This window comes from Bacillus sp. Marseille-Q1617, assembly GCF_903645295.1.
Lineage (GTDB): Bacteria > Bacillota > Bacilli > Bacillales > Bacillaceae_B > Rossellomorea.
Window position 1 is genome coordinate 1,290,355 of record NZ_CAHJXM010000001.1, and the last position, 57,671, is coordinate 1,348,025.

The 57,671-nt window shown below is 43.3% G+C and carries 53 protein-coding genes (2 of these 53 only partly in view); 31 read left to right on the forward strand and 22 right to left on the reverse strand.

All coding sequences use genetic code 11. From position 1 onward, the window contains the following. The 10 genes from HWX64_RS06460 to HWX64_RS06505 form a co-directional block, all read left to right on the forward strand. On the forward strand, positions 1-344 hold the 3' end of the coding sequence (locus tag HWX64_RS06460; protein WP_175988306.1) for an ABC transporter ATP-binding protein. The gene continues 364 nt to the left of window position 1, outside the view; the window shows 344 of its 708 coding nt (coding positions 365-708); its start codon lies off the left edge, out of view; its stop codon occupies positions 342-344. Between the two features lie 13 nt (positions 345-357). Beyond that, complete coding sequence (locus HWX64_RS06465) at positions 358-1,218, forward strand: branched-chain amino acid ABC transporter permease (RefSeq protein WP_175988308.1); 861 nt, start codon at positions 358-360, stop codon at positions 1,216-1,218. Positions 1,219-1,222: 4 nt separating this feature from the next. Beyond that, on the forward strand, positions 1,223-2,221 hold the full coding sequence (locus HWX64_RS06470; protein ID WP_175988310.1) for a branched-chain amino acid ABC transporter permease: 999 nt from the start codon (positions 1,223-1,225) through the stop codon (positions 2,219-2,221). A 12-nt stretch (positions 2,222-2,233) separates the two neighbouring features. Next, on the forward strand, positions 2,234-3,271 hold the full coding sequence (locus tag HWX64_RS06475; protein WP_175988312.1) for a 3-oxoacyl-ACP synthase: 1,038 nt from the start codon (positions 2,234-2,236) through the stop codon (positions 3,269-3,271). Continuing rightward, on the forward strand, positions 3,258-4,169 hold the full coding sequence (locus HWX64_RS06480; protein ID WP_175988314.1) for an alpha/beta fold hydrolase: 912 nt from the start codon (positions 3,258-3,260) through the stop codon (positions 4,167-4,169). Before HWX64_RS06475 ends, HWX64_RS06480 begins: the two co-directional genes overlap by 14 nt. Then, positions 4,166-4,909, forward strand: a complete 744-nt coding sequence (gene fabG / locus HWX64_RS06485; protein ID WP_175988316.1) for a 3-oxoacyl-ACP reductase FabG — start codon at positions 4,166-4,168, stop codon at positions 4,907-4,909. Before HWX64_RS06480 ends, fabG begins: the two co-directional genes overlap by 4 nt. Positions 4,910-4,953: 44 nt before the next feature. Beyond that, positions 4,954-6,129 carry a thiolase family protein gene (locus tag HWX64_RS06490; protein WP_175988318.1) on the forward strand — a complete coding sequence of 392 codons (1,176 nt, stop codon included), beginning with the start codon at positions 4,954-4,956 and terminating at the stop codon, positions 6,127-6,129. A gap of 398 nt (positions 6,130-6,527) precedes the next feature. Then, positions 6,528-7,631 carry an endonuclease gene (locus HWX64_RS06495; RefSeq protein WP_254871117.1) on the forward strand — a complete coding sequence of 368 codons (1,104 nt, stop codon included), beginning with the start codon at positions 6,528-6,530 and terminating at the stop codon, positions 7,629-7,631. A 468-nt stretch (positions 7,632-8,099) separates the two neighbouring features. Beyond that, a complete protein-coding gene (locus HWX64_RS06500; protein ID WP_175988320.1) occupies positions 8,100-9,581 on the forward strand; it encodes a class I adenylate-forming enzyme family protein in 1,482 nt (493 codons plus the stop codon). A gap of 54 nt (positions 9,582-9,635) precedes the next feature. Then, on the forward strand, positions 9,636-10,184 hold the full coding sequence (locus HWX64_RS06505; RefSeq protein ID WP_175988322.1) for a GNAT family N-acetyltransferase: 549 nt from the start codon (positions 9,636-9,638) through the stop codon (positions 10,182-10,184). Positions 10,185-10,235: 51 nt separating this feature from the next. Here HWX64_RS06505 and HWX64_RS06510 read toward each other — a convergent pair whose 3' ends face one another. Continuing rightward, positions 10,236-11,390, reverse strand: coding sequence for an MFS transporter (locus tag HWX64_RS06510; protein WP_175988324.1), 1,155 nt, complete (start codon positions 11,388-11,390; stop codon positions 10,236-10,238). Positions 11,391-11,561: 171 nt separating this feature from the next. On the opposite strand from HWX64_RS06510, the gene addB reads away from it, so the two are divergent. The 3 genes from addB to HWX64_RS06525 all read left to right on the forward strand — a co-directional run bounded on the left by addB (position 11,562) and on the right by HWX64_RS06525 (position 19,219). After that, a complete protein-coding gene (gene addB, locus HWX64_RS06515) occupies positions 11,562-15,050 on the forward strand; it encodes a helicase-exonuclease AddAB subunit AddB (protein ID WP_175988326.1) in 3,489 nt (1,162 codons plus the stop codon). Continuing rightward, complete coding sequence (gene addA / locus HWX64_RS06520) at positions 15,043-18,813, forward strand: helicase-exonuclease AddAB subunit AddA (RefSeq protein WP_175988328.1); 3,771 nt, start codon at positions 15,043-15,045, stop codon at positions 18,811-18,813. The genes addB and addA overlap by 8 nt, the downstream gene beginning before the upstream one ends. A 100-nt stretch (positions 18,814-18,913) precedes the next feature. Then, positions 18,914-19,219 (forward strand): HNH endonuclease, encoded by a 306-nt coding sequence (locus HWX64_RS06525; protein WP_175988330.1) that lies wholly within the window; start codon positions 18,914-18,916, stop codon positions 19,217-19,219. 93 nt (positions 19,220-19,312) lie between these two features. On the opposite strand, the gene HWX64_RS06530 is transcribed toward HWX64_RS06525, so the two are convergent. Genes HWX64_RS06530 through HWX64_RS06555 form a run of 6 tightly spaced genes read right to left on the reverse strand, consistent with a single transcriptional unit; the run spans position 19,313 to position 21,366 of the window. Continuing rightward, a complete protein-coding gene (locus HWX64_RS06530; RefSeq protein WP_175988332.1) occupies positions 19,313-19,531 on the reverse strand; it encodes a spore germination protein in 219 nt (72 codons plus the stop codon). A 59-nt stretch (positions 19,532-19,590) separates the two neighbouring features. Beyond that, positions 19,591-20,079: a spore germination protein GerPE gene (locus tag HWX64_RS06535; RefSeq protein WP_175988334.1), complete on the reverse strand. Its 489-nt coding sequence runs from the start codon at positions 20,077-20,079 to the stop codon at positions 19,591-19,593. 5 nt (positions 20,080-20,084) lie between these two features. Then, on the reverse strand, positions 20,085-20,264 hold the full coding sequence (locus HWX64_RS06540) for a spore gernimation protein GerPD (RefSeq protein WP_175988336.1): 180 nt from the start codon (positions 20,262-20,264) through the stop codon (positions 20,085-20,087). Continuing rightward, on the reverse strand, positions 20,245-20,868 hold the full coding sequence (gene gerPC / locus HWX64_RS06545) for a spore germination protein GerPC (protein ID WP_175988338.1): 624 nt from the start codon (positions 20,866-20,868) through the stop codon (positions 20,245-20,247). Before gerPC ends, HWX64_RS06540 begins: the two co-directional genes overlap by 20 nt. Positions 20,869-20,895: 27 nt before the next feature. Further along, positions 20,896-21,132: a spore germination protein GerPB gene (locus HWX64_RS06550; protein WP_175988340.1), complete on the reverse strand. Its 237-nt coding sequence runs from the start codon at positions 21,130-21,132 to the stop codon at positions 20,896-20,898. A gap of 12 nt (positions 21,133-21,144) precedes the next feature. Continuing rightward, positions 21,145-21,366: a spore germination protein gene (locus tag HWX64_RS06555; RefSeq protein ID WP_175988343.1), complete on the reverse strand. Its 222-nt coding sequence runs from the start codon at positions 21,364-21,366 to the stop codon at positions 21,145-21,147. Between the two features lie 128 nt (positions 21,367-21,494). On the opposite strand from HWX64_RS06555, the gene HWX64_RS06560 reads away from it, so the two are divergent. The 4 genes from HWX64_RS06560 (at position 21,495) to HWX64_RS06575 (ending at position 27,356) form a co-directional block, all read left to right on the forward strand. Next, positions 21,495-22,682, forward strand: a complete 1,188-nt coding sequence (locus HWX64_RS06560) for a DUF418 domain-containing protein (RefSeq protein ID WP_175988345.1) — start codon at positions 21,495-21,497, stop codon at positions 22,680-22,682. A 41-nt stretch (positions 22,683-22,723) separates the two neighbouring features. Then, positions 22,724-23,617 (forward strand): fumarylacetoacetate hydrolase family protein, encoded by an 894-nt coding sequence (locus tag HWX64_RS06565; protein WP_175988347.1) that lies wholly within the window; start codon positions 22,724-22,726, stop codon positions 23,615-23,617. Between the two features lie 79 nt (positions 23,618-23,696). Further along, the gene (locus HWX64_RS06570; protein ID WP_175988349.1) at positions 23,697-24,056 is read left to right on the forward strand and encodes a YisL family protein; all 360 of its coding nucleotides are present in this window, start codon (positions 23,697-23,699) and stop codon (positions 24,054-24,056) included. Positions 24,057-24,440: 384 nt separating this feature from the next. Continuing rightward, complete coding sequence (locus HWX64_RS06575) at positions 24,441-27,356, forward strand: EAL domain-containing protein (RefSeq protein ID WP_175988351.1); 2,916 nt, start codon at positions 24,441-24,443, stop codon at positions 27,354-27,356. 69 nt (positions 27,357-27,425) lie between these two features. On the opposite strand, the gene HWX64_RS06580 is transcribed toward HWX64_RS06575, so the two are convergent. Further along, positions 27,426-27,989 carry a DUF2777 family protein gene (locus tag HWX64_RS06580; protein WP_175988353.1) on the reverse strand — a complete coding sequence of 188 codons (564 nt, stop codon included), beginning with the start codon at positions 27,987-27,989 and terminating at the stop codon, positions 27,426-27,428. 148 nt (positions 27,990-28,137) lie between these two features. Here HWX64_RS06580 and asnB point away from each other — a divergent pair, with 148 nt between their 5' ends. Beyond that, entirely contained in the window at positions 28,138-29,994 is a 1,857-nt protein-coding gene (gene asnB / locus HWX64_RS06585) for an asparagine synthase (glutamine-hydrolyzing) (RefSeq protein ID WP_175989669.1), read from the forward strand. A gap of 187 nt (positions 29,995-30,181) precedes the next feature. On the opposite strand, the gene HWX64_RS06590 is transcribed toward asnB, so the two are convergent. The 4 genes from HWX64_RS06590 to HWX64_RS06605 form a co-directional block, all read right to left on the reverse strand. Continuing rightward, positions 30,182-31,564, reverse strand: coding sequence for an ammonium transporter (locus tag HWX64_RS06590; protein WP_175988355.1), 1,383 nt, complete (start codon positions 31,562-31,564; stop codon positions 30,182-30,184). 68 nt (positions 31,565-31,632) lie between these two features. After that, entirely contained in the window at positions 31,633-31,974 is a 342-nt protein-coding gene (locus HWX64_RS06595; protein WP_175988357.1) for a P-II family nitrogen regulator, read from the reverse strand. 292 nt (positions 31,975-32,266) lie between these two features. Continuing rightward, positions 32,267-33,625 carry an MATE family efflux transporter gene (locus tag HWX64_RS06600; protein ID WP_175988360.1) on the reverse strand — a complete coding sequence of 453 codons (1,359 nt, stop codon included), beginning with the start codon at positions 33,623-33,625 and terminating at the stop codon, positions 32,267-32,269. A gap of 93 nt (positions 33,626-33,718) precedes the next feature. Continuing rightward, positions 33,719-35,479: an alpha-glycosidase gene (locus tag HWX64_RS06605; protein ID WP_175988362.1), complete on the reverse strand. Its 1,761-nt coding sequence runs from the start codon at positions 35,477-35,479 to the stop codon at positions 33,719-33,721. A 289-nt stretch (positions 35,480-35,768) separates the two neighbouring features. Here HWX64_RS06605 and HWX64_RS06610 point away from each other — a divergent pair, with 289 nt between their 5' ends. The 5 genes from HWX64_RS06610 (at position 35,769) to HWX64_RS06630 (ending at position 42,054) form a co-directional block, all read left to right on the forward strand. Continuing rightward, positions 35,769-37,049: an extracellular solute-binding protein gene (locus tag HWX64_RS06610; RefSeq protein ID WP_175988364.1), complete on the forward strand. Its 1,281-nt coding sequence runs from the start codon at positions 35,769-35,771 to the stop codon at positions 37,047-37,049. Positions 37,050-37,201: 152 nt separating this feature from the next. Further along, positions 37,202-38,488, forward strand: a complete 1,287-nt coding sequence (locus tag HWX64_RS06615) for a carbohydrate ABC transporter permease (RefSeq protein ID WP_175988365.1) — start codon at positions 37,202-37,204, stop codon at positions 38,486-38,488. 2 nt (positions 38,489-38,490) lie between these two features. Next, a complete protein-coding gene (locus tag HWX64_RS06620; protein ID WP_175988367.1) occupies positions 38,491-39,333 on the forward strand; it encodes a sugar ABC transporter permease in 843 nt (280 codons plus the stop codon). Positions 39,334-39,370: 37 nt separating this feature from the next. Continuing rightward, entirely contained in the window at positions 39,371-40,909 is a 1,539-nt protein-coding gene (locus HWX64_RS06625) for an alpha-amylase family glycosyl hydrolase (RefSeq protein ID WP_175988369.1), read from the forward strand. Positions 40,910-41,022: 113 nt separating this feature from the next. Continuing rightward, positions 41,023-42,054: a LacI family DNA-binding transcriptional regulator gene (locus HWX64_RS06630; RefSeq protein WP_175988371.1), complete on the forward strand. Its 1,032-nt coding sequence runs from the start codon at positions 41,023-41,025 to the stop codon at positions 42,052-42,054. 829 nt (positions 42,055-42,883) lie between these two features. Here HWX64_RS06630 and HWX64_RS06635 read toward each other — a convergent pair. The 5 genes from HWX64_RS06635 to HWX64_RS06655 all read right to left on the reverse strand — a co-directional run bounded on the left by HWX64_RS06635 (position 42,884) and on the right by HWX64_RS06655 (position 47,304). After that, positions 42,884-43,753, reverse strand: coding sequence for an SDR family oxidoreductase (locus HWX64_RS06635; RefSeq protein WP_175988373.1), 870 nt, complete (start codon positions 43,751-43,753; stop codon positions 42,884-42,886). Between the two features lie 169 nt (positions 43,754-43,922). Continuing rightward, positions 43,923-45,272, reverse strand: coding sequence for a CoA-disulfide reductase (locus tag HWX64_RS06640; RefSeq protein ID WP_175988375.1), 1,350 nt, complete (start codon positions 45,270-45,272; stop codon positions 43,923-43,925). Positions 45,273-45,384: 112 nt separating this feature from the next. Beyond that, entirely contained in the window at positions 45,385-45,876 is a 492-nt protein-coding gene (locus HWX64_RS06645; protein ID WP_175988377.1) for a YajQ family cyclic di-GMP-binding protein, read from the reverse strand. 376 nt (positions 45,877-46,252) lie between these two features. Next, positions 46,253-46,384: a DUF3941 domain-containing protein gene (locus tag HWX64_RS06650; RefSeq protein ID WP_175988379.1), complete on the reverse strand. Its 132-nt coding sequence runs from the start codon at positions 46,382-46,384 to the stop codon at positions 46,253-46,255. 71 nt (positions 46,385-46,455) lie between these two features. Continuing rightward, entirely contained in the window at positions 46,456-47,304 is an 849-nt protein-coding gene (locus tag HWX64_RS06655; protein ID WP_175988382.1) for a DegV family protein, read from the reverse strand. Between the two features lie 177 nt (positions 47,305-47,481). On the opposite strand from HWX64_RS06655, the gene HWX64_RS06660 reads away from it, so the two are divergent. Next, the gene (locus HWX64_RS06660; protein WP_175988383.1) at positions 47,482-48,336 is read left to right on the forward strand and encodes a YitT family protein; all 855 of its coding nucleotides are present in this window, start codon (positions 47,482-47,484) and stop codon (positions 48,334-48,336) included. Positions 48,337-48,410: 74 nt separating this feature from the next. Here the strand turns inward: HWX64_RS06660 and HWX64_RS06665 are convergent, their stop codons facing one another. From HWX64_RS06665 to HWX64_RS06675, 3 genes are all read right to left on the reverse strand, one after another. Continuing rightward, positions 48,411-48,602 carry a DUF3813 domain-containing protein gene (locus HWX64_RS06665; protein ID WP_175988385.1) on the reverse strand — a complete coding sequence of 64 codons (192 nt, stop codon included), beginning with the start codon at positions 48,600-48,602 and terminating at the stop codon, positions 48,411-48,413. A 1-nt stretch (position 48,603) separates the two neighbouring features. Beyond that, positions 48,604-48,756 carry a hypothetical protein gene (locus tag HWX64_RS06670; RefSeq protein ID WP_175988387.1) on the reverse strand — a complete coding sequence of 51 codons (153 nt, stop codon included), beginning with the start codon at positions 48,754-48,756 and terminating at the stop codon, positions 48,604-48,606. Positions 48,757-48,857: 101 nt separating this feature from the next. Continuing rightward, positions 48,858-49,673 carry a Cof-type HAD-IIB family hydrolase gene (locus HWX64_RS06675; RefSeq protein ID WP_175988389.1) on the reverse strand — a complete coding sequence of 272 codons (816 nt, stop codon included), beginning with the start codon at positions 49,671-49,673 and terminating at the stop codon, positions 48,858-48,860. 233 nt (positions 49,674-49,906) lie between these two features. Between HWX64_RS06675 and HWX64_RS06680 the strand changes: the two genes are divergently transcribed. Both HWX64_RS06680 and HWX64_RS06685 read left to right on the forward strand, forming a co-directional pair. Next, on the forward strand, positions 49,907-50,680 hold the full coding sequence (locus HWX64_RS06680) for a prolyl oligopeptidase family serine peptidase (protein ID WP_175988391.1): 774 nt from the start codon (positions 49,907-49,909) through the stop codon (positions 50,678-50,680). A 70-nt stretch (positions 50,681-50,750) separates the two neighbouring features. Then, entirely contained in the window at positions 50,751-51,059 is a 309-nt protein-coding gene (locus HWX64_RS06685; protein ID WP_175988393.1) for a metal-sulfur cluster assembly factor, read from the forward strand. 530 nt (positions 51,060-51,589) lie between these two features. Here the strand turns inward: HWX64_RS06685 and HWX64_RS06690 are convergent. Continuing rightward, positions 51,590-52,399, reverse strand: a complete 810-nt coding sequence (locus tag HWX64_RS06690) for an undecaprenyl-diphosphate phosphatase (protein ID WP_175988395.1) — start codon at positions 52,397-52,399, stop codon at positions 51,590-51,592. 196 nt (positions 52,400-52,595) lie between these two features. On the opposite strand from HWX64_RS06690, the gene HWX64_RS06695 reads away from it, so the two are divergent. Further along, positions 52,596-52,775: a YjzC family protein gene (locus HWX64_RS06695; RefSeq protein ID WP_032089181.1), complete on the forward strand. Its 180-nt coding sequence runs from the start codon at positions 52,596-52,598 to the stop codon at positions 52,773-52,775. Between the two features lie 174 nt (positions 52,776-52,949). Further along, positions 52,950-55,547 carry an ATP-dependent chaperone ClpB gene (gene clpB, locus HWX64_RS06700; protein WP_175988397.1) on the forward strand — a complete coding sequence of 866 codons (2,598 nt, stop codon included), beginning with the start codon at positions 52,950-52,952 and terminating at the stop codon, positions 55,545-55,547. A 44-nt stretch (positions 55,548-55,591) separates the two neighbouring features. Here the strand turns inward: clpB and HWX64_RS06705 are convergent, their stop codons facing one another. After that, positions 55,592-55,777, reverse strand: a complete 186-nt coding sequence (locus HWX64_RS06705; RefSeq protein ID WP_175988399.1) for a YjzD family protein — start codon at positions 55,775-55,777, stop codon at positions 55,592-55,594. A 241-nt stretch (positions 55,778-56,018) separates the two neighbouring features. Between HWX64_RS06705 and HWX64_RS06710 the strand changes: the two genes are divergently transcribed. From HWX64_RS06710 to HWX64_RS06720, 3 genes are all read left to right on the forward strand, one after another. Next, positions 56,019-56,762: a hydrolase gene (locus HWX64_RS06710; protein ID WP_175988401.1), complete on the forward strand. Its 744-nt coding sequence runs from the start codon at positions 56,019-56,021 to the stop codon at positions 56,760-56,762. 21 nt (positions 56,763-56,783) lie between these two features. After that, positions 56,784-57,500: a hypothetical protein gene (locus tag HWX64_RS06715; protein ID WP_175988403.1), complete on the forward strand. Its 717-nt coding sequence runs from the start codon at positions 56,784-56,786 to the stop codon at positions 57,498-57,500. A 126-nt stretch (positions 57,501-57,626) separates the two neighbouring features. Further along, positions 57,627-57,671, forward strand: the 5' end (the start) of a protein-coding gene (locus tag HWX64_RS06720; RefSeq protein ID WP_175988405.1) for a BMP family ABC transporter substrate-binding protein. Its footprint extends 924 nt past the window's final position; 45 of the gene's 969 nt are visible here — the first part of the coding sequence; its start codon is at positions 57,627-57,629; the stop codon falls past the right edge of the window.

Sequence of the window (57,671 nt, forward strand, 5' to 3'; positions counted from 1 at the left end):
TTCCTGATTTAAAGAAGTTCTGGAAGAAAGCAGGGGGCAATCTCAGTGGAGGACAAAAGCAAATGCTTTCGATCGCAAGGGCTTATCTAAATAACAATGAATTGATACTGATCGATGAACCCAGTAAGGGACTTGCTCCGATCGTAGTCGAAAAAGTGATGGAATCAATCGTTGAGATGAAAGAAAGGACGACGATCCTGCTGGTTGAGCAAAATTTTATCATGGCAAGTAAAATAGGGGACCGCTACTATATTATCGATGATGGAACCACTGTTCACAACGGGCATATGGAGATGCTTGTGAAAGATGAAGACATGAAGAAGAAATATCTGGGGATTGCATAAGGGAGGGGATCAAATGGACCTCATCATCAATTTAGCGTTAAACGGCCTGGCGACAGGGATGTTGATTTTTCTGTTAGCGGCAGGTTTGACCTTGATATTTGGATTGATGGATGTGTTGAATTTTGCCCACGGCGGCTTGTTCGCTTGGGGAGCGTACAGTGGTGTATGGGTTTACGCTGTGACTGACAGCTTTGTACTGGGGATTATAGGAGCCATTGTGACGGGGCTGATTCTTGGGATGATTACTGAAAAGTTCATTATTCAGCCGGTATATGGAAATCATGTTCAGCAGATTCTGATCACCCTGGGTTTTATGCTGGTTCTCTCGGAACTGTTGAAGGTCGTGTGGGGCCCCAACCAGTTATCGACGTCCGCTCCGGATTATCTGGCAGGCAGCTGGGTGATCGGAGATGTCATTATTATTAAATACAGGCTGTTTATTATAGCTGTAGGATTTCTGGTATTTGGACTTGTTCAGCTCATTTTGAAAAAGACGAGAGTAGGATTAGTGGTTCGTGCAGGAGTTATGAACAAAGAAATGGTAGAAGCGTTTGGAATAAATATCAAGAAAGTATTCATGTATGTATTTATGGTCGGATCAGCGCTGGCGGCGCTCGGGGGGATTCTGCTTGCTCCTTATTCCGGTGTCATTTATGCAGAAATGGGGATGGAATTTGCGATCCTGGCCTTCATCGTAGTGGTGATCGGCGGGATGGGAAGCTTTCCTGGATCCCTATTCGCAGCCGTTTTGGTAGGATTGACCGGTTCTTTCATGACGTATTACGTTCCGGAGCTGTCACTGGCTGTCAATATGATACTGATGGCGCTCGTACTCATTTTCAGGCCGCAGGGATTATTTACAGTAAAGGGGTGAGACAATGAAAAGCCTTCAAAGCCGTTCAAATTTGTTTATGGGAACAGCGCTCCTGTTACTGGTGCTATTTCCATTGTTTAATGATTCAAGAAGCATGATGATTTTATTGACGCAAGTATTCATATTTGGGATCTTCGCCATGAGCTATGACCTGCTGCTCGGATATACCGGAATCGTATCGTTCGGCCATGCCATGTTTTTCGGAATAGGAGCCTATTCGACGGGCATATTTTTAGACCGGATGGAGCCGAATATGTTCTGGTTTTTTGTTTCTCTTTTAGCAGGTTTCGTGATTGCCGGAATCATCAGTTATCTAGTCGGTCTCTTGACTCTTCGTCTAAAGAGCCACTTTTACGCAATGTTGACGCTGGCTTTTGCCGGGTTATTCCTTGTTGGTGCGGAAAAGTGGAGAACGCTTACTTTCGGGAATGATGGATTTACATTTCGCACGCCTGATTTCATGAAAGACAGGATGACTTTTTATTTTACTTGTCTGGCAGTGATGGCCGTGGTGTATTTAGTCTTGAGAAGATTCACAAAATCCCCTGCAGGATCGGTTCTTCAGGCGATCCGGGAAAATGAGCAAAGGGCTGAATCCCTCGGGTTTCATATCCTTCATTATAAAATTATCGCGAGTGTCATAGCAGGGGTACTGGCAAGTCTTGCAGGTTCGCTTTATGCCATCTCTTTACGCTTTGTAAACACAAGCGTCTTTACGATGGATATCACGCTTGATGCTTTGCTTATGACCATCATCGGTGGTGTCGGCACCCTGATCGGAGCGATTATTGGTGCAGGATTGATTGAATTTGCACATCACTGGCTGACGGAGCTTGCAGGCACATATCCGATTTTCGAAAGGTGGATCATATTTTTCGGGATCCTCTATATCCTTGCTGTCATGTTCTTCCCTGCGGGCATAGTCGGATCACTCCGGAAAATAGGGAGAAAGAAGAGAACAGTGAAAAGACACCGGGCTGAGGAAAAGAAAATAGCAGGATAGGAGGGAGGCGCCATGACAGTTGGAATTCTAAGTACAGGAATTTATTTGCCTGAAAAGATCATGACGGGAATGGAAATCGCTGAAAAAGCAGGACTTCCGGCAGAAGTTGTCGAAAATAAAATGGGGATAAGAAAGAAAACGGTTCCAGGGCCAGGAGATCATACCTGTGCCATGGGTATCAAAGCTGCAAAATCCGCCATGGAAAAAGCGGGAATCGATCCAAAAGACATAGATGTCGTCATTTATGTCGGGGAAGAACATAAGGAATACCCTCTCTGGACAGCGGCCATCAAGCTGCAGGAAGAGATTGGGGCCTACCGTGCATGGGCATTTGACACTTCCCTCAGGTGCGGGACGACAATCATGGCAATGAAGCTTGCAAAGAGCCTTCTGGAAACCGATCCTGACATCAACACGGTTCTTCTGGCGGGTGGCTATCGGAACAGTGACTTCATCAATTACAGTAATGAGCGCACTCGTTTCATGTATAATCTGGCTGCAGGCGGAGGTGCCGTGATTTTACAAAAAGGATTGAAGAAGAATCAGCTGCTTGAAACGTCTTTAGTGACGGACGGCTCTTTTTCAGAGGATGTCATTGTCCCTGTCGGAGGTACTGTTGAACCGCTGACTGAAAAAGCTCTTCAGCAAGACCGTTATTATCTGGAAGTGCCGGATCCTGAAGGGATGAAGAAAAGGCTGGAACAAAAATCAATGGATAATTTCTTAAAAGTGATCCGTGAATCCCTCTATAAAAGCGGTCATGAGGAGAAAGATATTGCCTATGCGGCGATTCTTCACATGAAGAAATCCGCTCATCTTTATGTGCTGAAAGAATTGGGATTAACTGAAGAACAATCGATATACCTTGAAGACTATGGTCATATCGGCCAATTTGATCAAATTCTTTCCCTTGAGCTTGCTGAAAAGCGACGAAAGCTCAAAGACGGGGATGTCGTTGTACTTGTGAGTGCGGGAATAGGCTATGCCTGGGGTGCGTCGACAATCATATGGGGGGAATCCTTAAGGGGGACTGAAAATGGCAGTGATTGAATTGAAAAAAATTCTGCTTTCGAATGGGGAAACGATGGCTTACCGTGAAAGAAGCGGGGGAGACCTGCCAGTAGTGCTGGTCCATGGAAATATGACTTCCTCAAAACATTGGGATTTACTGCTTGACCGGATGGATGAGCGCTATAAGCTCTATGCGGTGGATATGAGGGGCTTTGGAGAATCCAGTAATCATCAACCCATTACAAGCATTCAAGATTTATCACTTGATTTGAAAGACTGGGCAGATGAAATCGGCATCAGGGATTTCTGCCTGATCGGCTGGTCGACAGGGGGCGCTGTAGCCATGCAATTCGCCGCTGACCATCCCGGTTATTGCGATAGGCTCATTCTGTTAGCTTCAGCCTCAACAAGGGGGTATCCTTTTTTTGGCACAAATGAAGATGGATCGACGGATCATGCCAATCGATTGAAGACATTGGAAGATGTGAAGAAGGATAAAGGGAAGACCATTCCTGTACAAGCGGCCTATGACACAAACGACAGAGAGTTCCTGCGTTCATTATGGAATGCCCTGATTTATACGGATACCCGGCCCGAATCCGAGCTGTACGAAGAGTATATCGATGATATGAGGACACAGCGGAACCTGGCTGAAATCTATCACGCGTTAAATACCTTTAACATCAGTGACCGCCACAATGGGCTTGTGGAAGGAAACGGTCAGGCAAGCTCCATTTCGATTCCCGTGCTCGTGCTCAGGGGGGACAGGGATTATGTCATAACAAAAGAAATGACTGAGGAGATTGTTCACGATATCGGTGAAAATGCAGATTTTACAGAGTTGAAGAATAGCGGTCATTCCCCGCTGGTGGATGACTTGGAACAGCTGGTTGAGAGGATGGAGTCATTTTTGCAGCAAAAGGAGGAAATTTCATGAGACTAGAAGGTAAAGTGGCCCTCATCACGGGAGCTGCAAATGGAATCGGATATGCAGCAGCAGAAGTGTTTGTAAGGGAAGGATGTCACGTCGCACTTATTGATTTTGATGAAGAGAAAGGAAGAGAGAGAGTAACGTCCTTGAATGAGATGGGGGGAGGTAAAGCAGAATTCTTTCAGGGGGATGTGGCGGACCGTTCTTCTGTGGACGGCTTTGTAACGAAAGCCAAAGAGCATTTCGGCAAAATAGATATTCTTATCAATAATGCCGGGATAACGAGGGACGGAATGCTTCATAAGCTGTCGGCCGAAAACTTCCAAAAAGTGCTCGATGTCAATTTGACCGGTGTATTCAATTGTACCCAAGCCGTCCTTCCTCACCTGATTGAAAACGGAAAAGGCAAAATCATCAATACTTCTTCCGTGAGCGGGGTCTATGGAAATGTGGGGCAGACCAACTATGCTGCCGCCAAAGCCGCTGTGGTCGGGATGACAAAAACATGGGCGAAGGAGCTTGGCCGTAAAGGAATCAATGTCAATGCAGTGGCCCCGGGCTTCACTGAAACCGGCATGGTCTCAAGCGTCCCTGAAAAAGTGATCGAAAGCATGAAAGCGATGGTTCCGTTGGGAAGGCTTGGGAAGCCGGAAGATATTGCAAAAGCGTATTTGTATTTAGCATCTGATGACAGTGATTATGTGAATGGCACCGTTCTCCATGTAGACGGCGGAATCATGATGTAAAACAGCATTCTAAAATTCGAGACGTTTGAAAGGGGAAGAGCAAAATGAGAAATGTAGTAATCACATCAGCCCTTCGTACACCGGTAGGAGCATTTGGAGGAGCCTTCAAAGACCTGCTGCCAACAGATTTGATTGTCCCTGTAATGAAGGAAGCAGCCAAACAGAGCAATCTTCATTCAAGTGAAATTGACGAAGTCATCCTGGGACATTGCATACAGCGTACGGACCAGCCAAATACTGCCCGGACGGCCGCGCTTCTTTCCGGTTTTGATGACACGACAACGGGTTTCACAATACAGAGGCAATGTGCCAGCGGGATGCAGGCAATCATCTCCGCAGCCTTGCAGATTCAAACAGGATTATCCGAGATCGTCCTGGCAGGCGGAGTGGAAGCGATGAGCTCAAGCCCCTATATCTTAAAACAGCACCGTTTCGGGCAGAGGCTGCAGCATGGTGAAGTCCGGGATTCCGTATGGGAAGTACTCGAGGATCCGATTCATGGGATCATGATGGGCGAAACGGCAGAAAACCTGGCGGAAAGCCACGATATCTCACGTGAAGAACAGGACCAATTCGCTATGCTCAGTCATCAAAGAGCGGTAAATGCAATCGAAAAGGGTTATTTTGATTCTCAAATCGTTCCTGTAACAATAAAAGGCCGCAAAGGAGAAAAAGTCATCGGCACCGATGAAAGCCCGCGTCCCGGATTGACTGCAGACAAGCTGGCTAACTTAAAGCCTGCTTTCCGTGAGGGCGGGACCGTAACAGCAGGGAATTCTTCCAGTTTGAATGACGGGGGAGCCGCCCTGATCCTGATGAGCGAAGAAGAAGCAGAGAAAAAAGGGCTTCAGCCGCTGGCTCGCATTGCCGGCTACTCAGTTGCCGGGGTCGATCCTAAGATCATGGGGATCGGACCGGTGCCTGCCATCCAGGACGGGATACATAAAGGTAACTGGACGTTGGATGAAATCGATTTATTCGAAATCAATGAGGCGTTTGCCGCACAGTACCTGGCAGTCGAAAAAGAGCTTGGTCTTGATCGCAATAAGGTGAATGTAAACGGAAGCGGGATCAGCATCGGCCATCCGGTCGGGTGTACGGGTGCTCGGATCGCCGTCTCTCTTGTGCATGAACTGAAGAGGCAGAACTTGAAAAAGGGAATTGCTTCTTTATGTGTAGGCGGAGGCATGGGGGCTTCAGTTTTATTAGAAAGCTTGTAAGTTTAAAAGAAAAGGAGAAGGACCAGTCCTGGGATGGGGGCTGGTGCTTTTTTATGTTCCGGGAAAGATCGGGTTGGAATCAGAGAACGTTGATCCCATGTGGCTTCAATTAATTCTCAGCCTCTATTTTTAAAACATGGGGTATCTTTTCCAAGCATAGCGACTGAATGTCTATTGTAATCCATATTTATCCAGATATGCCTTCTTTTCTACCAAACAAAAGTGATTCATATTACTTATTTTAGAAAATTTACATTATTTTAACCCTTTTTCAAAATTTTCTAGTGTACGCTAAGTACGTATTTAATACGAAGGAGGCGTTATGTTTGAAACAGTTTTCAGGAAAATTGGTCAGTATCATCACTGTATTCGTAATGGTTTTATTGATCTGCAGCGGAATGCAATTGGACAATATCAATGCTGCTGGCAGCGGTACATGGAGTTCACCATTTTCAGTAAGCCAGGCGATATCAAACCAAACCGGTGCAGTCCATTCAGTCGAGGGGTATGTCGTTGGGCAGCCCACATCACAAACATCTGTCGTGACAAGCAATTTCCCGAATGATTATGCACTTGCACTGGCCGACTCACCGACGGAAACAAATACGTCAGAAATGATATTTGTTCAGATACCTTCTTCATTTCGTTCAAGTTTTGGCCTTCAAAGTAACCCGGATCTGATGGGGCAGAAACTTAAAGTTACCGGAAGCCTGACAGATTATTTCTCACATCCGGGAGTGAAGTCGACGGCCGCTTTTGAAGAGGTGGAGGGAGATACAGACCCAACAGATCCGACAGATCCTGGCGATCCTCCATCGTACGAAGAGTATTATACTGCTGCTGAAGGAAAAACAGGCTCTAACCTTAAATCCGCATTGCACAACATCATTGATGATCACACTACACTTTCCTATAGTGAAGTATGGGGGGCGCTCCGGAATACAGACGAGGATCCCGCAAACTTAAACAACGTTCTTTTATTATATTCAGGCCGTTCTCAATCGAAATTCACCAACGGAGGCGGAGTGGATGACTGGAACCGCGAGCACGTGTGGGCTAAATCCCATGGTGACTTTGGAACGTCACAGGGAGCGGGGACAGATTTGCATCATCTCCGTCCGACAGACGTAACGGTGAATTCCTCCAGAGGGAATCTCGATTTCGACAATGGAGGCAGTGAACACAGTGAAGCTCCTGGAAATTATTATGACGGCGATTCCTGGGAGCCCCGGGACGAAGTAAAAGGGGACGTTGCCCGGATGATTTTCTACATGGCCGTCCGCTATGAAGGCGACAGCGGTGAAGTAGACCTTGAATTGAATGAGTATGTGAATAACGGCAGTGCCCCGTATCACGGAAAGATCTCCGTTTTGCTGGAATGGCATGCAGAGGATCCTGTGGATTCAAGGGAAATTCGCCGGAACAATATTATTTTTGAAGACTATCAAGGAAACCGGAACCCTTTCATCGATCATCCGGAATGGGCAGAGATGATTTGGTGATAGATTGACTTAGCGCTTGGGGCATTGTGATGTCCCGGGCGTTTTTTTATGAATGATTACTAGAATCGTAAGTGAAATGAGAATTTTGAATGAAAGTAAGAGGAAATTTATAAGATGGTGGACGAATAACTAGGAGGGGATTAGTTCTAGACAAGTAATCGACCTGGATTGGACTGCTCCCGTTTAATAATTACGACAGATATTGATTTATCGCGCCAGTTTTTCAATAATTGAGCCACTTTCAGGGTTATTGCGCAACATTTTGAATAATTGAGCCACTTTCAGGATTATCGCGCAACATTTCGAATAATTGCGCCACTCTCACAGTAATTGCGCCACTTGTCGAAAACTCCGAATCGCTGCCCGTCCTCAAAAGCCCAATTCTAAAACAGCTGCACCCATTCCTGTAACTCATTTGTAACTCCACCGCTCTAAGATAAAAGCAATCCAATCCAAGGAGGAGATGAGATGGAAAGAGTGACAGATTGGTTGCAGAAGCGATCAATCATCTCTCCTGAACGGGTGGCGCTTGTAAATGGATCCACCAATGAGATGATTACGTACCGCTCACTTGATGCAAGAGCGGCAAAGTGGGCATTTTATATGAAAGAGAAAGGGATACGAAAAGGAGATCGGATTGTTTTCATCGCCAAAAATCACCCTGTCTGCTTTGAACTGCTGTTTGCCTGCAGTAAAATTGGAGCTGTCTTTGTACCATTAAACTGGCGTCTGTCCCCGGCGGAGATCGAATCGCTGATAGGTGACTGCACCCCTGAACTGGTCTTCTTTCAAGCTGAATTTGAATATTTGGCCGATAACATGCAAAAAGGATACAAAACTGAAATGGTAGAAGAGGCTGCATTTCGGGTGAATAGTGGAACAGAGCTGAAATCACAAACACCTCTTGAAAGAGATGATCCCTGGATCATGATTTATACCGGCGGGACTACAGGCAAGTCAAAGGGAGTCATCCTATCATATAGATCAATTAATGCAAATGCCCTGAATACGGTAATAAGCTGGAATCTAACAGAAGAAGATAGTACGATTACGTATTTACCGACATTCCACACGGGAGGGCTGAATGCACTTTCATTACCGATCTTGATGATTGGGGGGAAAGTGGTGACGGCTGAACGATTTGAACCTCTCCAGGCCATTGATATGCTGAATCGTCATGGATGCACGATCGTGTTACTGGTACCGACGATGTATCATGGACTGATGGAAGAGAAGGATTTCGGACATGCCACTTTTCCTAAGATGAAGGTATTTCTGTCGGGAGGAGCGCCATGTCCCGGGAAAGTGTATGATGTCTTCAAAGCCAAGGGGCTGCAGTTCAAGGAAGGGTACGGCTTGACCGAGGCAGGGCCGAATAACTTCTATATTGACCCTGGGAAAATGAAGAAAGGATCGATTGGAAAATCAATGATGCTTAATGAAGTGAAGGTCGTCGATCACAAAGGGGAATGTGTGAAAGATGGGGATGTAGGTGAACTGCTTCTTGGCGGAGACCACCTATTTAAAGAATATTGGAAAATGCCGGAAGAGACGGCAGCGGCACTGAGAGACGGCTGGCTTCACACAGGGGATCTGGCAAGAGTTGATCGAGAAGGTGATTATTTTATCGTCGGACGCAAAAAAGATATGATCATTTCAGGCGGGGAAAATATTTATCCTCAGGAAATCGAACATTGGCTATGCGAGCATCCGTCCATCTCTGAATGTGCCGTCACAGGGATGCCGCATGAAAAGTGGGGAGAGGTAGTCACTGCTTTTATTACGCTGCGTGATGGCAGTAGATTATCGGCAACTGAAGCAAAGGCTTACTGTCTCGAAAAATTCGGTGCATTTAAGATTCCAAAACATTATCACTTTATCGAAGAAATTCCAAAAACCGATGTCGGGAAAGTAAATAAAAAAGAGTTAGTAGAAAACTATATTTTATAAAAAAAGGTAAAATTCCCTTGCACCTCGAATTCTACTAACTTGAGGTGAAAACAGATGAAACCATTACTTACAGGTACGAGTCTTTATTTCTCAGGCTTACATGAAGACGATGCCCCGCTCCTTGTGAAATGGAGCCAGAATGAGAAGCTTCAGCGGCTGCTGGATGCTCTTCCGTATAAACCGAAGTCTGAAGATGAAGTGAAGAAATGGATAGGAGGGGAGGAGGATAATGCCTATCGCTTGGGAATCCGCTTGAAAGACAGCGGCCGATTGATCGGCTATGCTGAGCTTGACGGGATTCTCTGGGCGCACCGGGTAGGAGGGCTCTCGATTATCATCGGGGAAGAAGAATGCCAAGGCATGGGGTATGGCAGGGAAGCGATGGAATGCGTACTGGCTTATGCATTCGGAGAGTTAAATTTGCACCGCCTCCAATTAACGGTATTTTCATATAATACACGTGCCATCCGTTTATATGAAACTCTTGGTTTCACAAAAGAAGGGAGCTTCCGGGAATTTCTGCAGAGAGACGGAGAACGTCATGATATGCATTTATATGGAATGCTTTCTGATGAATGGCAAAAACGCAAAAAAGAAGGATGATTTCCTTCTTTTTTTCTATGGTTGGTGAATTTCCCCGAGTGTTTAGTCGATTCATCCCTCCGCGCAATCTCTTCTGAAAGTCAACATGATCCCGATTATTATATTCACCATAAAGCAAACCATTAGGAAAATCAGCGCCTGAGCGTAATTTACCTTCATGGCGATCAGGGGGGCAAGGCTGGTTCCTCCCAATAAAATAAACGAGTATAGACTGAGGGCCTGACTTCTGTCCATGCTGCTGATATCCCCTATCAACGTGATGACGGTAGGGATCAAGAGGGAAATAGAAGAGACAAATAGAATGGAAGATATCATCAATAAAATCGGGGCGGGTGCAGAAAGGTAAATGAATGCAATGCCGAAGGACAAGACGGCAAGTGCAAATCCGAGAAATAATGTTTTAAAGGCTCCGATTTTTTTCAGAAGTCTCCCGGTAAATAGAGATAAACTAACGCCAAGCAAGCCTACAAGTCTTATTTGTAAAAGAAGAGAGTCTTCTCTGTACAAAAACCTTGTCATACTGTCATAGTAGACGACAAATGAAGATAGAAGTGTAAACACTATGGCATAAAGCATTAGAAGTTGTTTATTGAGCAATAACCTGAATAGAATGTAGGCAGTTCGGGTTTCAGCTCTGTCTCCAGAAACAGTGGTCCCCGGAAGCGTCTTCTTTCCAGCGAGGAAAAGGATAAGATAAGCAAAGGAAAAAAATAAAAAGACTGCCGTCCAGTGAATGATCCGCGTGATCCCTTCGCTGAGTAACTGCCCCAGAATTCCTGCGAACAGAAACCCCGAATTGATCATGGCGAGGAGAAGTGTCCTCTTTTTATCTTCAAACAGGTCATACGTATAGGAGAAAGCCACTGGGGCAAAGCTCCCCAAACAAAATCCCTGCAGCCCTCTGGTGAGGGATAGACTCCAAGAATTGAAAGAGACCGTGACAAGGGCAGTTGAGATGGCGGAAGCGAGCATACCCAGTATCAATATCTCCCTCTTGCCGAACCGGTCGGCGATGTTAGCGAATATCAATAATCCGCATGCATAAAAAAACGTAAATGAACTGCCGGCCATCACGACTGATTCTGATGGAATCCCAATTGAAGAGGCGATATCCCCATAGATCGGTATGAATGTATAGATGTTGCTTGCGACCATGATTCCCATGCTGACCAGTAAAACGGATATCAATTTATAGGATATATACATTGACTGAAATCACCTGCCTTCTTTACTGTATGCAGAAGCTCCCAAATATTTTCAAACAAGAATGAAGCAAGATGGATTTGTTCATGGAGATTATCGTTTATAATGGACCTATACAAAAAATCATAGAACCTATTGGTTAATATAGAAATACATATCTAAAGGAGTGAGAGTATGGCTGTCAGATTTATAATTGGACGGGCAGGTACGGGAAAGAGCTACGGAATGCTGTCTGAAATAAAAGAAAAACTGCTCGAACAGCCGAATGGAGATCCGATCATCTATCTGGTACCTGACCAGATGTCCTTTATATCGGAGTACGAATTAGTGAATTCCCCCGGATTGAACGGGATGATCCGTGCCCAGGTTTTCAGTTTTACGAGGCTGGCCTGGAAGATCCTTCAGGAAACAGGGGGGATGAGCCGTTATCATCTATCCAGCGTCGGGTTGAATATGATGATTCGAAAAATCATCGAAGAGCACAAAGACGACTTGCATATCTTTTCAAAGGCTTCTGAAAAGCCGGGGTTCATCGACCATGTGGAAGCCATGCTGACAGAATTCAAACGGTATTGCATAAAGCCTCAGGAGCTTGAGGAATTCAATCAGGAAGAGGCGCAGTCGAAGGCATTAAAGGATAAACTTCATGATCTTGAACTTATTTATGAAAAATTCGAAGAAAAACTGATGGGGAAGTATATTGACTCAGAGGATTATTTTCAGCTTCTGGCTGATAATGTGAAAAACTCTGTCCTTCTTAAAAATGCCGACATTTATATTGACGGTTTTCACAGCTTCACACCGCAGGAATATCTCATCATTGAACAGCTGATCCAGCATAGCAGGAACGTCACGATTGCCCTTACAGCGGATTCCGATCAGCAGTTTGGCTCATTTAGTGAGCTGAGCCTGTTCAGGATGACGAATGAAACGTATGAGACGCTTCAGGATATATCCCATAGGGCACATAAGCCGGTTGAAGAGGAAGTGTACGTCAAGCCGATCCGGTTTAGAAGCGGCACGATGCAGCACATCGAGAAATATTTTGAAGACCGGCCAGCTGTCAGCTATACCGGAGCGGATGCACGGGATTCCATTCAATTTTTGGAAGCGTCAAACCGCCGGGCGGAGATAGAGGGGATTGCAAGAGAGATCCGAAAACTTGCACGCACAGAAGGTTACAGGTATAAAGATATCGCTGTCCTGGTACGCAACAGCCAGGATTACCGGGATAAAATAGAAACGATATTCCAAGATTTCGAGATTCCTTTTTTCCTTGACCAGAAGAGAACGATGTTGAATCATCCACTGATTGAACTGATTCGTTCCACGCTTGAAATCATGAATTCGAATTGGAGATATGAACCAGTCTTCAGGGCAGTGAAAACGGATCTGCTATTCCCATACCAAAAGGATCCTTCCGAGCTGCGGGAGCAGATGGACCGTCTGGAAAATTATGTGCTGGCATACGGTATCCAGGGAGAGCGCTGGACGGGTAAAGAGCGCTGGAAGTACCGCCGTTTCAGGGGTCTCGAACATGTTGATTCTCCCCAAACCGACCGGGAAAGGGAGCTTGAGCATGAAATCAACGAGCTTCGGCTTTTCATTTCCGCTCCGATCGTCCGGCTCGGTAAACGACTTAAGAAGCAGAGTACAGGAAGAGAGTTTTGTGAAACGCTTTATCTTTATCTGGAAGAATTGGATATTCCGGCAAAGCTCGAGCGATTAAGAATACAAGCTGAAGAGCGTGGCGACCTTGTGGCTGCCAGGGAGCATGATCAAGCATGGAGTGCGGTCATTGAATTATTGGACCAGTATGTGGAAATGCTCGGGGATGAGGAAACAACCATCAAGAAATTCACTTCGATTCTGGATGCTGGTATAGAATCGATGAAGTTTTCGCTGGTGCCTCCTGCAATCGATCAAGTGATCATTGCTGACCTTGAGAAATCCAGGCTGGCAGATATCAAGGCTGCCTTTATGATCGGGGTCAATGACGGAGTCCTTCCGGCAAAAATGAGTGAAGAAGGCGTATTGTCAGACGAAGACAGGGAGGCAATGCTACAAAAAGGCTTCAAGATAGCACCGACAAATCGGACGAAGCTTCTGGATGAAGAATTCGTTGCCTATAAAGCTTTTACAACACCGAGTGAAAAATTGTTTATCAGTCATCCGATCGCAAATGAAGAGGGAAAAGCACTGCTTCCATCTTCTTATATAAAAAGGCTGAAAGAAATGTACCCAGAAGCGGACACAAAATTGTTGATCAATGAACCTTCTGAACTGTCAGAAGAAGAGCAGCTGCATTATGTATGCCACCCGAATGTCACGATCTCTCATTTGACATCCCAGCTGCAGCTGAAGAAACGGGAGTATCCGATTTATGACTTCTGGTGGGATGTGTATAATTTCTATGCGTCTTCACCTCAATGGAAATGGCAGGCGCAGCATATCTTATCAAGTCTTTTCCATGAAAATAAAGCGGGAAGGCTGACAGAAGAAACGAGCAGGGACCTATACGGGGAACATATACTTGCAAGTGTTTCCAGAATGGAGTTGTTCAATAGCTGTCCTTTCTCACACTTCGCCAGCCATGGCTTGAAGCTAAGGGAAAGAGAGTTCTTCAAGCTTGAGGCCCCTGATATCGGGGAGATGTTCCACTCCGCGCTGAAGTGGATATCGGATGAGGTGGAGAAACATGGGCTGACCTGGGCAGGGCTCACAAAGGCACAATGCCTGCAATTGGCCAAGGATGCGGTGGCAATGCTGGCTCCCAAGCTGCAGCACCAGATACTCTTAAGCTCAAACCGCCTTCATTATATTGCAAAGAAGCTTGAACATATCATTGGACGTGCAAGTCTCATTCTGAGTGAGCATGCGAAAGCGAGCGGATTTGTGCCAGTCGGGGTGGAACTCGGATTCGGACCGAATGCGGAACTGCCGCCTTTTCAATTTCAACTGCGTAACGGCACGAAAATGGAACTTCAAGGACGGATTGACCGGGTGGATAAGGCTGAAGATGAAAATGGGGTATACCTGCGCATTGTCGATTATAAATCCAGTGCAAGGGACCTTGATGTGACAGAGGTTTATTATGGACTTGCCCTTCAGATGCTGACTTATCTGGATATCGTCTTATCCCACTCGAAGCAATTTGTAGGAAAAGAGGCACAGCCGGCAGGGGTATTGTATTTCCATGTTCACAACCCGATGATCAACAGTAAAAAGATATTGACGCTGGACCAAATCGAAAATGAAATTTTCAAGAGCTTCAAGATGAAGGGGCTGGTCCTCGGCGATGCAGACATCGTCCGCTTGATGGATCGGACCCTTGATAGTGGGAGTTCGGATATCATATCTGCTGGAATAAAAAAGGACGGTACTCTTTCCTCCAGGTCAAAAGCCGCTTCAAAGGAAGATTTTCATTTTATGCGGAAACATGTAAGGAAGATCTATGAAAATGCCGGCAATCAAATTGTTTCGGGGGCCGTGGATATTACACCTTATAAACTGAAGGACAGGACTCCATGCCAATTCTGTTCCTACCGTCCGGTATGTCAATTCGATCAGTCGCTCGAAGAAAATGATTACAGAGTGCTGCGGGCGGCGAAAGCAGAAGATCTGCTTGCAAAAGTAAGAGAGGAGGTAAATGAAAATGAGTAAATATACCGTTCCCGCTAAACCGGAAGATGTCACCTGGACGGATGATCAGTGGAAAGCAATCTGGGCAAAAGGCCGGGATATCCTCGTTGCAGCCGCTGCCGGTTCCGGAAAAACGGCAGTGCTCGTCGAGCGTATCATCCAGCGCATCCTTTCGGAAGAAGACAGGCTGGATGTCGATGAACTCCTGGTTGTTACATTTACCAATGCATCTGCTGCTGAAATGAGGCACCGTATCGGCCAGGCGATTGAGAAAGCAATCGATGAAGATCCTCACTCGACACATTTAAGGAAGCAGCTGAGCTTACTTAACCGTGCTTCGATATCGACATTGCATTCTTTCTGTCTCGAAGTGATCCGGAAATATTACTATCTTATCGATATCGATCCGGGTTTCAGGATCGCAGATGAAACAGAGGGTGATTTGATCCGCGACGAAGTGCTTGATGAACTATTTGAAGATGAGTACGGAAAAGAAGATAACACTGCTTTCTTCACACTGGTGGATACCTATACAAATGACCGCAGTGATGGTGCCCTTCAAGAGATGATACGCAAATTGTATGATTTCTCCCGTTCACACCCGAATCCGGAAAAATGGCTCGGGGAGTTAGCGGGGATGTATGACATCCGTGAGAAAACAGAAATTGATGACCTCCCTTTTATGGGTCCTCTTAAAGTCGATATCAAACTGCAGCTGCAAGGTGCGAGATCCTTGTTCCAACGGGCGCTTGATTTAACAAAAGTTCCCGGGGGGCCTTCACCAAGGGCTGAAAACTTCTTGGATGACCTTGCAGTTGTCGACGGGCTGCTTAACTCTGAAAAGATATCATGGGGTGCACTGTACGAAGGAATGCAGGGCCTTCATTTCACTAAATTGAAACCGTGCCGGGGCGACGATTTCGATAAAGGACTTGCAGATGAATCAAAAAAACTCAGGGATCAGGGAAAGAAGATGCTTGAGAAACTCAAGGATGAGTTCTTTTTGAGAAAGCCCCAATCATTCTTGACGGATATGACAAGTATGAAAGATACCATTCATACTCTCTCAGAGCTCGTCATTGAGTTTGGGCGCCGTTTCAAAGCCGTCAAGGAAGAAAAGGGTCTGGTTGATTTTGCCGATCTTGAGCACTTCTGTCTTGATATTCTCAGGGAAAGTGCTGAAGGTGATAAGCTTATTCCGTCCGATGCCGCTTTGCAATACAAACATAAATTCAAAGAGGTGCTGGTGGACGAGTACCAGGATACGAATATGGTTCAGGAATCGATTCTTCTGCTTATTACTGGGGAAGAGGAGCAGACTGGCAATCGGTTTATGGTGGGGGATGTAAAACAGTCCATTTACCGTTTCCGGTTGGCGGAACCTAATTTATTCTTAACAAAATATAACCGTTTTCTTCCTGAGCCCGGCGATGCGGGTCTGAAAATAGACTTGTCCCAAAACTTCAGAAGCCGTAAAGAGGTGCTGGAGGGTACAAATTTCCTGTTCAAACAAATCATGGGTACATCAGTCGGAGAGATGGAGTACAACAAAGAAGCAGAATTAGTGAAGGGTGCAGCATACCCCGAAGATAAGGCGTACCCGATCGAGGTAGCCCTGATCGATCAGGAAGCAGCAGAGAACTCTCCTTCTCCGGAGGAAGAGGATTCACTTTCCATTTTTGATGAGGAAGATATTGAAAAGTCTGTTTTAGAAGCAAGATATATGGCTCAGAAAGTAAAGGGGATGATTGAGGAGAAGACCCCGGTTTTTGATGCAAAAACAAAAACAGAACGGCCGATCCAATACAAGGACATTGTAATCCTGCTCCGCTCCATGCCATGGGCAGCAGAAATCATGGAAGAGTTCAAACGCCATGGGATCCCGATTTATGCGAACTTGTCCACCGGCTATTTCGATGCAACGGAAATTTCCATTATGCTGTCTCTGCTTAAAGTAATCGATAATCCTTACCAGGATATCCCGCTTGCCTCGGTCCTGAGATCCCCGATTGCAGGTCTGGATGAAGAAGGGTTAGCGAGTATCCGCATTCATTCGAAGGCAGGCAGCTATTACGAAGCGCTGAAAAAGTTTGCTGAACAGAAGCCTTCAAACCCGGGCGGGGAAGAAACCTTCGAAAAGGTAAAATTATTTCTATATCAGCTTGACCGCTGGAGAACAAGGGCACGGCAAGGCTCAGTCACAGAACTGATCTGGCAGTTATACCGTGATACACGGTTCTATGACTACGTAGGCGGAATGGCAGGAGGCAAGCAGCGCCAGGCCAATCTGCGTGCACTATATGACAGGGCCCGTCAATATGAATCCACTACCTTCAGGGGATTATTCCGCTTTCTGCGGTTCATTGACCGCATGAGAGAACGGGGAGATGACTTAGGGGTGGCAAGGGCACTGAGTGAACAGGAGGATGTTGTCCGTTTAATGACGATTCATTCAAGTAAAGGGCTTGAATTTCCGGTTGTTTTTGTAGCCGGCACATCAAAACAGTTCAATCTGATGGACTTGAATGCTTCGTACTTATTGGACAAGGACTTGGGGCTTGCAAGCAAGTTTACCGATCCCGACAAAAGGATAAGCTACCCGTCCCTTCCACAGCTGGCATTCAAACGAAAGAAGCGGATGGAAGCTATTTCTGAAGAAATGAGGGTATTATACGTTGCACTTACCCGTGCCAAAGAAAAACTATATCTGATCGGTACCGTGAAGAGCTTCGAGAAATCAGTGAAGAAATGGAAGGGAACGATGAGTGAAAATGAGTGGCTGCTGCCTGACTTTGACCGTGCAGGAGCGGTATCCTACCTTGATTGGATCGGACCATCACTCATCCGTCATCCCCACTGTGAAGAGCTGCATGAAGGTGAGCTAGGGGAAATTGGACAGAACGATGAAATATATCATCATCCTTCCTGCTGGAATGTGAACAAGATCCATAAGTCCGAATTGATCGAAGAAGAAGGGACTGCCGATGATCAAGGCGATGATTGGAAAGAAGACGTGAAAGACGGAAAAGAGGTCAACTCGGAGTCGGCCCATAAAGAAGAAGTGTTTGAACGTCTCTTATGGAATTATCCAAATATGAAGGCAGCCAGCCTGCGTTCAAAACAGTCGGTATCAGAATTGAAACGAATGTATGAAATAAGGGATGAATCTTCAAGTGTAGAATTGCTCAGGCGCCAGCAGAAGCCTGTATATAACCGACCTGCATTTATGCAGACAAAGGAGCTGTCGCCGGCAGAGAAAGGGACGGCCATGCATACCGTCATGCAGCATATTTCTTTTGCAGAGGGCAAGCCTGATGAACAGGCGGTCTCTATCCTCTTGGAAGACCTGGTCAGAAAAGAGATTTTGACAGAAGAACAAAAAACGTCCATTTCAGTTCCGAATATCCTTCATTTCTTTGAAAGTGAACTAGGTAAGCGAATGGTGAAAACAACCAACATACAAAGGGAGATCCCATTCAGCATGAGTGTTCCTCTAAGCGAAATATCTGATATTGGAGATGAACCTGTCGAAGAGACGATTCTTGTTCAAGGGGTCATTGACTGTGTATTCAGGGATGATAAAGGTCTTGTTCTTTTGGATTATAAAACTGACGGCATACATGATCGGTATGAAAATGGGTTTGTTGAGGCGAAAGACATTCTCGAAAACCGCTATAAAGTCCAAATTGAACTTTATACAAGAGCCTTGGAATCAATATGGAAGGTAACAGTATCTGAAAAATACCTCTATTTCTTTGACGGAGGCCATTTATTGGAACTTTAAGAAAACAAGCCGCTTCAGGATATCATTCTTTGGAGCGGCTTTTCATATGGGGTCAAACAGGGAATGATAGAACAAAATACGAAAAGAGGAGCTGATGAGTATGAGGAATAAAGCAAGCGGAACATGTGAACTTTGTGCACGGCAGCAGGTTGCCACCACGGTTCATCACTTGACTCCAAAAGAAGTAGGCGGTTCCTTCATGCCGACAGCTGAATTGTGTATGGCTTGTCATAAACAGATCCATTCCCTCTACACAAATGAAGAGCTGGGTGCGAGGCTCAATTCCATCGAAAACTTAAGGAGAGATGAAAAGATAAGCAAATTCATCAAATGGATCCGCAAACAGCCGTCATCAAAATTAGTCAAAACAAAAAAAAGCAACGAACGGAAGAAACGGAAGCACTGAACGGAGCGGTTAAAAGATTATACAACAGCAGGAATCTATGAAAAAAGTTTAAAAACAAAAAGCAAAAAGCCCTGAATTTGACTTTTTGCTTTTTTAATTATTGCCTGTAATCGGCTGATCCACCACATTGCAATCAAATGTGTTTGTGATACTGAAGACATTATAAGTCAATTGGAATGGGCCTGTATTGAATCCACCTGAACCTCCAAACGATTTAGAGGCGGATTTTGGGGAAATGATGGCAGTATCCCCAAATTGCACATTCCCGCCGCCGACACTTAGAATGGAAACCGGACCTATTATCGCTGGCATATAAAACATCCTTCTTTTGTAGTCTACACTTTTAATCTATGTGATAAAGATGAGAGCGTTCATTTATTGTCAGTTTCGTTTTTCCTGTTGTTGAATTCAACGAACTCAACGGGTTCTCCTTCTTCAACTTCCGCTGCAGGGATTTCCAACTCTTCGATTTTTTCAATCTCTTCTTCACCATATTCAGCATCACCCTCAAGTTGACGGATATGTTTCACCCTTGATTCCATATAAACGTTACTCGTATTTCCTATGTGAACGAGGGAGGAAAAAGCTGTTGCGTCTACTTTCATGCAGTTGACTTTGATGGGTGAAAGGTTCAATCTGCTTATTGATATTCCAGGGTTGATGGGGGGGAGCACTATGACTTCATTGAACACTTCTGCCTCAAATCGTCCTTCGCTGCTGAGGAAGAACTCTTTTTCGCGCTGAACAGCGAAGGCTTTCGTTGTAGAAAAAATATTTTGTGAGTCCCCAAGCTGATAGATGGAAGAGAAGGAAAGCGTGATTCCCGACAGTTCATTCACGATAGAATATCTTTTTAACATACCAACTAACCCTTCGGAGTCAAAGGGACGAAGGGGCCGATCAGCAGGGATTCAGGGGGAGTATCAAAGGCTGATGCGAGCTGTATGATGTCAGCATCCCCAATCAGTACCAAGGAGGCACTGGCCACCCCTGCAATCTCAATGTTGCCGACTGACAATTCCCGGTTAATCACTTGTAGGTTCATCCTTTTTCATTCCTTCCATATTATCGGGCATTTGTGACATGAATGAAAAGAGTGCCGATTGAATATCTTGTTTGATTTTTGAAATGATTTTATCCTTCCATTCTTCATCCGTGTGCTTTCCTTCTACAAACGGGATGTTGTTTACATAAAAATCAATTCGCTGAGGCATTTGATTAAGCAAATCGTTCTGGATCATTTCGTGATAAGAGGCGTCAATCGATCGCTGAAGCTGAACCTCATTATCCGATATCAGTGAAGGAAGCTCATTTTTAATGTATGCTGTTACTTCTTCTGTAATTTTTTCGCGGTAAGGGGTGATATCCTTTACCGTTTTTTTCTTACCGTTCGGAGCCACGGCGAAATCCTCGATCTCTTCTTTGAGCCCGCCGGGGTTCAGACCGATATTAAGTGTGCCATCCAACGATTCAACCTTTAATTGATCAAATTTATATTCAATTCTTTCGACATTGATTTTCGGGGAGTCTTTGACAGTTGTCAGTTCTTCCGAAAGCTTATTGACTTTTTGTTCCAGCGCGACAATTTTCGTGTTCAATTTTTCAATATATTGATAGAGCTGTTGTGGCGTCATGTAGTATTGGTTCATGTTTACACCTCTTTCTTTCGCCGCGGATTAAGCTGTCCCGGGAGTTTGTAAAGGTACAAGAGGAGTTGCCGACGGGCCCCCGGCTGCCGCTTCTCCTCCGTTTTTTTTCGCTTCTGGTGCGGGTCCGGTAAACCCGCCGGTATTGTATAGATAACTGTTCGAATTTATTTGGCCGCAAGTACCTATCTGTAAGACGGAGGAGTTCGTCATTCCCCCTATTTTAATGAAGCGGATTTGAATGGTTTGCTGAAGGTAATAATTCATTTGGCATCACCCTCATAAATTGAAGTTTATACCTGAGTCCATAACATCGTCGTCCACCGTGTATGTCAGTGAGCTTTCGTTATAGACGGAAATCCCTTTACCTGTAATGAAAGAGCCTGCACCAGCAAAGGTTTTTGCAGTCGAGATCGGATTGATTGAAAACACATCCCCAATATGAAAGACGCCGCTGGAACCGACGCTTACAACTTGTGCTATTCCTACGATTGCGGGCATTGTAACTCACACCTTTAAGACTAAGTTAATTATTGTTATTCTATGTGAGAGGATGAAATGAGTGATAATCGCCTAAATCGCAGTTGTCATGTACAATGAAAGAGTATTAAATGCTGGAGGAAAATTGAATGAAAACATTATCACCGATTGAAGAATCAGAACGCATCGTCAGCTTGGATGTTATAAGGGGAATGTCACTTTTGGGAATATTCATCATAAATATGATTTCATTTCATTCCCCATTTCTTTATATGGACCCGTATTCCTGGTGGAAAACACCGAGTGATACAGCACTTTACCCATGGATTGATGTTTTGGTGCAAGCAAGCTTCTATCCGCTGTTTGCGATGATGTTCGGTTATGGGCTCTCAATTCAACAAGAGCGGGCTGACAAAAAGGGAATGCCTTTTTATACGTTTGGAATAAGAAGAATGTTGATACTGCTTTGTATCGGCTCTGTACATGCTTTCTTGATTTGGTCAGGAGATATTCTGATGAATTATGCAGTATTCGGTATGCTTCTGTTAGTATTTATGAGAATGTCAGGGAAGCATTTATTGATGCTGGGGAGTTTGCTGCTTCTTCTGCCTCAATTGTTTTTTAGTATTTTATTAGTGTTAATGACATTCTCAGATCCTGCAGGTGTTGCTCATTATACGAATATCGCTGCAGTCCAGGATTCTGTCGCAGCATACGCTTCCGGCAGCTTCACTGACATTATCCAGCAGCGTTTCAGTGATTGGTATACGGTGAATTCACCGGGCAATCTCCTATTCCTGATCCTTTCCATTCTTCCTGTGATGATGATTGGTGCAGGAGCAGGGAAATTGAACCTGCTTGAAAAAGTCGGTGCCAATAAAAGAAAATGGATGCTGCTTGGCGCGGGACTTCTGATCACTAGTGTCGCAATCAAGATGCTTCCTATACTGATAGAATCGAATGCAGCTTATTCTTATATACAGGATTATCTCGGAGGTCCTTTCTTATCAGTATCTTATGCAGTAATCCTGGCTTTATTATTAGAGAATAAAAAAATGAAAAAATGGACCAAGCCCCTTGCATCTGCAGGAAGGATGTCGTTGACCAATTATCTAATGCAGTCGGTTATAGGCACTTTGATCTTTTATTCTTACGGCTTTGGTCTTTATGGGGAAGTGACACTGACCACAGGAACGTACTTGGCCATTGGAATCTTCGTCATCCAGATGCTTCTTTCTGAGATCTGGCTGTCCAAATTCAGGTATGGTCCGGTGGAGAAGCTTTGGCGCGTACTTAGTTATGGGAAAAGTTCTGTGATGAAAAAAGGAGAATTGTAGTTTACCAATCTAATTGACGGAGTAAAGGGGATGGAAAGCGGATGAAGCTGGCGAGTTTTGAAGTGAATGCAAAAGAAACATATGGGGTAGTGGAAGGGGAACACGTTATTGATCTTGTAAGTTTATCGAAAGTCTATGGTTCAGAATTTCCGCAGGACGTGCAGGAAGCCATAAAAATCGGAGAGGAGTTTCTTCGAAAAGCAGACGGGCTATTAAGTCTCGCCAGGCGTGAAAGTACTATAAATGACTATACGTATTCTTTTGACGAAATTGAATGGCTTCCGCCTATACCGGCTGTAAAAAGGAATGTCATGTGTGTAGGCAAGAACTACCGGGAACATGCCATTGAAATGGGGAGTGAAAAAGACATCCCTGAACATATCATGATTTTTACCAAAGCGACCAATACGGTAATTGGACACAAACGAATCATCCCTGTGCATGATGATGTAACGGATGAGCTGGATTACGAAGGTGAACTGGCGGTAGTGATCGGCAAAAAAGGGAAAGGCATCGCACTTGAGGATGCGATGGATCACGTCTTCGGATACACGATTGTAAATGATCTTACAGCACGGGACCTGCAGAAAAAACATGGTCAATTCTTCATTGGTAAAAGCTTGGACTCTACCTGCCCGATCGGTCCATATATCGTCACGAAAGATAATATCGAAGATCCCCATCAACTTACGATAAGGACACGTGTAAACGGGGAGGTGCGGCAGTCTTCAAGTACTGACCTGATGATATTCAGGATCCCTGACATTATTTCGATTCTATCAAAAGGGATGACCCTCGAACCGGGGGATATCATTGCGACAGGGACTCCGGCCGGCGTAGGAAAAGGGTTTAATCCGCCACGCTTCTTAAAGGCGGGGGACGAGGTCGAGATTGAAGTGGAGGGAATCGGAATTTTGACAAATCAGTTACAGTAAGTGGTTACATTTCTGTTACTGAATGGTATGTGGTAATATATTATGAGTCTAAACATTCTTATTCTGTGGGAGGTTCACTATGTTTGATAACACACATGCCCATATTACAACTTGGGTCATTGCGATTATCCTTTTCTTTGTAGCCGTAAGATTACATAATGCCGGCAAAGCCAAAGGTATGAAAGTAGTCCAGATGATTCTTCGCCTGTTTTATCTGCTTATCATCCTGACGGGGGCTTTATTGTTCTGGAAACACCAAGGCATCAATCCTGCATTGTATGGAATAAAGGCATTGGTCGGGATCTGGGTCATCGGTATGTTTGAAATGATCCTCGTACGCATGAACAAAGGCAAAAGTACGAAAATGTTCTGGATCCAATTGATCATCGCCCTTATCCTCGTACTCATCTTAGGATTTCAGCTGCCGCTTGGATTTTAATACTGTTTGGAAAAAGAGTCTGCTTTCAGCAGGCTTTTTTTGTTGTGGTGGATTAATTGATAGTAAAATGATTGTATGCGAAGTTTTGAGAATGTTACCATATTCAAGAAATACATACATTTACGGCTTTCAGGGAGATAGGAATGATTGTGTTAACCGGTTCTAGCGTTTGATTGGAGTGGAAGACGTAGACTCCTGCGGGAAAAGTAGCTTATGTGAGACCCACAGGGAGGTACGACCGAGGAGGCTCACGGGCTACCCGCGGAAAGCGAAGTCTTCCACGGAAATCAATAGCGGCATTAAAAAGCATAAAAAATAAATATCCAAAACTGTCGAATTGTGGTATTTTTGTAGTATCATGTCTTTTTAGAGTAGGTGTGGAATATGATTACGTCTTTTCAGTACATATACAAAGGCGAAAACTCCTTAAAGCAATTTATTAAAGAGAATGAATTAGATTTATTTCCTTCTCTCCTCATTCAAGCCTTCGTCGGTCATTCTTCAATTACGTTTATTCATTCGCTTCAAAAAGAAGTAAATGAATTATTACCCCATGCAACGCTTATCGGCTGCAGTTCAAATAGTCAAATATACGAGGGGAAGCTTACTTCTGACGTCGTCCTTTCTTTTACAGCTTTTGAAAAGACAGAAGTCAATGCTTATCTGCTTGACGGAGCAGATCTTAATCGCAGAGATGGCGAACAATTGCATAATGAACTGATCCGGTTTGATACCAAAGCGGTGATACTTTTTGTCAGTCACCTAAAAATGAATATATCGGATATCCTGGAGGGGGTCACCCAGCAGAGCGATGAATTCAAGATCGTCGGGGGAGTATGTGCAGATGATCCGCAAGTGCGTCCTTCATTTGTATTCACCAATGACAGAATAACCCGTGACGGATTGGCAGCCGTTTCTATGAATCATTCTGAATTACATATTCATACATATGCACTTGAACATTGGCAGGAGGTCGGTCCTTCGTTTGAAATAACGAAAGCTGACACGAATATCATTTATGAAATAAATCATAAAAAGCCTCTTCAGCTGCTTGAGAGGTATTTAGGTAAAGCTTTTGTCAAAGAACTTCCCGATTCTTCTATTGAATTTCCATTTTTATTTCAAGATGGGAATGAAAAAACAGCTGTTTATGTCATTAACATTTTGCCGCACGGTGCGATCGAAGTAAGCAGGGAACTGAACGAGGGGGACATGGTAAGTTTCGGCTTCGTAAATGTCCAGGATTTACTGCAATCCACTACCAAGCAATTGAACAAGCTTAAACGGCGTCCGGTGGAGTCTCACTTTGTGTACAATTGTGTTGCAAGAAAACGCAATATACGTGATTTTACCAATCAGGAGCTTTCCAAATTAAATGATGTTGCCAGCGTCAATGGCTTTTTCTCCTATGGTGAATTTGGTTATGATTCAAACAGGAAACCCAAACTCCTGGCACATTCCTTGACCTATTTAGGGATTTCGGAAGAGGTCAGGGAGCCATTAAAGGATTTTCAGACAGATTTTCAGCTGGCTCCTGAAGCGAATGCCATGATGTCATTGACGAACCTGATCAATACCGCTTCCACTGATATTAAAGAACTCACACAAAATATTGAGATTTCCGAAGAGTATTACCGGTCGCTTTTTGACAATAATACAGATTTTGTTTACAGCACCGACTTGAAGGGACGGTTTACTTCACTAAATCCCTCTTTTATGAAAACATTCGGTTACAATGAAAAAGAGATGATCGGTAAAAACGCATTGAATTATATCATGAAGCAGGATCAGCAAAGAGTCAGGAGACACTTCTATCGTGCAATGGACGGAAGGGAACAGTATTATGATCTTCCGATTGCCACTAAGGAAGGAAAAATCAACTACTTTCAAATAAAGAATATTCCAATCACGGTAAACGGTCAGTGTGTCGGTATATTCGGAATAGGTAAAGACGTCACTCAGCAAAGGCAGTCGGAAAAGAAAATCACTCAACTGGCATATTATGATGGAGACACCGATTTACCGAACAAACAAAGGTTCAGGGAAATTATCGATGAACATATTCAGCGGGCAAAAAAGAAAAGACGTGAGTTAGCCGTGCTTTTCATGGATATTGACCGCTTTAAAATCATCAATGATACGCTGGGTCACAGAGCAGGTGATCTTATCATTAAAGAACTTGCCCAGCGTCTGGGGGAAACACTTCCCAAAGGAGCGTACCTCGGCAGGTTCAGCGGGGATAAATTTACTGTTCTGCTATCAAAAAATGTGAATGAGGAAAACATCTCCTCCTTGACTGAAACTATTTTAAACGTGATCAGAGAACCATTTTCCTATGAGGGAAAGGAATTCTATATGACCGTAAGCATTGGGGTCGGTATTTATCCAAGGGATGGGGAAAAATCCTCCGAAGTGCTGCGCAACGCGGATGCCGCTTTAAATTACGCAAAGTCGAGAGGGGGTAACAATACGGTCTACTTCTCAAGGGATATGAATGAAGAAACACTTCGAAAAGTGGAAATGGAAGCTCAATTGCGTAAAGCCATTGCTAAAAATGAATTATTCATTGCCTATCAGCCAATCATAGATGTTCCAAATGAGACGCTTGTTGGGTGTGAAGCACTTCTCAGATGGCAGCATGAAGAGATGGGTCTTATTTCCCCGGCGGAGTTCATCCCGTTGGCAGAAGAGACCGGATTGATTCAGGAAGTGGGAAAATGGGTATTAATCGGTGCGTGTGAGCAGCTGAAATCCTGGAGGGATAAACGGCTTGGTGATTTCTATGTTTCCGTAAACGTATCAGCCATTCAGTTCCAGCACCCCTCATTTCTAAGTGATGTGAAGGAAGCATTGAGAATTTCAGGTCTGCATCCGGAGTATCTTTGTCTGGAACTGACAGAAACCATCATGCTGCACGATGCACCCTATTCGATTCAGGTCATGCAGGCGCTCTCTGATATAGGAGTCAGGCTCGCGATTGATGACTTCGGAACAGGGTATTCCTCTTTAAGCTACCTGAAACATTTACCGATTGATATATTAAAAATAGACAGATCTTTTGTACGCAATATGAACGATCATTCCCCTGATATCGCGATCGTCCAATCCGTGTCAATGATGGGGCAGGGCTTGAACTTGAAAGTGGTGGCTGAGGGCGTGGAGACGGTCCAACAGCTTAAGCTGCTCAAACAGTTAGGTTGTGACTACGCTCAAGGTTTCTTGATCGAAAAGCCGATGACTCCGTGCAAAATGGACGAATTCTTAAAGTTGCGTAATTTAGTTCCCATCCAAGGGAGTTAGACCTTGACTCTATTCAAAAGAAAAAACGTGCTTTGCCGACTGGATTCGGTAAAGCACGTTTTTGCCGTGTCATAGATTGAAATTCTCGATTACGATCCGCTTTCCTGTACTGAGTGTGAACTCGAAGCGGTCCCGCTTCTTTTTGAAATAAGTAAAGTGATGCTGGACTGCACATACTTCCTCGCCATTATCAAAATTAATAAAGTTAACGCCCTGCTTCATTTTCTGGCTGCCAAGGAAAACGAGATGATTGTGACAGAATATACAATCATATAGTGAGTAGTTTAAATTGTTTAAGGTAGATATGAATTGAAGGAAAGCATCATCAGAAATGTCATCGATCAGGTTTTCCAATGAAAAGAGAATGTTCTTCTTTATTTGGATCCTGTCTCCATCATGCATTCTTATTCGTTCATAAGGAGTGGCGACAACCCCGTTTTCCAATAGTACGCCTGTGATCCAGGTATCTTCCCTGAAAAGCCTGATTTCATGATTGATATAAAACTCCAGTTCTGATTCTTCTTCTGCATCTATTTCAAAAAAAAGCCAAATGTCTTCATCAAAAAGGACGGTTCCTTCTGAAAATGCTCTCTTTTGGGATTTTAGGATGTTTGATCGGTAAATGTTACTCAAATGAATATCCCTCCTTAACTACATTTCTTATCATAATTATCATATTTCATTCATGTAAAGATTGAGTGAGGCAATTAACCATTTATCTTGAATTGCATAAGATAATCTATGTGTCAGAGAGCCCAGTTTGATTGACCAGAAAGTGAGGATGATCACAATGTGCGGAATTACAGGTTGGATACATTATAAACGAAATCTTTCAAACCAGGAAAAATTAGTGGAGAAAATGGCAGAGACATTGTCTAAAAGGGGTCCGGATGAAACGAATACTTGGGTTGGTCAACATGCGGCATTTGGTCATAAACGGCTGATAGTAGTGGATCCTGAAGGCGGGAGACAGCCGATGAGCATTATTCATCAGGAACATACCTTTACGATCTGTTATAACGGCGAGTTATACAATACTGAAGACATACGCGCCGTGTTAAAAGGGAAAGGATATTCATTCAAAGGGCACTCCGATACGGAAGTTCTATTGACGTCATATATAGAATGGCGCGAGGAATGTGTAAATCATTTAAATGGAATTTTTGCCTTTGCTGTTTGGGACAGTCAAAAGGAGCAAGTATTCATAGGAAGGGACCGTATGGGTGTTAAACCCTTATTTTATTTTGAAAAAGATGGGGGACTTGTATTTGGATCGGAAATAAAAGCTTTGCTTGCTCATCCTGAGAGTAAAGCGCAAGTGACACACCAGGGTTTGGCGGAAGTATTGGGCCTGGGACCCTCCAGGACACCTGGTGAAGGGGTATTTAAAGATATGAAGGAACTGCGTCCGGCCCATGCATTGATATTCTCGAGAGACGGGCTGAAAATATGGAGATACTGGAACGTGAAGAGTGAACAACATAAAGAATCATTTGTGGAAACTGTCGCCAATGTACGATTCCTGTTGTCCGATGCCATCAAACGGCAGCTGGTATCAGATGTTCCTCTCTGTTCGTTCCTGTCAGGGGGGGTGGACTCCAGCGCAATTACTGCAATCGCCGCCAATACTTACCGGGAGGAAGGAAAAGGGAATCTTCATACCTACTCAATCGATTACGAAGAAAATGATCAGTATTTTACCAAGAGTGATTTCCAGCCAAATTCAGATGCTCCATGGATTGAAAAGATGTCCAAAGAATTCAATACCATCCATCATCGCTGTGTCATCAGCCAGCAGATACTAAAGGATTATTTGACTGAAGCGGTTCATGTAAGGGACCTGCCCGGAATGGCAGACGTCGACTCCTCTCTCTTATGGTTTTGCAAGGAAATAAAAAATGACTTTACCGTCGGACTTTCCGGTGAGTGTGCGGATGAGATATTCGGGGGCTATCCCTGGTTCCACCGTGAGGATGACTTTAACCGCAGAGGCTTCCCGTGGATGCGATCGGTTGCAGAAAGACAAGGTCTTTTAAAGGATGATTGGAACAAAAAGTTGAACCTTCAGGAATATGTACTTTCTCAATATGATAAGACGGTTGCAGAGACGCCTCTATTGGACGGTGAAAATGAAGTGGAAACGAAGAGGAGGCAATTATTCTATCTGAATTTAACCTGGTTCATGACAACGCTTTTGGACCGCAAAGACCGGATGAGCATGGGGGCGAGCCTCGAAGTAAGGGTTCCATTTGCCGATCACAGATTGGTAGAATACGTATGGAATATCCCGTGGGAGATGAAAATGCATCAAAACAGGGAAAAGGGGATACTCAGGAAAGCATTGGAAGGGATTTTGCCGAATGAAGTCCTTTATCGAAAGAAAAGTCCATATCCCAAAACGCATCATCCTGTCTATACAAAAATAGTGAGTGATTGGTTGAATGAAATGTTAGAGAATAAATCCAGTGTACTGTATGAATTATTTAACGAACAAAAGCTAAAGGAAATTGTCAAGACCGGCGGGGCGGCATTCCAGGTTCCTTGGTACGGACAGTTGATGACAGGTCCGCAGCTTCTGGCTCATCTGGGACAGATTCATGTGTGGTTTGAGGATTATGGTATACAAATAGTTGAGTAGAAAATGAACGTTGTATTCTGGTTTGATTAGAGAAGCCCGAAGCGGTGAAACCCCGTTTCGGGCTTTTATGATGTGTGAAGATGGGGGAGGGGGGGCGGATGCTCATCAAGAGTGAAGGAAACAAGCTCCCTATCTACACGAAAAAGACCCATCCGCTTATACGGACGGGTCAGAGTATAAGGATGGATCAAACGGTATTCCGCTGATCCGCGTTGCTCATCTTACCGGTACCGATCGAGTTTAGACGCTCTACCAGTTCAGTACCGAATGGAGAAGGTGCTGCATTTGATTCCAGCACGGTATCTTTAAGTTCATAAGCATTCGACCCGTGTTCTGTGAAATCAAGTCCTGACAATTCTTCTTCTCTTGATACCCGTATGCTTGAGAATCTGGTGACGATGAACAGGAAGCCGCCAACTGTGACTGTTGTCCACGCGATTACAGCTGCAATCCCCAACGATTGTACCGCAAGTAATGAAGCGCCGCCGCCGTAAAATAATCCGTTTTGGATATCGAATAGCCCGACCGCTGCAGTTCCCCAAATGCCGCATATACCATGCACTGCAATGGCACCTACAGGGTCATCAATCTTGAATTTTGAATCAAGAATTGTTACAGACTCCACGAGAATGACACCGGCAATGAGCCCGATGATGAGAGAGCCTGCCAATGATACGTTAGCACATCCTGCTGTGATTCCGACTAATCCTCCCAATGCTCCGTTGAGGGTCAAGGATGGATCGACCCTTTTGAATCTGATTAACGTATATAGGGCTGACGAAAGGATTGCGGCAGATGCTGAGAATAATGTTGTTGTGATGACGCGAGGCACCAGTTCAGGGTCTGCTGCCAAGCTGCTGCCTCCATTGAATCCGAACCAGCCGAACCAGAGAATAAAGACACCGAGTGCTCCTAAAGGGATATTGTGACCTGGAATGGCATTTGCTTTACCTTTGGAGTATTTTCCGATACGGGCACCCAAGAATAAGACCGTTATAAGAGCCCCTACAGCTCCTGTTAAATGAACGACTGTAGATCCGGCAAAGTCAACAAACCCCATTTCAGAAATCCATCCGCCGCCCCACACCCAATGGCCGACAACGGGATAAATAGCACCTGTCATGACGATCGTCAATAAAATATAACTTTTCAGTTTCATACGTTCGGCAACGGCTCCCGAGATGATTGTGGCACAGGTGGCGGCAAATACTGATTGGAAAAGGAAGAAGCCGATATCTTCACGCCCTGCAAGAAAGAAGCTGTCAATTCCGATGAATCCATTGGCACTGCTGCCAAACATCAATCCAAAACCAATAATGAAATAGAGTACGGATGCTATTGAAACGGTGAGGAAATTTTTCATCAAGATATTAAGCGCGTTTTTTGCACGGGTGAATCCCGTTTCGACCATTGCAAAACCGGCATGCATGAAGAATACCAGAAAGGCGGCAATCATGACCCACATAGAGTCCATAGAAGCTTGAACGGTTTCTGTTGATGGGGCAGCGGCTAGAGCGGAAGTACTAATACCAAGTGACAGAAGCAGCAATACAGTAATTTTTTTAATCAATGATATCCCTCCGATTGTTAAATAATAAGTGTTTTATAAACAGTTGTTCCTTTTTATGAAAGAGTGATTTATAGAACTGCTTTTTTTCCGCGTTCTCCTGTGCGGATCCGGACAACCTCTTCAACTGGGTAAATAAAAATCTTCCCGTCCCCGACGGTTTCAGTACTGCACTGTTCCACTATCAGGTCAATGATTCCTTCCACTTGATCATCGTCGACAACCATTTCTACCTTAACGCGCGGAACCAGATTGATTTCAAACTTATTTCCGCGAAAGATTCCCTGTTTTCCTTTCTGCTTCCCGCATCCGGCTGCTTCGGAAACCGTTAATCCGCTGAATCCCCGATGACTCAGGGACTCACGTAATGAAATAAAAGCCTCTGCCCGAATGATCGCTTCCACTTTTTTCATGGATTTTCCTCCTTAAAGACTGTTTTGTATTTTGATGTAAGGTTTTATAACATCAATTTGTTATATTATTTATCATATTCAGAAAATAACAAAATATCAAGTACTATTTTTTGATGTAAGCGTTTTAATGTTAAAAAACCTTACATAAATAATAATATTTGTAGACCCCGAATCAAAATAATGTATCTGGAAACGCCGTTGTTGATAATAATGGGGGTTTACATAGCTATAAAAAACAAGCTATTAAAATTAAATAGCTTGTTTGCGGATTGAGGTATGATTATGTGATTCTCTAATTTTCTAATTCTTTCCTTGTTACAAAACCTTTTTTCATCCATACTTTGGAGCGCCATCGCTTCAGCATGATTAATCCTCTCAGCCATTCATCTGCAATGAAGGAAATCCAAATGCCGATAAGTCCGAGACCGAACCAGATTCCGAGTACATACGACAAGGTGACACTGACACCCCACATCGAAAGGATACCCATATAGACTGGGAAGCGGACATCACCAGTGGCCCTTAATGAATTGATGACGACCAGGTTAAAGCTTCTGCCTGGCTCCAGGATGATGGTTAAATAGATTAATATTTTTCCGAGTGAGATAATTTGTTCATTATCTGTGAAAATACGGAACAGAGGATCTGCAAATAGTGTAAAGATCCCCGCCATTGCGAGTGAAATAACAATGGCGATTTTTAAGCTTTTCAAGCACCTCTCGTACGCACTTTCGTAATCTCTTGCACCTACCAGGTGTCCAATCAATATTTGTGTCCCCTGACTGATGGCTACACTGAATAAAAAGATGAACATCATTAGGTTCTGTGCGTACACTTTTGTAGTGAGTGCATGGGTGCCCATGCTTGCGATAAAGTACGTAATGACCATTTGCGAACCATTATAAGATAAATGTTCCCCTGCTGACGGAATCCCGATGCGCAGCAAATTCTTTATATGGGAAAAAGGAAGACTGAATAACTTTTTAATCGGTAAAGCGGAAGGTATTCTCTTCCTGATCACGATGATCCCGGCAATAAGCCCAAGCAGCCTGGATGTGATTGTTGAAATGGCCACACCTTCAACCCCTAAAACAGGGATGCCGAAAGGTCCGAAAATAAACAAGTAATTGCCGATCACGTTGATGATATTCATTCCGATCGTGATGTACATGGCATCTTTCGTATAGCCGTAGCTCCTCATGATCGACCCGGCAGTCATGATAAGCGCCTGTATAAATGCGAATCCACCTACGATTTTTAGATAAGATGACGCCTCATCCATCAATGACTGTGGCAGATCCATGGAAGAAAGTATCGGTTTACTGAATAGAATCAAAGCAATGCTTAGTAATAGTCCGAACAGAAGATTCACGGCGAGTGAAACGAGAGAAATCTCTCCTGCGAATGTATCCTCTTTCGCTCCTAAATGCTGTGCTACAAGTATCGCCGTGCCGGTAGCGACAAAGCCGAACATCACAATGATGAGGGACAGGATTTGATTGGAAACTCCGACAGCGGCCACGGAATCATCAGAGTATTGGCTGAGCATGAGTGTGTCGGCATTCCCCATGAGCATATGAAGAAAGATTTCAATGAAGATAGGCCATGTGAGAGCAAACAAGGTCATCTTTTTCGTTGTATTTTTAGTCATAAAATTACTCCTTGCTATGAAAAGTTCGGATAAAAGAGAGAAGGGGACTAACTCATCAAAATGAGTTAGTCCCGTGGTTACAAGCGAACAACGTTAAAGATGAAGGATGGCAAAACCGAATTCTTCAAGTTCAACTTCAATGGTTTCTGCTTCGGCAGCGAATTCTTCATTATTCCATAGGTTGACGATCTTCTTTCCTTTTAAATCAAAGGGCAGCGAGTAAGTTGTCTCTTCATCCTTGCAATTCAGAAGAATGAAGATGGTATCTTCCCCATTTGATTTAGTGAAAGCGATGCATCCTTCATGGAGTTCGGCCGGTAAGAAAGAAAGGTTCCCTTCATTAGCAAGCAGTGGATGGGAACGGCGAAGCTCGATGTGTTTTTGTATATGGTGGAAAAGTGCTTCGTTATGTTTTTCCTTTTCCCATGGGAAGCATTTTCTGCACCCTGGATCTTGGGCACCGGTCATACCGATTTCGTCTCCGTAATATATACATGGTGTCCCTGTGAAAGACAGCATGAAGCTATATATCTGTTTCAGTCTGCGTATATCCTCTCCGCACTCTGTCAGTATTCTCGGGGTGTCATGACTCCCAACCAGGTTAAAGTTCACTTCGGTGACATTTTTCGGGTACATATGGATGACGCTAGTCAAATTCTCAACAAATTGAGCCGGAGAGATGGATTGTTTGGCAAACAGGTTTATCATATTCGTTGTGAAAGGGTAGTTCATGACCGCGTCAAACTGATCACCCCTCAGCCAAGGCATTGAATCGTGCCATATTTCTCCGAGGATATACAAATCAGGTTTGATCGATTTTACTTCTCTTCTAAAATCCCTCCAGAACTGGTGATCCACTTCGTTTGCGACATCAAGGCGCCAGCCGTCGATATCGAACTCCTTCACCCAATACCGTCCGACGTCGAGTAAATAATCGCGTACTTCTTTGTTTTCGGTGTTTAATTTAGGCATGGAAGCCTCAAAAGCGAACGTCTCATAATTCGGCGGTATACTCTCAGTATTCAATGGGAATTCCCTCACATGAAACCAGTCGCGGTAAGGCGATTTTTCACCATTCTTCAGAACATCCTGAAAGTGTGAGAAATAGAAGCCGCTGTGATTGAAAACGGCATCCAGCATGACTTTTATTCCGTTATCATGACATGTACGCACTAATTCCTTCAACGTTTCTTTTGTGCCGAATTGCGGATCGATTTCGAAATAGTCGATTGTATCATATTTGTGATTGGAATGAGCCTTGAAGATTGGAGTGAAATATATCCCTGAGATGCCTAATTCTCTGAGGTAAGGGATGTTTTCGATGACCCCTTCCAGATCGCCGCCGAAGAAATTTGTTCTTGAAGGGTCTGTGCTGTTCCATTCAAGGGTTCCCTTCGGATCGTTCTTTCTGTTGCCATTTGCAAATCGTTCAGGGAAGATTTGATACCAGACCGTGTTTTTTACCCACGAAGGAGCCTGAAAAACATCAATTGAATTTAAGAATGGAAAACAAAAATAATCACCGATGTCCGCCGAAGGATGATCGGAAAACCCTTTTTCTCCATAAAAAATTTCCTTATCTCCGTCATTCAGGAGAAAACCGTAACGGAGGCGCCTGAAAGGAGGTTTCAATGAAGCGAACCAGTAATCGAATAGTTGATCGGTACCTGACAAGATCATTTCTTTTTTATCATAAATCCACTCCCCGTTTTCCCAATGATACGGGTCGCCGTGGAGGAGAACTGCGGTTTTAATATCATTTTTCTTCGTTCTTATTCTGATATGGAGCTCTTCATTAGTGCAAGCGTATGCATAATTATCTTTTGGACGATGATAAATCGCTTCTAGTAACATCCGTGTATCCTCCTTTTTGCATTTTCATTTAAAGAGTAGTCTACTCTCAGAGTGTTGTCAATAAAACAAATCTTCAACGTGGAAGCGTTTTAATATTTTTCTATAAAACTCAAAAATATTTAAAAAACTATTGCTAAATCATATTTAATTTGTATAATAGGTAATAGGTTGTGCAATCGCTTTCACACATAATTGTAAGCGGTGTCTATTGCACCGGATTCTAGTTGTGTGTGCAAACGGTTGTACAATCGGGGAAATATTATTTTACCTATACTTAGGAGGGGTCAAGATGAAGAAAGCATTATCATTATTAATGGTAGTTATGCTTGTTTTAGGGGCGTTGGCTGCTTGTGGTCCTAACCGTGAAGAACAGTCTTCAGGAAACAAAGACAGCGAGAAAAAAGCTGACGATGCTAACAAGCCTGAAAAACTGGTTATCTGGGAAGACCAAGAGAAAACTGGATGGCTGGATGAAGTAGGTGCCAAGTTTACAGAAGAAACTGGTATCGAACTAGAAGTGAAAGAAGTAGAAATGGCTACTAAAATGAAAGAACAATTACGTTTGGACGGTCCTGCCGGAACGGGTCCTGACGTTTTGACTTTACCACATGATCAAATTGGTGAACTTGCTCTTGCAGGTCACATTGCACCATTAGAGGTTGACGGGGAAATTGAAGACCGCTTCACTGAATCTTCAATGACAGCTCAAAGCTATGATGGAAAACTTTATGGTCTTCCTAAGTCTTCTGAAACGCCGGTATTTGTTTATAACAAAGAATTGATGGAAGAAGCGCCAAAAACAATGGATGAAGTGTATACATTCGCTAAAGATTTCACGAAAGATGGAAACTACGGTTTCTTAGCGCTGTGGGATAACTTCTACTTCGCTCATGCTCCAATCGGTGGATTCGGCGGATATGTATTCGCTGAAAATGATGGAGCTTTAGATTCAAAAGACCTTGGCTTGAACAATGAAGGTGCTGTAGAAGGTACTGAATACATTCAAAAATGGTACACAGAAGGTTTATTCCCTAAAGGTATCATTGGAGAAAACGGTGGTTCTGCAATGGACGGGTTATTCGGTGAAGGAAAAGTTGCTTCGGTTATGAATGGACCATGGTCTTTCCAAGGTTACAAAGATGCAGGAATTGACATCGGCATTTCTGCTATGCCTAAGCTTCCAAACGGAGAGCCAATGAAAACATTCATGGGTGTTAAAGGATGGCATGTATCCGGATACTCTGAAAACAAAGAATGGGCTCAAAAGTTCATCGAGTTCATCACTCAGGATGAGTATGCTAAATTACGTTTCGAACAAACACAGGAAGTGCCGACAAACCAAGGGTTGATCGACGATCCTGCAATTGCTGAGAACCCAGGTGCCAAAGCGGTTGCTGAACAGTCTCAATATGCAGTTCCAATGCCTAACATTCAAGAAATGGGAGAGGTTTGGGGACCAATGGCTGATTCACTTCAAACGGTTGTAACTGGTAAGCAAGAACCTAAGGCGGCTCTTGATGCAGCAGTTAAGCAAATCCAGCAAAATATCGAAGCGAATCATTCAAATTAATGAAATTATAGCGGTACCTTCTCCCAATGGAGAGGTACTGCTATCCTTTTAAGGACCTATTCAAGGGCTTTAAGAGGAAGAAATACGTTTCTGCCTCCTAAAGCTCTTGAAGCTTAAGTAAACAAGTTGAAGTATAGAAAGGGGACTATAGGATGGAGCGACAATCCTATCAATCAAAACATAGAAAAACAGCGCTGGCCCTGTCCATCATCCCGGGACTCGGTCAGTTGTATCATAAGCAGTACGTAAAGGGCGGATTTTTCCTGGTCATGGCAGCCGCTTTTATCCTGGTATTCAGGGATTTGATCAGTTACGGTCTGTGGGGGATCATAACGCTTGGAACGGACGTATCCTACGGAGATCACTCCATCTTCCTGATGGTATATGGAATTCTCGCAATCATCGTTTTATTATTCGGAATCGGTTTTTATCTATTTAATTTACGAGATGCATATGTAAATGGAGAAAAGAGAGATAGAGGGGAACAGCTTAGCACAATCAGAGAGCAATACAGAAACTTGGTAGATAACGGATTTCCTTATCTTATCATGTCCCCAGGCTTCCTGCTCCTTGTTTTCGTAGTCATCTTCCCGATCATCTTCGTTGTCCTGCTGGCATTCACAAACTATGATCTTTATCATTCTCCGCCGGCAAAGCTGGTTGATTGGGTCGGGATTCAGAACTTTGTGGATATCTTTAAGATTGATATTTGGAGAGAAACATTCATTACTGTTTTAGCATGGACGCTTGTGTGGACATTTGGAGCGACGACACTTCAAGTATCTCTTGGGATTTTCCTGGCTATCCTCGTGAATCAAAAGGATCTGAAAGGAAAAGCGATTATTCGTACAGTATTCATTCTGCCTTGGGCAATTCCTGCATTCGTTTCCATTCTTGTTTTTGCAGGTATGTTCAATGAGTCGTTTGGGACGATCAACCGGGACATTCTCGCAGCCTTGGGAATTGGGGAGTTACCTTGGATGACAGAGCCGATGTATACACGACTGGCTTTGATCTTCATTCAGACGTGGCTTGGATTCCCGTTCATTTTTGCCATGACAACTGGCGTGCTTCAATCGATTCCTGATGAATTGTATGAGGCTGCGACGGTTGACGGAGCTTCGATATTCCAGAAGTTCAAGAATATCACACTGCCGCTTGTATTATTTGCGACGGCACCGATCATCATCACCCAATATACATTCAACTTTAACAACTTCAACGTTATTTATTTATTCAATGGCGGTGGTCCGGCTTTAACAGGCCAGAACGCAGGTGGGACAGATATCCTGATTTCATGGATTTACAGCCTGACGATGACGTCGGCTCAATACTCCAAAGCAGCCGCCATCACATTACTGCTATCCATAATCGTCATCACAGTAGCGATCTGGCAGTTTAAACGCACGAAATCATTCCAAGAAGAGGATATGATGTAAAGATGAATATGAAAAGACAGAAACTCATACGTTTAACATTTTCTTATCTAGCCATTGGTATTATGTTTGCGATCATCCTTTACCCTGTAGCCTGGATCATCGGCTCTTCCTTTAATCCAGGGCAGAGTTTATCAGGATCATCCATCATTCCTAAAAATGCGACGCTTGCTCATTATAAGGAATTATTCGATCTTGAACGAAGCAACTATCTGATTTGGTACTGGAATTCACTAAAAGTAAGTTTGTCAACGATGGCACTTACGGTTCTCCTGGTAAGCTTGACGGCTTATTCCTTCTCCCGTTATCGTTTTGCGGGACGGAAAAACGGGTTGATGACATTCTTGATCCTGCAGATGATCCCTAACTTCGCGGCATTGATCGCCATTTTCGTCCTGGCGCTGTTAACGGATCTATTGGATACTCATATCGGGCTGATCCTCGTATACGTCGGTGGTCAGATACCAATGAACACATGGCTGATGAAAGGTTATTTGGATACAATTCCGAAAGAGCTGGATGAATCAGCCAAGATGGACGGTGCAGGACATCTCAGGATCTTTTTCCAAATCGTCATGCCACTTGCCAAGCCGATCATTGCTGTCGTGGCCCTGTTTTCATTCATTGCACCATTTGCAGACTTTATCCTTGCGAGTATACTGCTTCGTTCTGAAAATATGTATACGCTGCCGGTTGCTCTCTATGATATGGTTGCAAAGCAATTCGGTGCCGAATTTACAACGTTTGCAGCGGGTTCTGTATTGATTGCAGTTCCAATCGCATTTTTATTCCTGTTCTTCCAGAAATACTTCGTTTCAGGATTGACGGCAGGGGGTACAAAAGGATAATCTTATAGGCGTTACTAACTATTGAGGAGGAGCGGAGATGAAAAGAAGAGTACTATCTCTCATTTTAGTCCCGTTTCTTCTTTTTTACGCCCTTCCGGTAGGTGCAGTTGAAAAAGAAGAACGAAAGTGGCAGGATGAAACAATTTATTTCCTAATGGTAGATCGCTTTAACAATGGTGATCCAACAAATGATAAAGAAGTGAACACAAAGGATCCCAAGGCTTACCATGGCGGTGATTTCCAAGGGGTTATCGATCGATTGGATTACATCAAAGATATGGGATTCACTTCCATATGGCTGACTCCCGTATTTGACAACCAGCCAAAAGGATACCATGGATATTGGATTACGGACTTTTATAAGACCGACGAGCATTTCGGTACGATGGAAACGTTCAAAAAGCTTGTAGAAGAAGCACATAAGCGGGATATGAAAGTCGTCCTTGATTTTGTGGTTAACCATGTGGGGCCGGAGCATCCCTGGGTGGATGACCCTGCAAAAGAAGACTGGTTCCACGAAAAACAGCCAATGAACTTCTCCGACAAAGAAAGTCTTCAGAACGCATGGCTGTATGACCTTCCTGATTTAAACACAGAGAATCCCGAAGTAAGGGAATATCTCTTTGATGCTGCCAAATGGTGGATCAAAGAAACGGATGTCGACGGTTATCGTCTGGACACGGTGCGCCATGTTCCACAAGATTTTTGGAGTGATTTCAGTAAAGAAGTTAAATCAGTGAAAGACGATTTTTATCTTCTTGGTGAAGTGTTTGATCGTGACCCACAGAAGATAGCAGAATATAGCGATGTGGGTATCGATGGATTCGTTAATTTCCCCCAAGCTGAAGAATTACGTTCAGTGTTTAACAAACCTGATACTTCAATGGACAGGTTGTTCAATTTCTGGAAGTACAATGAAACATTTTATGAAGATCCTTATTTGATGGGGACTTTTATAGACAACCATGATATGGAACGTTTTACACGTTTATTGGTACAGGAAAATGTTTTCCCTGGTACCCGTTGGAAACTCGCCTTGACATATATGTACACGACTCCGGGAATACCGATTGTGTATTATGGGTCTGAAATTGCCATGGATGGCGGGGAAGACCCGGATAACCGGCGGTTGATGAATTTCAGGGCCGACAAAGAACTGATTGATTACATTTCAAAACTGGGCAAGGTTCGAAAGGACTATCCTGCTTTGACAAGAGGAACGATAGAGCCGTTGTATGAACAAGACGGATTGGGAATATATAAACGCGCATACAAAGATCAAACGGTGGTTGTAGCCATCAATAATTCCAGTGAGACCCAAACTGTCGAACTTGATGAAGGGGAGCTTGCTGATAACAATGAACTAAAAGGGTTACTTTCAGATGACCTGGTGAGAAGCGATGAAAACGGGACGTATAAAGTCGCTTTGGATCGTGAAGAAGCAGAGATTTATCTGCTTAAAGCCAAAAGTGGACTGAACATCCCATATTTATCAGCACTTGCTGCGGTGTATGTATTATTTTTATTATTTATTTATCTAGTATGGAAACGCGGAAGAAAAAACCGCAAATCATAAATGAAAGGGCTCTTATATGAGCCTTTTTATAAGATTTCCCCGGCAGTGTTGGAAGCGCTTTTATGAAGTGCGCCAAAGCTGTAATTATTTTAAAACAGAAGGGGGGAGGAACGATGGCTGTTACGATAAAAGATGTCGCGAAACTCGCAAATGTCGCACCATCTACCGTTTCACGCGTAATCGCAAATAACCCTAGAATAAGTGAAAAAACAAAACAAAAAGTCAGGGAAGCGATGGACCAATTGGGGTATCATCCGAATTTCATCGCCAGAAGTCTGGCCAATCAGTCAACAAGAGTTTTGGGACTTGTATTGCCCGGCTCTGCAAGCACCTTCTCACAAAACCCTTTCTTCCCTACAGTCCTTAGAGGATTGAGTGAGGGGGCCCATGAGAAGCAATATGCACTCCAAATGTCGACAGGACAGTCGGAAGAGGAAATATATGAAGGTGTCGTTCAAATGGTTCAAGGCGGACGAGTCGATGGGATCATCCTTCTTTATTCAAAAGTCGAAGATAAAGTAATGAACTATTTGAAAGATCGCAATTTCCCTTTTGTCATGATAGGAAAACCCTATAAATACTGTGAAGAAATCACCCATGTAGATAATGATAATTTCAGGGCCGCCAGGGAAGTAACGGATTACCTGCTGGGTCTTGGGCATGAATGTATCGGTTTTATTGGAGGGGACCTGAATCTTGTGGTCACTGTTGAGCGGTTGCTGGGATACGAGAAATCGCTAAGGGAGGCAGGTCTTGATTTAAAAGATGAATACATCATACATGAAGAGTTTCTGCGTGAAGGTGGAAGGGAAGCAATCAACGAACTGATGCAGCTTGCACACCCGCCTACTGCTCTGGTGGTAGCAGATGACTTGATGGCATTGGGAGTACTGAATACGCTTGATGAAATGAATATATCTGTACCTGATGATATATCCATTATCAGCTTCAATAACGTTCTCCTTGCTGAAATGTCCCGTCCTCCTTTGACGTCGGTTGATATCAATATATTCAACCTTGGCAATGAAGCGGCCAAAAGCCTGATCCAAAAGGTGGAAAACCCAAAAGACCCGATTAAGCGGATCATCATTCCTCATGAAATCGTGAAACGGGCTTCGTGCAGCAAGAGAGAGGTTCAAGGGTAACAAAAGTGACCGGGGCTCGAGATTTGAGCCCGGTCTTTTTTTGGTACTGATTGTTTGCCCGCTGCTAAGGTGCCAGGCTCAAATTCCTGCAGCACGAAAAAACCGGGCCTGCTAAAATTAACGGGTTCTGTTTTGGAGTACAAAATTGCAATCTACACCGCAATATGTGGTAGTAATTGCAGATGCATTTGAAGATAATCTTACCCGACAAAGTGAACAAAAGCGGAACCCCTCGAGCCAGATGAATGAATCAGTAACATTGAATGATTAAATAAGGGAAGAAATTTCCCTTAATGAAGAAATGGAACTGAAAACAGTCAAAATAAAGGTAAAATTTACTTCTATTTACTTGAAAAGCTATAAAATTGGGGATCTGTGCAAGATTAGAAGGAAATTTTCCCCTTATTTACCCCTACCCAAGCAAGCTTCAGCAGATTAACGGAAAAATTTCCCCTTATTTATATCTTTGTTACTCTTTAAAGGCTAAGGTATCCTATGCCTCCAAAAATCCAACCTGTTCTTTAGTTTAATAAGGATTTCACTCATTTTCACATCTTTCAACTTTGGAGACTAAACGAACACGTTAGCCAGATTATTAAATAATTGAAGCGTTACAGAAAGTTCTGTACCGCTTCAATTTTAGTGCCGTCTCGGTAACAAGTTAATATACAAATTAGAACCCGAATTCCTTAAAATGCTTGTTATATCCAATAAAAAAAGGGTTGCAAAATCATGACGATTTGCTTCCCTTTTTCTAATGTTTTTTATAGTTTGTACTTTAAAACAGAACCCGTTATGCTAAACCCGTTTTTTTCCTCGAATCATAAATTTAGCCGTTTACAACCGCACCGCCGTTCACATGAATCATCTGCCCGGACACGTAGGTTGAATCATCGCTCGCCAGATAAACATAAGCTGGTGCTAATTCAAAAGGCTGCCCCGCTCTTCCCATCGGGGTATTGGCACCGAACTGGGATACTTTTTCTGCACTGAAGGTCGCTGGAATGAGTGGTGTCCAAATAGGACCCGGTGCGACGCCATTGACACGTATCCCTTTTGAGGCGATGTTTTCGGCCAGCGATCGTGTAAAGCTGACGATTGCTCCTTTAGTGGATGAATAATCGATAAGGTCTTTATTGCCTTTATATGCTGTTATCGAAGCCGTATTTATAATGGAAGCTCCTTTTTTCAGGTGAGGCAGAGCTGCTTTAGTCAGGTAAAACATTGAAAAAACGTTGGTTCTGAATGTGCGTTCCAGCTGTTCGTTGCTGATGTTTTCAAGGCCTTCCTGAGGGTGCTGCTCTGCTGCATTATTGACGAGAATGTCCAATTTGCCAAACTGTGAAATCACTTTTTTTATGATGTCTTCACAGAATGTAGCACTCCCAATATCGCCTGAAAGCAGCATGCACTTGACACCTTCTGCTTCTACGAGTTCTTTTGTTTTGTTTGCATCCTCATGCTCATCCAAATAAGAAATGGCCACATGTGCTCCCTCACGCGCGAAATACCATGCGACAGAACGGCCGATACCGCTGTCCCCTCCTGTAATGAGGGCAACTTTTCCATCCAGTTTACCGCTTCCTTTGTAGTTTTGATCGGTATGAATCGGCTGCGGATTCATCTCATCTATTGTACCTGGCTGATGATCCTGATGCTGAGGTGGGAAGGTTTGTTTTCCATTTTGCTGCTGTGACAAACTAAACACTCCTTTTAAGTAGTTAGATGATATGTTCAATATCTTGATACCTTATACTTAGATTAGTGTTTACCCGATGAATGCAATTATTAACTTCTTTTCCCGAATTTTTATAGCATAAAGTTACATTTTCTAAAAAGAACAGACCCAATCGGATCTGCTCGCATGGTCATGTATTCATCAGCTTTTCTGCCTTATAGCCAATCATATTCAACAAGCCTTTCGGGGATGAGAAGGGAGGTGCATAGCACGTTTCAATTTCCTGGAGCTGTATGACCGTCAGTCCGCCTGTAATGGCCGTTGAAAGTACATCAAGTTGTTTATCGACACCTTCGCCTCCAACCACATTCCCTCCAAAGATTTTACCTGTATCAGGACAAAAATGGACCCTGACATATACATCCTTGCTGCCCGGATAATATCCTGCATGTGATTTGCCTTCATGGGTGGCTGTCACGAACTTTATTTTACGATCGGTGAGTTCTTTTTCCCCTAATCCTGTGGAGGCAATGGTCAAATCAAACACTTTTGCTATTGCACTTCCAAGCATGCCTTTAAAAGGTACAGGATTGCCCGTAAGGTGTTTTGCGATGATATAGGACTGGCGATGGGCCGGCCAAGCAAGTGGAACTTGTTTTGGGCTGCCGTCAATCAAATCGAAGGATTCCACTATATCCCCCACAGCATAAATCGCCGGGTCATCGGTCTGCATAAATTCATTTACCTTGATACCCCCGGATTCACCCACACTCAAACCAGCCTGACGGGCTAGTTTATTATTTGGTTTAATACCTACTGCTAATAGAATGAAGTCAGCTTCAATGGTTTCTCCGTTATCAAGTTGAATTTCATTTTTTGAATTAATTTTGTGAAGTCCGTTTTCCAAGTATAGCTTTACGCCTTTATCCTTTAAGTGTTGTTGTATCTTTAATGCTGTTTCTTCGTCTATGACGCTGAGAACGTGATTGGAGCGTTCGACGATACAGGTTTCGATTCCAAGGCGGGTCAGGTTCTCTGCCATTTCAACACCGATAAATCCGCCACCTATGATCGCTCCTGCACCAGGTTTTTCCGTTTCCAGATAGTTTTTTAATTTATCCATATCCTCAACGGTTCTAAGAGTGAATGAGGGAATTTGTTCAAGTCCATCGATATCAGGAATGAATGGGGAAGCACCTGTTGCTAAGATCAAGGCATCATAGGTCTCATGGTATTCTTCGTTGTTAGTAAGGTCTTTAATTTTAAGGGATTTCTGTTGCCGGTCGATTTCTACGGCTTCATGCTGCATTCTGACATCAATGTTTTTTCTGGCCTGCAGTTTATCAGGGGTATAGGCAAATAAATCTTCCCGGTCTTCTATTACTTCCCCCAGATAATAAGGCATTCCACACGCCCCATAAGAAAGATAAGAAGTTCTTTCCAGTAAGATGATTTCAGATTTGTCGTCCAATTTTCTTAGCTGGGATGCGGTTGTGGCACCACCCCCGACAGCTCCAATGACAATGAATTTGTTACTCATTTTTACTCCTCCCTATATGTATCTTTTGTTAGTATTTCAAGGGTAGATAATGAAATAATTTTAAAAAGCCTAATGAGTATATTGTACCCATTAGGCTATGTAAGATAACAAATCAGCGGAAGTTTACAAATTGAACATCGATGGATAAATCAGCTTCCCTGACTGCTGACATGATTTTTTGAAGGTCATCCTTGCTTTTCCCTGTAACACGGACTTGGTCATCCTGTACCTGGCTCTTCACCTTAACACCGGAGTTCTTGATGATCGTATTGATTTTTTTCGCATTCTCCCTGTCGATTCCCTGCACAAGTTTTGCACGCTGGCGGACCGTTCCTCCAGAAGCCCCTTCAAGCTTGCTGTAATCAAGGTTTTTGACCGGCACATTACGTTTGATCAATTTGCTCAATAATACATCTTTTAATTGATTCATCTTGAATTCATCATCTGAAACCAAGACGATTTCTTCTCCATCCAGTTTGATATCACTCTTGCTCCCCTTGAAATCATACCGGGTCTGAATTTCTTTGAGTGCGATTTGAATGGCATTGCTTACTTCGGACATTTCCACTTTTGATACAATATCAAATGAGCTTTCTTTTGCCATGTGGGATTCCCTCCAATTACTAGATTCTTCTATTATTATAGACAAGTGTCGTTCAGTAGCACAACTCTGAGGATGTGTGTTAAATACCGCTGTTGATTTCCGTGCAAGACTTCGCTTTCCGCGGGCGGTCGGTGAGCCTCCTCGGCTTTCGCCTCCGGGGTCTCACCTGTCTCGCTTTTCCCGCAGGAGTCTACGTCTTGCTCTCCAATCAACTGCTGGAGCCGTTTTAAAATAATGTAATATGTATATAAACCTCTGGCTGCCTGTGAGCAAAAAATAAATAACCTAAAATCACATGTGTGCCAGGGATACGCATAGAAAAACCACCTGTATCTACAGGTGGTAAATTGGATTCAATTCCAGCGTGAAGCACGTCTCAGATATGATCCGTTTTTTTGGAATATTGATTTTTTCCGCCTTGACGGTTCAGTTCTTTCATTTTGTTTTTTTCTTCATGCAGTGCCTGGTTGTCTTTTGCTTTTTTATCATTATCAGAAGTATGCGGCATTATAAGAACTCCCTTCAATATAGATACAGCTTCTCAATTAGTATGACAAATTGAAGGGAGGTTTATGAATGTTAACGAAGGAAAAATACTGCCAATGTACCTGTCCCTGTATGAGAACCGACAGCACATCCAATAATATTGATGAAAACATCTTTTGGGGAGAACTTCTCCTCAATCATCTTTTTCATTTCCAGAGCAAGCTCCTCATCATCACCATGACTTATGGCAATCGTCTGCTGTGATAAATTTGAACCGCGTTCTTCCATCAGCTCGAGGATTCTTTTCTGAAGCTTCTTTTTGCCTCGGAGCTTTTCGATCGGAACAAGCTTACCATCCTCGACATGAAGAAGAGGTTTGATATTGAGCAGTCCTCCAAGGAATGCAGAGGCTTTTGAAACACGTCCGCCTTTGGCAAGATAATCGAGATCTTCCACAGTAAAGAGGTGTTCCATATGTTCTGCATGGTAGGTGACGGTATCAATGATTTCCTTGTACGTCCCGCCTCCTTGCAGGGTCTTTAATGCACTTTGCACGATAAGGCCATAGCCAAGTGACGCACACTTGGAATCAATGATGGTAAGGTCAAGCCCGGGGTGTTCTTCTTTTACCTGATCCCGGATCATGACGGCTGTCTGATAAGTGCCTGAAAGCTGAGAAGAAAAGGCGACATAAATACCTTTCTCATCATTCTCGGCAAGCTCGGTAAATTTCTTCAGGAACGTTTCCGGGGATACTTGAGATGTTTTTGGCATATGCCCTTCACGTATTTTATCAAAAACGGCTTTCGGTTCGATATCGATTAAATCTTCGTAATCCTGGCCTTCGATATGTACTTTAAGAGGAAAAAATTCTATGTTGTCCTGATTGAAAAATTCTTTTGGCAGATCGCTTGCACTATCAGCAAATAATTTTACTGTCATTATTCTCATCCCTTTATCTTTACTTATAGCTTAAGTCTAGCTATTTTTAAGTAAAATGACAATCTATTCCTTTATAAAAAATAATCCAATGGGATGACCTGCCGCCAGAGTTTAGGTATGATATTTTGTGGAACATATTTAGTAGTACATAATTAAAACAACAGAGGAGGTTTGTGCATGAACAGGGATCATGTTCATTTAGAAGCAAAAAAGTTTGTGGTCGTACTGATCGGGGCGATACTGGGTGCGATAGCCATGAACTTTTTCTTGATACCGGCAAATGTCTACGCAAGTGGATTTACCGGAATGGCACAATTATTATCGAGTATTATCAAGGAATTTACACAATTTAATGTATCAACAGGTATTTTACTATTCATATTAAATATTCCTGTCACCATTATCGGATGGTTTAAGGTTGGAAAGTCCTTTACTGTTTACAGCTTTATATCCGTGTTCCTGACCTCTTTTTTCTTAGAGGTCATTCCCGTCATTCATTTATCCCCGGATATATTATTGAATGCGGTCTTCGGAGGTGTCATTGCTGCGGTTGGAGTAGGTCTTACATTGAAGTGGGGTGCCTCTACCGGAGGAATGGATATCATTGCGATGATTCTATCCCGCATGAAAGATAGGCCCGTAGGTTCGTATTTCTTTGTAATGAATGCGGTCATCATCATTTCAGCAGGTTTTTTATACGGTTGGGAGAAAGCATTATATACTCTCGTAACACTTTATGCTTCCACACGTGTCATCGATGCGATCCATACCCGTCACGAGAAGTTGACGGCCATGATCATTACGAAGAAATCACAAGAACTTCGCGAAGCCATCCATTCAAAGCTGATGAGGGGAATTACCACTGTTCCTGCAAAAGGGGCTTTTTCAGGAGAGGCGAAAGAAATGATGATTATCGTCATATCACGCTATGAGCTGTATGAGCTGGAGCATACAATCAAGGAAGTGGACCCCAACGCCTTTACCAACATCGTACAAACGACAGGTATCTTCGGTTTCTTCAGAAGAGATTAATGATAAAGTGAATATCTTGCAGCTTGACGATAAAAAAGGTTGACCTTGTGATTGAAGGTCAACCTTTTTGCTCGTTACTGAAGGGTATTCAACTCATCTTGAAGGGCGCGTAATTGGCGTTGTTCTTCTACATTGCTATTAGCATATGCAGAAGACAAGGCATTTTTTGCTTTGCTTACAGATGCTTCAGTATTCCCGCCTTGGGCTGCCGCCTGTTTCGCGGAGTTGACTGCTTGGCGTGCCTGCCTGAATAATGGATTGCTCATATTAAATTCCTCCCAAAGAGGAGTCTTCCACTTTAGATGACAGTTTATTTGCCTCTGCTTCTGCGTATGTCAAATGGTAGGGAATACGTTCATCATGTTTTTCTACAGCAACTTTACCTTGTTGTACAAATCGTTTGGATTTATTTCTACCCATTGCAACCACCCCTTTTACAAGCTGGAACACAAAGTTGTGTTCTCTTGTAGTATGGCTTGTATCGGAAGTGTTTACAGTAAAAAAAATTCCCACTCCTGCCATTAAAGATTAAAGCGGTTTTGCAGGTATCTTCCTATCCCGTCTTCTTCATTTGTCCATGTGATGTCATTTGCGACTTCCTTCAGTTTATCAATGGCATTACCCATTGCCACACCTGTGCCGGCATATTGCAGCATTTCAAAGTCGTTGTCTTCATCACCGAATGCTATGATTCGCTCCTGTGGGATTTCAAGCGATGAAGCGACTTTTTCGATGCCGACGGCTTTATTTAATCCTGTTTTAACAATTTCAATGACATGCCACGGTGCAGCCCATCTGCGGTGATCGATCACTTCTGCATGAACTTCATCAAGATGTGCACGGATGTCTTTCACATCCTTCTCTTCCGCATGGATCAGCATTGAGGTAGGATTTTCAGAGAGGACTTCACGGATATCCCCGGTTGAGATGGATGGATTGCCCATCATAAATACATCGATGAGTTTTTCATCATGATAATGAAGGTATACATCGTCCTTAACTTCCGCGATGATATTTCGGAACGGAAAGTCATGGCAGGCTTCAATGATTTGTTTTGATACATGTAAATCCATCGGGGTATGATAAGTACCCCATGTGTCATCTGTCGGATGATGAACAAACGCACCATTGAAGTTGACGATAGGGGTTCCCAGGTTTAACTGTTTGTAATACACTTCACTTGCCCGGTACGGCCGGCCAGTGGCAATCATCACTTCGTGTCCTTGTCTTCTTGCCTGTGCCAATGTATGAAGAGTCTTGGATGAAATTTTTTTCTCATCGGTCAGGAGTGTACCGTCCAGGTCCAATACTATTAAGTGCTTTTCGTGTGAATTCATATCGTATTTTCTCCAATTCTTTATAGTGTAATGATACAAAATGGGTGTGTTAATATGTATGCTGCAGCAAATCCTCACTGTAAGAATAGTGTATATGCATCCAGTGAAAGCTGTCCATATCATGCAATCGAATGTAATGATATTTTTACAATACGGGTATTAAATATTATACATACTGTAAAATCTAGGATATCATATTACTGTTACCAGCGTACAGAAGGGAGCACGTTACCATGATCGTAGTTGAGAAATCAAATATAAAAGAGATTCCTTATCTTCATCTTGTTAGAGAAGAAGAAAAAAGCAATCCATTGCCATTGTGCTTTTTTATACATGGATTCACCAGTGCGAAAGAGCATAATCTCCATTATGCTTATTATTTGGCTGAAAAAGGCTTCCGGGTCATACTCCCTGATTGTCTTGAGCATGGTGAGAGAGCAACTGGAAAATCGGAAGAAGAATTAGGCAGCGTTTTCTGGAAGATTGTACTGAACAGCATTCATGAACTGTCAATTTTGAAAGGGCATTTCGGGGAAAAAGGCTTGCTGGTGGAGAATGGAGTAGGGGTGGCTGGCACCTCGATGGGGGGGATTGTCACCCTTGGGGCATTGACACAGTATGATTGGATTTCTTCTGCCGTTTCACTGATGGGCAATCCATCGTATGTGAAATTTGCCAAAGCACAGCTTGCCCATTTGAAATCTTCAGGTTATCAACTGCCGTTCAGTGAGGAAGAGGTGCAGGCAATCCTAAATGAACTGTCCCACTATGACTTAAGCCTGCAGCCTGAAAAGCTGAAGGGACGCCCGCTCATGTTCTGGCATGGAAAAAAAGACAAAGTCGTTCCGTTTCATCTGACTGAAGAATTTTACAAAAGTATTTTACCTGCCTATGAAGGCAATGAAGAAAATATCTTATTCATCGCTGATGACAAAGCTGACCATAAGGTTTCAAGAGACGGCGTCATGAAGCTTGTCGAATGGTTCGAAAAACATCTTTCGGCTTAACCTTTTGTCTTCATTGGCTTTCTTTGATAAGATAATGATAAGATGAAGTACAGTAAAGGAGAGTGTAACGATGGATCAGGATCTGAAAGATAATTTGATGGGAGCACTTGAACAGGTTGTGGACCCTGAATTAGGAATAGATATCGTCAATTTGGGATTGGTATATGATGTAGATCTAGACGAAGAAGGAAAAGCGACTGTCACCATGACCCTCACATCCATGGGCTGCCCGCTGGCAGGGACGATCGTGGATCAAGTCAAGGCAGCATTAAGTGACATTCCTGAAGTGAAAGAAACAGAAGTGGATATCGTATGGAATCCGCCATGGAGCAAAGATAAGATGTCACGCTACGCAAAAATTGCATTAGGCATCACATGATTTAAAAAATACCCCTTCAACTTAGGGGTATTTTTTTATGGCGTTTTTATTAAAGATGATTTATAGACCTAAAAAAGAGGAAGGGAAAAAGTGTTTTTTATCTAAATAAAACCCCAACTAATTTGCGTTATAGGAGACAAATTAGTTCAGGCTTTTTAATTTGGTCAGATGGACATTTTGATTTAGCGCTTTCCAGCAATTGATTGGAGTGCAAGACGAAGACTCCTGCGGGAAGAGTAGCTTATAAGAATAGCGGAAGGGCTTTGCTCAGAGGCGTGTGGCATAAGACGAATCGGCCACGAAGGCGTTCTTTGCCTTCTTGGACGGTTTGACTTATGACATGTGCCTCTAAGCCCTGCAGCTAGACAAGTGAGACCCCACAGGAGCTTACGCGACGAGGAGGCTCACGGGCTACCCGCGGAAAGCGAAGTCTTGCACGGAAATCATTAGCGGTATTAAAAGACTACGCTGAAATTTTTCGTCTTTAAGTGGTGGTTTATTAGTTTTGTCCCAGCCTCTTCTTAATGTAATTAAATGAATATAACAACCAGTATTCCGACGATCAAGCAATAAAAAGCAAAATATTTCAGATTTCCTTTGGCCATGATATTCATAAACCATTTTAATGAGAAGTAAGATGCGATCAATGATCCAAAGAATGCCAGCAGATAAGGCATTGTCATGGATGCCGCAGGCGGAGCATCAATCAGGTCTTTGATCCCGAGAAGCATCACCCCGAAACTGACCGGGATATATAAAAGGAAAGAATAGCGCAATGCAGTTTCTGCTTTCATACCGCGGGCCATGGCTGCAACGATCGTGGCGCCTGACCGGCTGATCCCCGGAATCAGTGCAACTGCTTGAGCGAGACCGATGATAAGGGCATCTTTTACGTTAAGGTCCCCATCGTTTTTCCTTCCGCGAAGGTTTCGGATCAGCCATAAAGCAGTTCCGGTAATGATCAGGGTGATCCCAATTGTCACAACTGATGAAAGGTGTTTTTCTATGACATCGCCAAACACCACTCCGATGACTCCTGCGGGAATCGTCCCGATGATCAGGTAAACAATAAAATGGAAATCGCGTTTGTTTTCGGGTGTCTTTTCTTTAAAATATCCTAAGCCATTGACAATCAAACGCCAAATGTCTTCTCGATACACTAATAATACTGCAAATAAGGAAGCTGTATTTACTAATATTTCGAAGGTCAAGCCCGGTTCTTCAATCCCAAGGAAGTACTGAGCAAGAACGAGATGACCACTCGATGAAATCGGAATCGGTTCAGTAAAACCCTGGAATATTCCTAAAAATAAGTATTTAACTATCAGATAAAAATCCATTACATATCCTCCAAGCGTAATTTCTCCACATTTTTTTATTTAACACCAAATGGTAACAGGCTGTAAAGACTTTTTCCGAATGTTAACCAAACCGTAATCTAATGTTCAAGAAGATACCTTCATCTGGCATGAATGAACATCCCCGCGAAGTAGAAAATATAAAAGAAGCCACGCTTCAAACGGAGGAGGTATATGAATGGGACAACCAAGACATTTTAGGGGTGGAGAAAAAGCGCCGAATAATGGCATCTATATTGAAATTGGTGAAACCGGAAGCAACGTGAACAATCCTCAAAAGCTAAAAATGAAAGCGGGAGACCGGTTCCCTGAAAATTCAAATCACAACCGCCACTGGACTTACATGAGAAAACCTTAATAATGAAGTTTCCAGGAACAAGGATTACCGTTAGAGGATACAGGGAATGGGTTAAAACGTTCCTTGGTCCTTACGGTCATTCCTTGTTCTTTTTCTTTTTATTTTTCTTGAGAAGAAGATATAATAATACAAAAGGTCAATAAAGGTCAAGAGAGGGAAGAGGTGTTGAAGCACATGAATGTTGATTCCATGACACACAGCATACAAGAAGGACTTGCCGCAGCAGGTCAACTTGCCAAAGATCACAAGCATACGGATATTCGAATACTCCATTTATGGAACATGTTGATTCAAAATCCGGATGGACTTCTTAAATCGATCTATGAAAAAGCTGGGATCATTACAGCCGATTTACACGATTTTCTCCAGCAAAAGCTGAAGGGGATTCCGGCGGTGGAAGGTTCTGGAGTACAGTATGGCCAATATTTATCCAATGACCTAAACCGTCTCATTCAGGAAGGAGAAAAGCTCCGAAGTAAATGGGGTGATGATTTTTTATCAATCGAACATTTAGTCCTGGCTCTCTATCAGCAACCCGATCATCCCGTCATTCGATATTTGAAGGAAAAGGGAATCACCAATGAACAGCTGACAACAGTCATTACTTCAATAAGAGGAGGAAAAAAGGTGAACACTCAAAATCCTGAAGTTACATATGAAGCACTAGAAAAGTATGGAAGGGATCTTGTGGCAGAAGTCAAATCAGGCAAAATAGATCCCGTCATCGGCAGGGATGGTGAGATCCGCCATGTCATCCGCATCCTTTCAAGAAAAACGAAGAATAACCCTGTCCTGATCGGTGAACCGGGAGTTGGGAAAACAGCAATCGTCGAAGGACTGGCCCAGCGGATTGTAAGGAAAGATGTTCCAGAAGGGCTGAAGGATAAGACCATATTTGAACTCGATATGAGTTCCCTAGTGGCAGGCGCAAAGTTTCGCGGGGAATTCGAAGAAAGATTGAAAGCCGTGCTGACGGAAGTGAAAAAAAGTGAAGGGAAAATCCTTCTGTTCATCGATGAATTGCATACGATTGTCGGAGCCGGCAAGACAGAAGGTGCAATGGATGCCGGGAACATCCTGAAACCGATGCTTGCCAGGGGGGAACTTCACTGTATCGGTGCCACTACGCTGAATGAATACCGCAAATATATCGAAAAGGATCCGGCACTGGAACGCCGTTTTCAACAGGTGATGGTTCAGGAGCCGAACGTGGAAGATACGGTATCCATTTTAAGGGGACTAAAAGAACGGTTTGAAATCCACCATGGGGTCAATATCCACGACCGCGCAATCGTAGCAGCTGCAAGGCTGTCCGATCGTTACATTTCAGATCGTTTTCTGCCGGATAAGGCGATTGACCTGATTGATGAGGCGTGTGCAATGATTCGTACGGAAATTGATTCAATGCCTTCCGAGCTGGATGAAGTGACCCGTAAAGTGATGCAGCTTGAAATCGAAGAGGCGGCACTCACTAAAGAAAAAGATGAACAAAGTAAGGAACGTCTGAGCCGAATCAAAGAAGATTTAACTAATCTGAAAGAAAAAGCTGATGCAATGAAGCTCAAATGGCTAAAAGAGAAAGAAAGCATAGGGGTGGTTCAGGAAAAAAGAGAAGAACTGGAAAAGTTGAGGCGCCAGCTTGAAGAAGCGGAAAGCGATTATGACTTAAATAAGGCTGCTGAACTGAGGCACGGCAGGATTCCCGCAATGGAAAAGGAACTTCAGGCAGTTGAACAGGAAATGATGAAGGAACAAGAGGGAAGGCTTGTAAGAGAAGAAGTGACGGAGGAAGAAGTTGCAAACATCGTAGCCAGGTGGACTGGGATCCCTGTAACCAAGCTGGTCGAGGGTGAAAGGGAAAAACTCCTGAAGCTTGACAAGATATTGCATGAACGGGTCATAGGGCAGGAGGAAGCGGTAGAGCTTGTCAGCGATGCAGTGATTCGTGCAAGGGCCGGGATCAAAGATCCTAATCGTCCGATCGGCTCTTTCATTTTCCTTGGCCCTACCGGGGTGGGAAAGACAGAGCTTGCCAAGACGCTTGCCCATACTTTATTCGATAGCGAAGAACAGATGATTAGAATGGATATGTCTGAATATATGGAGAAGCATGCTGTATCAAGACTGGTCGGGGCCCCTCCCGGGTACGTCGGCTATGAAGAGGGCGGCCAGCTCACGGAAGCCATCAGACGCAAGCCTTATTCAGTGATCCTGCTCGATGAAATTGAAAAGGCTCATCCCGAAGTGTTCAATATTCTTCTGCAGATGCTCGACGACGGACGCATTACTGACTCACAAGGGAGAACGGTTGATTGTAAAAACACGGTTATCATTATGACGTCCAACATTGGTTCAGCCCACTTATTGGAGAGAAATAAAGGGGAAGAAGAAATTGATGATGAAACGAAAGAGCTGGTGATGAAGCAGCTGAGAGGCTCGTTCAGACCTGAATTTCTGAACCGTGTAGATGACATCATCCTATTCAAGCCGCTCAGTATCGAAAATGTCAAAGGGATCATTGAAAAGCTTCTCATTGAATTGCAGTCCCGTGTAGAAGAACAGCAAATAACCATAAATCTGACTGAAAAAGCTAAAGAGTTTATTGCACAGGCCGCATACGATCCTGTATACGGAGCACGCCCTTTGAAAAGATATCTTCAAAGGGAAATTGAAACAAAACTGGCAAGGGAACTGATTGCAGGCAATATTGGAATAAATGAAGAAGTAGTGATCGATGCCGGGGATGAAGGGCTGCATCTTTCTGTTCGCTAGTAAATTCAAATATAAATAAAAAGCAGCCTGCAACAGGCTGCTTTTTAATGATGATCTTCAACAGGGTCGTTTGGAATAATCGTTGTAATGACAAAAAGTAAAATTGTAACACCGATTGAAAGAATCAATCCCGTTTCAAAATGAAAAGCTGTTCCATTCATTGAACTTACCACGTAAGTTAACATTTCCGTCAAAACGAACGCCCAGAAAAATGTCCAGAAAAACCTCACGCCAGTCACCTCATTCCTCTATTTTATTCATATGTAGATGGGTTCCAACCATTTTCAATCTTTATTATCATACCATACCCGTTTTAAATAATAAATGACGAATATGTGAAAATGTAACCCTTATCATAAGCTCAGCAGCAAATAACTTGTTCGGATTTTCTGCTTAATTAGGCAAACTTCCTTTCAAAAAATCTTTCCGTACATAAACTGTAATGACTCATTATGTAAAAGGAGAATTCCAATGAATCAGCGATTGTTTCAATTAGATCAAGAATGGTGCATGATTCATTATCCTGAAAGACCCAATGGATTTGCTGTTATGATCCTTGGTGACCATCATCATTATGTAGATGATAAAACCAGCTTTTGGGAGCAGCATGAAGCCAGGAAAAAATGGATTAAAGATCTCATGGCCAAAGGATACATTGTTTACTACAGCAATCTATATGGAGCCAATTGGGGTAGCGGTCAGGCAGTGGAGTTAGCGGTCAGACTATATCAATACGTGAAACGAACTGAAATCATCAATGGCAAGATTCATATCTTGACGGAGGGGATGGGAGCACTGGTATTCAAAGAGCTCTATTCTAAAATAAGGAACGATATACGCGGAGTGGTGATGCTCACCCCGTGTCTTTCCCTCTACGAACAGGTTCAGCAGGAAAAGGAACAAAAGTTCTTTTATAAAAGGCTGGTAAAAGAATTGGCTGAATCCAGGGGGGTAAAGAAAGAAGACTATGAAAAGGTCCTGATCCAATCCGAACATGACTATGAAGTGTTTAAAAACATTCCTATTCCGCTTTATATTGTTCAATCCTATAATGTTAATCGTTATAAAAATCAATTCCCTCTCATAAAAGATATATATAAACATCGTTTAGTCAGAGGATTTTCAACCGATCTCTTTTATGTGCTGCCTGAAAAAAGAGATTCACTTGGACTGAAATTCGCTTCTTACTTCTCTTTACACGAAAAAGAATTATAGTCTTTATTAGGAGTGAGTGATGTGAACCATGCAATTGTGCTTGCCGCCCAGCAGTATTTGGGGTTTGAACTCTGTAATGCTCTGCTTGAAAGAGGATGGACTGTGACGGCCGTAGATGACCCGGAGGAACCAAAAGATAAATGGTTGGAAATAGGGAGAAACGCTAACATTCAATATGTTTCCACACACACTTGGGATCGGGAACTGCCGCTTGAATGCAGATTGTTTCTCCCTTATTATGACCAATTCGAAAGCAATTTCGAATGCCTATCGTTGATCGAGCAAACCTTAGCTCAAAATGAAGACCTTCCAGAAATCGTCCAAATCTTTTCCAATCTTTCTGTAAGAAAAAAAGATGAGGAACCAAGTAAAACTAGGTCGACCACCTTTTATCTGCCGACACTCTATGGCGCACATCAACCTTCACAATTCCTATTTTCACGAAAGCTGCAGGGAGTAAAGGATGAAGACCTTCAAATTGCAGATGACCCCAGTGGCGCGATCTATGTGAAAGATGCTGCAAACTGTATAATCAAACATTCAGGGAAACACCGGACATACTCGTTGAAATCTTTGTCTGAAACCAGTTGGAAAGAAGCCCTTACTTATATAAACGATGAGCCCATCTTTCCTTCAGTGCAAATACGAAACCATGAAGGTGAACCCATCATTGTACATCCCACTAAATCACATGAAACCATTTTGAAGGAGCAGAGACAGAGAATGAACTCTCTGTAAGGACGGGAATAAGAAAAATTTCTCTTTTATATGAATACCGATAAAGGTAAAATAGACATATTGGTGTAATATTTTTCTATTATTCTTTTTATCTGCGCTGCATGAGCTTTAAAGGAGTTGCTGCACATGAAAAAGAAACTATACTTTCTCATTCTGGCGGTTTTAGCACTT

Bases quoted from the DNA above. Each gene is read 5' to 3' on its own strand.
- HWX64_RS06465 (WP_175988308.1), top strand. From the start codon at position 358: ATGGACCTCATCATCAATTTAGCGTTAAACGGCCTGGCGACAGGGATG.
- HWX64_RS06470 (WP_175988310.1), top strand. From the start codon at position 1,223: ATGAAAAGCCTTCAAAGCCGTTCAAATTTGTTTATGGGAACAGCGCTC.
- HWX64_RS06475 (WP_175988312.1), top strand. From the start codon at position 2,234: ATGACAGTTGGAATTCTAAGTACAGGAATTTATTTGCCTGAAAAGATC.
- HWX64_RS06480 (WP_175988314.1), top strand. From the start codon at position 3,258: ATGGCAGTGATTGAATTGAAAAAAATTCTGCTTTCGAATGGGGAAACG.
- fabG (WP_175988316.1), top strand. From the start codon at position 4,166: ATGAGACTAGAAGGTAAAGTGGCCCTCATCACGGGAGCTGCAAATGGA.
- HWX64_RS06490 (WP_175988318.1), top strand. From the start codon at position 4,954: ATGAGAAATGTAGTAATCACATCAGCCCTTCGTACACCGGTAGGAGCA.
- HWX64_RS06495 (WP_254871117.1), top strand. From the start codon at position 6,528: ATGCAATTGGACAATATCAATGCTGCTGGCAGCGGTACATGGAGTTCA.
- HWX64_RS06500 (WP_175988320.1), top strand. From the start codon at position 8,100: ATGGAAAGAGTGACAGATTGGTTGCAGAAGCGATCAATCATCTCTCCT.
- HWX64_RS06505 (WP_175988322.1), top strand. From the start codon at position 9,636: ATGAAACCATTACTTACAGGTACGAGTCTTTATTTCTCAGGCTTACAT.
- HWX64_RS06510 (WP_175988324.1), bottom strand. From the start codon at position 11,390: ATGTATATATCCTATAAATTGATATCCGTTTTACTGGTCAGCATGGGA.
- addB (WP_175988326.1), top strand. From the start codon at position 11,562: ATGGCTGTCAGATTTATAATTGGACGGGCAGGTACGGGAAAGAGCTAC.
- addA (WP_175988328.1), top strand. From the start codon at position 15,043: ATGAGTAAATATACCGTTCCCGCTAAACCGGAAGATGTCACCTGGACG.
- HWX64_RS06525 (WP_175988330.1), top strand. From the start codon at position 18,914: ATGAGGAATAAAGCAAGCGGAACATGTGAACTTTGTGCACGGCAGCAG.
- HWX64_RS06530 (WP_175988332.1), bottom strand. From the start codon at position 19,531: ATGCCAGCGATAATAGGTCCGGTTTCCATTCTAAGTGTCGGCGGCGGG.
- HWX64_RS06535 (WP_175988334.1), bottom strand. From the start codon at position 20,079: ATGTTAAAAAGATATTCTATCGTGAATGAACTGTCGGGAATCACGCTT.
- HWX64_RS06540 (WP_175988336.1), bottom strand. From the start codon at position 20,264: ATGAACCTACAAGTGATTAACCGGGAATTGTCAGTCGGCAACATTGAG.
- gerPC (WP_175988338.1), bottom strand. From the start codon at position 20,868: ATGAACCAATACTACATGACGCCACAACAGCTCTATCAATATATTGAA.
- HWX64_RS06550 (WP_175988340.1), bottom strand. From the start codon at position 21,132: ATGAATTATTACCTTCAGCAAACCATTCAAATCCGCTTCATTAAAATA.
- HWX64_RS06555 (WP_175988343.1), bottom strand. From the start codon at position 21,366: ATGCCCGCAATCGTAGGAATAGCACAAGTTGTAAGCGTCGGTTCCAGC.
- HWX64_RS06560 (WP_175988345.1), top strand. From the start codon at position 21,495: ATGAAAACATTATCACCGATTGAAGAATCAGAACGCATCGTCAGCTTG.
- HWX64_RS06565 (WP_175988347.1), top strand. From the start codon at position 22,724: ATGAAGCTGGCGAGTTTTGAAGTGAATGCAAAAGAAACATATGGGGTA.
- HWX64_RS06570 (WP_175988349.1), top strand. From the start codon at position 23,697: ATGTTTGATAACACACATGCCCATATTACAACTTGGGTCATTGCGATT.
- HWX64_RS06575 (WP_175988351.1), top strand. From the start codon at position 24,441: ATGATTACGTCTTTTCAGTACATATACAAAGGCGAAAACTCCTTAAAG.
- asnB (WP_175989669.1), top strand. From the start codon at position 28,138: ATGATCACAATGTGCGGAATTACAGGTTGGATACATTATAAACGAAAT.
- HWX64_RS06595 (WP_175988357.1), bottom strand. From the start codon at position 31,974: ATGAAAAAAGTGGAAGCGATCATTCGGGCAGAGGCTTTTATTTCATTA.
- HWX64_RS06600 (WP_175988360.1), bottom strand. From the start codon at position 33,625: ATGACTAAAAATACAACGAAAAAGATGACCTTGTTTGCTCTCACATGG.
- HWX64_RS06605 (WP_175988362.1), bottom strand. From the start codon at position 35,479: ATGTTACTAGAAGCGATTTATCATCGTCCAAAAGATAATTATGCATAC.
- HWX64_RS06610 (WP_175988364.1), top strand. From the start codon at position 35,769: ATGAAGAAAGCATTATCATTATTAATGGTAGTTATGCTTGTTTTAGGG.
- HWX64_RS06615 (WP_175988365.1), top strand. From the start codon at position 37,202: ATGGAGCGACAATCCTATCAATCAAAACATAGAAAAACAGCGCTGGCC.
- HWX64_RS06620 (WP_175988367.1), top strand. From the start codon at position 38,491: ATGAATATGAAAAGACAGAAACTCATACGTTTAACATTTTCTTATCTA.
- HWX64_RS06625 (WP_175988369.1), top strand. From the start codon at position 39,371: ATGAAAAGAAGAGTACTATCTCTCATTTTAGTCCCGTTTCTTCTTTTT.
- HWX64_RS06630 (WP_175988371.1), top strand. From the start codon at position 41,023: ATGGCTGTTACGATAAAAGATGTCGCGAAACTCGCAAATGTCGCACCA.
- HWX64_RS06640 (WP_175988375.1), bottom strand. From the start codon at position 45,272: ATGAGTAACAAATTCATTGTCATTGGAGCTGTCGGGGGTGGTGCCACA.
- HWX64_RS06645 (WP_175988377.1), bottom strand. From the start codon at position 45,876: ATGGCAAAAGAAAGCTCATTTGATATTGTATCAAAAGTGGAAATGTCC.
- HWX64_RS06650 (WP_175988379.1), bottom strand. From the start codon at position 46,384: ATGCCGCATACTTCTGATAATGATAAAAAAGCAAAAGACAACCAGGCA.
- HWX64_RS06655 (WP_175988382.1), bottom strand. From the start codon at position 47,304: ATGACAGTAAAATTATTTGCTGATAGTGCAAGCGATCTGCCAAAAGAA.
- HWX64_RS06660 (WP_175988383.1), top strand. From the start codon at position 47,482: ATGAACAGGGATCATGTTCATTTAGAAGCAAAAAAGTTTGTGGTCGTA.
- HWX64_RS06665 (WP_175988385.1), bottom strand. From the start codon at position 48,602: ATGAGCAATCCATTATTCAGGCAGGCACGCCAAGCAGTCAACTCCGCG.
- HWX64_RS06670 (WP_175988387.1), bottom strand. From the start codon at position 48,756: ATGGGTAGAAATAAATCCAAACGATTTGTACAACAAGGTAAAGTTGCT.
- HWX64_RS06675 (WP_175988389.1), bottom strand. From the start codon at position 49,673: ATGAATTCACACGAAAAGCACTTAATAGTATTGGACCTGGACGGTACA.
- HWX64_RS06680 (WP_175988391.1), top strand. From the start codon at position 49,907: ATGATCGTAGTTGAGAAATCAAATATAAAAGAGATTCCTTATCTTCAT.
- HWX64_RS06685 (WP_175988393.1), top strand. From the start codon at position 50,751: ATGGATCAGGATCTGAAAGATAATTTGATGGGAGCACTTGAACAGGTT.
- HWX64_RS06690 (WP_175988395.1), bottom strand. From the start codon at position 52,399: ATGGATTTTTATCTGATAGTTAAATACTTATTTTTAGGAATATTCCAG.
- HWX64_RS06695 (WP_032089181.1), top strand. From the start codon at position 52,596: ATGGGACAACCAAGACATTTTAGGGGTGGAGAAAAAGCGCCGAATAAT.
- clpB (WP_175988397.1), top strand. From the start codon at position 52,950: ATGAATGTTGATTCCATGACACACAGCATACAAGAAGGACTTGCCGCA.
- HWX64_RS06710 (WP_175988401.1), top strand. From the start codon at position 56,019: ATGAATCAGCGATTGTTTCAATTAGATCAAGAATGGTGCATGATTCAT.